Annotated in this window: 52 protein-coding genes, 1 tRNA gene and 1 pseudogene (2 of these 54 running past the window's edge); 24 read left to right on the forward strand and 30 right to left on the reverse strand. The window is 63.3% G+C overall.

What is annotated here, in order from left to right:
- Nucleotides 1-1,077, forward strand: partial view of a M23 family metallopeptidase gene (locus HRU92_RS12345; protein WP_172125719.1) — the 3' portion only. Its footprint begins 897 nt before the window's first position; 1,077 of the gene's 1,974 nt are visible here — the last part of the coding sequence; its start codon lies off the left edge, out of view; its stop codon occupies nucleotides 1,075-1,077.
- An 18-nt stretch (nucleotides 1,078-1,095) separates the two neighbouring features.
- On the opposite strand, the gene HRU92_RS12350 is transcribed toward HRU92_RS12345, so the two are convergent.
- The 7 genes from HRU92_RS12350 to HRU92_RS12380 form a co-directional block, all read right to left on the reverse strand.
- On the reverse strand, nucleotides 1,096-1,437 hold the full coding sequence (locus HRU92_RS12350; protein WP_172125717.1) for a VOC family protein: 342 nt from the start codon (nucleotides 1,435-1,437) through the stop codon (nucleotides 1,096-1,098).
- A gap of 91 nt (nucleotides 1,438-1,528) precedes the next feature.
- Nucleotides 1,529-4,147 (reverse strand): ATP-dependent chaperone ClpB, encoded by a 2,619-nt coding sequence (gene clpB, locus HRU92_RS12355; RefSeq protein WP_172125715.1) that lies wholly within the window; start codon nucleotides 4,145-4,147, stop codon nucleotides 1,529-1,531.
- Between the two features lie 247 nt (nucleotides 4,148-4,394).
- Nucleotides 4,395-5,159: a DUF4167 domain-containing protein gene (locus tag HRU92_RS12360; RefSeq protein ID WP_173088258.1), complete on the reverse strand. Its 765-nt coding sequence runs from the start codon at nucleotides 5,157-5,159 to the stop codon at nucleotides 4,395-4,397.
- Between the two features lie 316 nt (nucleotides 5,160-5,475).
- Nucleotides 5,476-6,369, reverse strand: coding sequence for a peptide chain release factor N(5)-glutamine methyltransferase (gene prmC, locus HRU92_RS12365; protein ID WP_282567769.1), 894 nt, complete (start codon nucleotides 6,367-6,369; stop codon nucleotides 5,476-5,478).
- On the reverse strand, nucleotides 6,366-7,442 hold the full coding sequence (gene prfA / locus HRU92_RS12370; RefSeq protein WP_173088260.1) for a peptide chain release factor 1: 1,077 nt from the start codon (nucleotides 7,440-7,442) through the stop codon (nucleotides 6,366-6,368). Before prfA ends, prmC begins: the two co-directional genes overlap by 4 nt.
- Before the next feature lie 33 nt (nucleotides 7,443-7,475).
- Nucleotides 7,476-9,743: a phosphoenolpyruvate--protein phosphotransferase gene (ptsP, locus tag HRU92_RS12375; RefSeq protein ID WP_172125752.1), complete on the reverse strand. Its 2,268-nt coding sequence runs from the start codon at nucleotides 9,741-9,743 to the stop codon at nucleotides 7,476-7,478.
- A gap of 62 nt (nucleotides 9,744-9,805) precedes the next feature.
- On the reverse strand, nucleotides 9,806-11,071 hold the full coding sequence (locus tag HRU92_RS12380; protein ID WP_172125751.1) for an aspartate kinase: 1,266 nt from the start codon (nucleotides 11,069-11,071) through the stop codon (nucleotides 9,806-9,808).
- 216 nt (nucleotides 11,072-11,287) lie between these two features.
- Between HRU92_RS12380 and ubiG the strand changes: the two genes are divergently transcribed.
- The 3 genes from ubiG to ilvD all read left to right on the forward strand — a co-directional run bounded on the left by ubiG (nucleotide 11,288) and on the right by ilvD (nucleotide 14,525).
- Nucleotides 11,288-12,025 carry a bifunctional 2-polyprenyl-6-hydroxyphenol methylase/3-demethylubiquinol 3-O-methyltransferase UbiG gene (gene ubiG / locus HRU92_RS12385; RefSeq protein WP_172125709.1) on the forward strand — a complete coding sequence of 246 codons (738 nt, stop codon included), beginning with the start codon at nucleotides 11,288-11,290 and terminating at the stop codon, nucleotides 12,023-12,025.
- A 49-nt stretch (nucleotides 12,026-12,074) separates the two neighbouring features.
- Nucleotides 12,075-12,521 (forward strand): hypothetical protein, encoded by a 447-nt coding sequence (locus HRU92_RS12390; RefSeq protein ID WP_172125707.1) that lies wholly within the window; start codon nucleotides 12,075-12,077, stop codon nucleotides 12,519-12,521.
- Nucleotides 12,522-12,671: 150 nt separating this feature from the next.
- On the forward strand, nucleotides 12,672-14,525 hold the full coding sequence (ilvD, locus tag HRU92_RS12395; protein ID WP_172125705.1) for a dihydroxy-acid dehydratase: 1,854 nt from the start codon (nucleotides 12,672-12,674) through the stop codon (nucleotides 14,523-14,525).
- A 250-nt stretch (nucleotides 14,526-14,775) separates the two neighbouring features.
- On the opposite strand, the gene HRU92_RS12400 is transcribed toward ilvD, so the two are convergent.
- From HRU92_RS12400 to HRU92_RS12420, 5 genes are all read right to left on the reverse strand, one after another.
- Nucleotides 14,776-15,645, reverse strand: coding sequence for an aldo/keto reductase (locus tag HRU92_RS12400; RefSeq protein WP_172125703.1), 870 nt, complete (start codon nucleotides 15,643-15,645; stop codon nucleotides 14,776-14,778).
- A 77-nt stretch (nucleotides 15,646-15,722) separates the two neighbouring features.
- Nucleotides 15,723-16,148: a DUF1178 family protein gene (locus HRU92_RS12405; protein ID WP_172125701.1), complete on the reverse strand. Its 426-nt coding sequence runs from the start codon at nucleotides 16,146-16,148 to the stop codon at nucleotides 15,723-15,725.
- 37 nt (nucleotides 16,149-16,185) lie between these two features.
- Nucleotides 16,186-17,037 (reverse strand): carbon-nitrogen hydrolase family protein, encoded by an 852-nt coding sequence (locus HRU92_RS12410; protein WP_172125699.1) that lies wholly within the window; start codon nucleotides 17,035-17,037, stop codon nucleotides 16,186-16,188.
- A 2-nt stretch (nucleotides 17,038-17,039) separates the two neighbouring features.
- Nucleotides 17,040-17,294 carry a glutaredoxin 3 gene (gene grxC / locus HRU92_RS12415; protein WP_127754576.1) on the reverse strand — a complete coding sequence of 85 codons (255 nt, stop codon included), beginning with the start codon at nucleotides 17,292-17,294 and terminating at the stop codon, nucleotides 17,040-17,042.
- 33 nt (nucleotides 17,295-17,327) lie between these two features.
- On the reverse strand, nucleotides 17,328-18,164 hold the full coding sequence (locus HRU92_RS12420) for a ComF family protein (protein WP_248307135.1): 837 nt from the start codon (nucleotides 18,162-18,164) through the stop codon (nucleotides 17,328-17,330).
- Between the two features lie 8 nt (nucleotides 18,165-18,172).
- Between HRU92_RS12420 and HRU92_RS12425 the strand changes: the two genes are divergently transcribed.
- A complete protein-coding gene (locus HRU92_RS12425; RefSeq protein WP_172125697.1) occupies nucleotides 18,173-19,009 on the forward strand; it encodes an SAM-dependent methyltransferase in 837 nt (278 codons plus the stop codon).
- A gap of 62 nt (nucleotides 19,010-19,071) precedes the next feature.
- On the opposite strand, the gene HRU92_RS12430 is transcribed toward HRU92_RS12425, so the two are convergent.
- The 5 genes from HRU92_RS12430 to HRU92_RS12450 form a co-directional block, all read right to left on the reverse strand.
- On the reverse strand, nucleotides 19,072-19,656 hold the full coding sequence (locus tag HRU92_RS12430) for a CarD family transcriptional regulator (RefSeq protein WP_127754578.1): 585 nt from the start codon (nucleotides 19,654-19,656) through the stop codon (nucleotides 19,072-19,074).
- A gap of 312 nt (nucleotides 19,657-19,968) precedes the next feature.
- Nucleotides 19,969-20,307 (reverse strand): ferredoxin FdxA, encoded by a 339-nt coding sequence (fdxA, locus tag HRU92_RS12435; RefSeq protein WP_172125747.1) that lies wholly within the window; start codon nucleotides 20,305-20,307, stop codon nucleotides 19,969-19,971.
- Between the two features lie 148 nt (nucleotides 20,308-20,455).
- Nucleotides 20,456-20,866, reverse strand: a complete 411-nt coding sequence (locus HRU92_RS12440; RefSeq protein ID WP_210258719.1) for an RNA-binding S4 domain-containing protein — start codon at nucleotides 20,864-20,866, stop codon at nucleotides 20,456-20,458.
- Nucleotides 20,867-20,869: 3 nt separating this feature from the next.
- A complete protein-coding gene (locus tag HRU92_RS12445; RefSeq protein WP_173088262.1) occupies nucleotides 20,870-23,947 on the reverse strand; it encodes a helicase-related protein in 3,078 nt (1,025 codons plus the stop codon).
- Nucleotides 23,948-25,275: 1,328 nt separating this feature from the next.
- The gene (locus tag HRU92_RS12450; RefSeq protein ID WP_127754580.1) at nucleotides 25,276-26,073 is read right to left on the reverse strand and encodes a DUF3108 domain-containing protein; all 798 of its coding nucleotides are present in this window, start codon (nucleotides 26,071-26,073) and stop codon (nucleotides 25,276-25,278) included.
- Nucleotides 26,074-26,302: 229 nt separating this feature from the next.
- On the opposite strand from HRU92_RS12450, the gene rpmB reads away from it, so the two are divergent.
- Both rpmB and HRU92_RS12460 read left to right on the forward strand, forming a co-directional pair.
- Nucleotides 26,303-26,590: a 50S ribosomal protein L28 gene (gene rpmB, locus HRU92_RS12455; RefSeq protein ID WP_127754581.1), complete on the forward strand. Its 288-nt coding sequence runs from the start codon at nucleotides 26,303-26,305 to the stop codon at nucleotides 26,588-26,590.
- Nucleotides 26,591-27,279: 689 nt separating this feature from the next.
- On the forward strand, nucleotides 27,280-27,915 hold the full coding sequence (locus HRU92_RS12460; protein ID WP_127754582.1) for a VUT family protein: 636 nt from the start codon (nucleotides 27,280-27,282) through the stop codon (nucleotides 27,913-27,915).
- Between the two features lie 211 nt (nucleotides 27,916-28,126).
- Here the strand turns inward: HRU92_RS12460 and HRU92_RS12465 are convergent, their stop codons facing one another.
- The 4 genes from HRU92_RS12465 to HRU92_RS12480 form a co-directional block, all read right to left on the reverse strand.
- On the reverse strand, nucleotides 28,127-29,122 hold the full coding sequence (locus HRU92_RS12465) for an esterase-like activity of phytase family protein (RefSeq protein WP_173088264.1): 996 nt from the start codon (nucleotides 29,120-29,122) through the stop codon (nucleotides 28,127-28,129).
- The gene (gene cobT / locus HRU92_RS12470; protein WP_127754584.1) at nucleotides 29,119-31,008 is read right to left on the reverse strand and encodes a cobaltochelatase subunit CobT; all 1,890 of its coding nucleotides are present in this window, start codon (nucleotides 31,006-31,008) and stop codon (nucleotides 29,119-29,121) included. Before cobT ends, HRU92_RS12465 begins: the two co-directional genes overlap by 4 nt.
- A gap of 188 nt (nucleotides 31,009-31,196) precedes the next feature.
- Nucleotides 31,197-32,180 (reverse strand): cobaltochelatase subunit CobS, encoded by a 984-nt coding sequence (cobS, locus tag HRU92_RS12475; RefSeq protein WP_127754585.1) that lies wholly within the window; start codon nucleotides 32,178-32,180, stop codon nucleotides 31,197-31,199.
- 92 nt (nucleotides 32,181-32,272) lie between these two features.
- Complete coding sequence (locus HRU92_RS12480) at nucleotides 32,273-32,902, reverse strand: DnaJ domain-containing protein (protein ID WP_127754586.1); 630 nt, start codon at nucleotides 32,900-32,902, stop codon at nucleotides 32,273-32,275.
- Between the two features lie 44 nt (nucleotides 32,903-32,946).
- Between HRU92_RS12480 and HRU92_RS12485 the strand changes: the two genes are divergently transcribed.
- Complete coding sequence (locus HRU92_RS12485; RefSeq protein ID WP_127755353.1) at nucleotides 32,947-33,225, forward strand: BolA family protein; 279 nt, start codon at nucleotides 32,947-32,949, stop codon at nucleotides 33,223-33,225.
- Nucleotides 33,226-33,416: 191 nt separating this feature from the next.
- On the opposite strand, the gene aroB is transcribed toward HRU92_RS12485, so the two are convergent.
- Together aroB and HRU92_RS12495 are read right to left on the reverse strand one after the other, a co-directional pair.
- Nucleotides 33,417-34,529, reverse strand: coding sequence for a 3-dehydroquinate synthase (gene aroB, locus HRU92_RS12490; protein WP_172125691.1), 1,113 nt, complete (start codon nucleotides 34,527-34,529; stop codon nucleotides 33,417-33,419).
- A gap of 2 nt (nucleotides 34,530-34,531) precedes the next feature.
- The gene (locus HRU92_RS12495; protein ID WP_172125689.1) at nucleotides 34,532-35,116 is read right to left on the reverse strand and encodes a shikimate kinase; all 585 of its coding nucleotides are present in this window, start codon (nucleotides 35,114-35,116) and stop codon (nucleotides 34,532-34,534) included.
- A 142-nt stretch (nucleotides 35,117-35,258) separates the two neighbouring features.
- Between HRU92_RS12495 and HRU92_RS12500 the strand changes: the two are divergent.
- The 5 genes and pseudogenes from HRU92_RS12500 to HRU92_RS12520 form a co-directional block, all read left to right on the forward strand.
- Nucleotides 35,259-35,393, forward strand: a pseudogene (locus HRU92_RS12500) (histidine kinase); the annotation flags it as partial.
- 134 nt (nucleotides 35,394-35,527) lie between these two features.
- The gene (xerD, locus tag HRU92_RS12505) at nucleotides 35,528-36,439 is read left to right on the forward strand and encodes a site-specific tyrosine recombinase XerD (RefSeq protein ID WP_127754589.1); all 912 of its coding nucleotides are present in this window, start codon (nucleotides 35,528-35,530) and stop codon (nucleotides 36,437-36,439) included.
- Between the two features lie 144 nt (nucleotides 36,440-36,583).
- Complete coding sequence (locus tag HRU92_RS12510; protein WP_127754590.1) at nucleotides 36,584-37,537, forward strand: acetyl-CoA carboxylase carboxyltransferase subunit alpha; 954 nt, start codon at nucleotides 36,584-36,586, stop codon at nucleotides 37,535-37,537.
- A 148-nt stretch (nucleotides 37,538-37,685) separates the two neighbouring features.
- Complete coding sequence (locus tag HRU92_RS20870; RefSeq protein WP_206524653.1) at nucleotides 37,686-38,696, forward strand: murein L,D-transpeptidase family protein; 1,011 nt, start codon at nucleotides 37,686-37,688, stop codon at nucleotides 38,694-38,696.
- 88 nt (nucleotides 38,697-38,784) lie between these two features.
- Nucleotides 38,785-39,432: a hypothetical protein gene (locus HRU92_RS12520; protein WP_172125687.1), complete on the forward strand. Its 648-nt coding sequence runs from the start codon at nucleotides 38,785-38,787 to the stop codon at nucleotides 39,430-39,432.
- Here the strand turns inward: HRU92_RS12520 and HRU92_RS12525 are convergent.
- Nucleotides 39,422-39,850 carry a VOC family protein gene (locus tag HRU92_RS12525; protein WP_172125685.1) on the reverse strand — a complete coding sequence of 143 codons (429 nt, stop codon included), beginning with the start codon at nucleotides 39,848-39,850 and terminating at the stop codon, nucleotides 39,422-39,424. The two genes, HRU92_RS12520 and HRU92_RS12525, sit on opposite strands and share 11 nt — an antisense overlap.
- A gap of 360 nt (nucleotides 39,851-40,210) precedes the next feature.
- Here HRU92_RS12525 and aztD point away from each other — a divergent pair, with 360 nt between their 5' ends.
- A complete protein-coding gene (aztD, locus tag HRU92_RS12530; RefSeq protein WP_172125683.1) occupies nucleotides 40,211-41,404 on the forward strand; it encodes a zinc metallochaperone AztD in 1,194 nt (397 codons plus the stop codon).
- Nucleotides 41,405-41,460: 56 nt separating this feature from the next.
- Here aztD and secA read toward each other — a convergent pair whose 3' ends face one another.
- A complete protein-coding gene (gene secA / locus HRU92_RS12535) occupies nucleotides 41,461-44,202 on the reverse strand; it encodes a preprotein translocase subunit SecA (RefSeq protein WP_127754593.1) in 2,742 nt (913 codons plus the stop codon).
- A 410-nt stretch (nucleotides 44,203-44,612) separates the two neighbouring features.
- On the opposite strand from secA, the gene HRU92_RS12540 reads away from it, so the two are divergent.
- Nucleotides 44,613-45,605 carry a peptidylprolyl isomerase gene (locus HRU92_RS12540; protein WP_172125681.1) on the forward strand — a complete coding sequence of 331 codons (993 nt, stop codon included), beginning with the start codon at nucleotides 44,613-44,615 and terminating at the stop codon, nucleotides 45,603-45,605.
- Nucleotides 45,606-45,613: 8 nt separating this feature from the next.
- Here the strand turns inward: HRU92_RS12540 and HRU92_RS12545 are convergent, their stop codons facing one another.
- Nucleotides 45,614-46,228: a TetR/AcrR family transcriptional regulator gene (locus HRU92_RS12545; RefSeq protein WP_127754595.1), complete on the reverse strand. Its 615-nt coding sequence runs from the start codon at nucleotides 46,226-46,228 to the stop codon at nucleotides 45,614-45,616.
- A 98-nt stretch (nucleotides 46,229-46,326) separates the two neighbouring features.
- Here HRU92_RS12545 and HRU92_RS12550 point away from each other — a divergent pair, with 98 nt between their 5' ends.
- The 5 genes from HRU92_RS12550 to HRU92_RS12570 all read left to right on the forward strand — a co-directional run bounded on the left by HRU92_RS12550 (nucleotide 46,327) and on the right by HRU92_RS12570 (nucleotide 49,287).
- Nucleotides 46,327-46,563, forward strand: a complete 237-nt coding sequence (locus HRU92_RS12550; protein ID WP_172125677.1) for a hypothetical protein — start codon at nucleotides 46,327-46,329, stop codon at nucleotides 46,561-46,563.
- Between the two features lie 110 nt (nucleotides 46,564-46,673).
- A complete protein-coding gene (gene argJ, locus HRU92_RS12555; protein ID WP_172125675.1) occupies nucleotides 46,674-47,909 on the forward strand; it encodes a bifunctional glutamate N-acetyltransferase/amino-acid acetyltransferase ArgJ in 1,236 nt (411 codons plus the stop codon).
- Nucleotides 47,890-48,660, forward strand: coding sequence for a GNAT family N-acetyltransferase (locus HRU92_RS12560; RefSeq protein ID WP_172125673.1), 771 nt, complete (start codon nucleotides 47,890-47,892; stop codon nucleotides 48,658-48,660). The genes argJ and HRU92_RS12560 overlap by 20 nt, the downstream gene beginning before the upstream one ends.
- Nucleotides 48,657-49,064: a (deoxy)nucleoside triphosphate pyrophosphohydrolase gene (locus tag HRU92_RS12565; RefSeq protein WP_127754599.1), complete on the forward strand. Its 408-nt coding sequence runs from the start codon at nucleotides 48,657-48,659 to the stop codon at nucleotides 49,062-49,064. The genes HRU92_RS12560 and HRU92_RS12565 overlap by 4 nt, the downstream gene beginning before the upstream one ends.
- A gap of 22 nt (nucleotides 49,065-49,086) precedes the next feature.
- On the forward strand, nucleotides 49,087-49,287 hold the full coding sequence (locus tag HRU92_RS12570) for a Flp family type IVb pilin (RefSeq protein WP_172125671.1): 201 nt from the start codon (nucleotides 49,087-49,089) through the stop codon (nucleotides 49,285-49,287).
- Nucleotides 49,288-49,323: 36 nt separating this feature from the next.
- Here HRU92_RS12570 and HRU92_RS12575 read toward each other — a convergent pair whose 3' ends face one another.
- Nucleotides 49,324-50,802, reverse strand: coding sequence for a M48 family metalloprotease (locus tag HRU92_RS12575; RefSeq protein ID WP_173088266.1), 1,479 nt, complete (start codon nucleotides 50,800-50,802; stop codon nucleotides 49,324-49,326).
- Nucleotides 50,799-51,608, reverse strand: coding sequence for a thermonuclease family protein (locus HRU92_RS12580; protein ID WP_349236752.1), 810 nt, complete (start codon nucleotides 51,606-51,608; stop codon nucleotides 50,799-50,801). Before HRU92_RS12580 ends, HRU92_RS12575 begins: the two co-directional genes overlap by 4 nt.
- 215 nt (nucleotides 51,609-51,823) lie before the next feature.
- Here HRU92_RS12580 and HRU92_RS12585 point away from each other — a divergent pair.
- The 4 genes from HRU92_RS12585 (at nucleotide 51,824) to HRU92_RS12600 (ending at nucleotide 55,899) form a co-directional block, all read left to right on the forward strand.
- Nucleotides 51,824-51,900, forward strand: a tRNA-Arg gene (locus HRU92_RS12585).
- A 117-nt stretch (nucleotides 51,901-52,017) separates the two neighbouring features.
- Complete coding sequence (locus HRU92_RS12590; RefSeq protein ID WP_172125669.1) at nucleotides 52,018-52,773, forward strand: SDR family oxidoreductase; 756 nt, start codon at nucleotides 52,018-52,020, stop codon at nucleotides 52,771-52,773.
- A gap of 132 nt (nucleotides 52,774-52,905) precedes the next feature.
- Nucleotides 52,906-54,726, forward strand: coding sequence for a heavy metal translocating P-type ATPase (locus tag HRU92_RS12595; protein WP_172125667.1), 1,821 nt, complete (start codon nucleotides 52,906-52,908; stop codon nucleotides 54,724-54,726).
- Between the two features lie 204 nt (nucleotides 54,727-54,930).
- Nucleotides 54,931-55,899, forward strand: a complete 969-nt coding sequence (locus HRU92_RS12600) for a sensor histidine kinase (RefSeq protein WP_248307136.1) — start codon at nucleotides 54,931-54,933, stop codon at nucleotides 55,897-55,899.
- Nucleotides 55,900-56,013: 114 nt separating this feature from the next.
- On the opposite strand, the gene HRU92_RS12605 is transcribed toward HRU92_RS12600, so the two are convergent.
- Complete coding sequence (locus HRU92_RS12605; RefSeq protein ID WP_127754605.1) at nucleotides 56,014-56,235, reverse strand: hypothetical protein; 222 nt, start codon at nucleotides 56,233-56,235, stop codon at nucleotides 56,014-56,016.
- Nucleotides 56,236-56,356: 121 nt separating this feature from the next.
- Nucleotides 56,357-56,584: the end of a hypothetical protein gene (locus HRU92_RS12610; protein WP_172125663.1), read on the reverse strand. It continues 267 nt past the right edge of the window; only the last 228 of its 495 coding nucleotides appear in the window; its start codon lies beyond the right edge, outside the window; its stop codon occupies nucleotides 56,357-56,359.

Consider the following 56,584-nt stretch of genomic DNA (forward strand, 5'->3'; position numbering starts at 1 on the left):
CAAATCGCCATGGTTGAAAACACGCTGCAGAACCTCGTGCCCGCTTCGGGCATGCCGGCGGGTATCCGCTTGCGTATTCTTTACGGTCCGCTGACGCGCGAGTCCAAAAGCCTTGTGCCGTATCGCATGAGCATATATCGCCCCGCCGGCGGCAAGGAAGGCATCAGCCCTCATATTGCTACCGTAGCGCTGACCGATACCGGCCAATATGTCGTGGGCCTCGAGCCCGATTTTGTCGAGTTTCCCGAGGAAGACGCTGAAGAGATCAACGTCGCCAACCTGCCCAGCGTCTACCGCTCGATCTGGGAAACCGGCCGCAAGCACGATCTGGACGACCCCACGATTGCCCGCATCATCGGCATGTTCGCCTATGACGTCGACATGAACAAGAAGATCAGTGCAGGAGACGGGATCGAGATCCTCAAGAGCGCGCCGGACGCCGAAGGGCGCACTGAACTGCTTTATGTCGGCCTCACTCTCGGAAGCACGACGCGCCAGCTCTACCGGTTCATGACGGGGGACGGTGTCGTGGATTTTTATGACCCCACCGGAGAAACCGGCAAGCGCTTCTTGTCCCGACGGCCGCTTGAAGGCGGCGGCACCTTGCGGTCGCGCTTTGGTTATCGCGTTCACCCGATCTTCAAGAGCCGCCGTCTGCACACCGGCGTCGATCTTGCCGCCCGCTCGGGCACCCCGATCTATGCGGCGGGTGATGGCGTTATCGAGTATGCCAAATGGCAATCGGGCTATGGCAACAAGGTTGAGATCAAGCATGTGAATGGCTATGAAACCGCCTATGGCCACATGTCGCGCTTTGCCGATGGCATGAAGCCGGGCGTGAGGGTGCGCCAGGGACAGGTCATCGGCTTTGTCGGATCGACCGGCAATTCCACTGGGCCGCATTTGCACTTCGAGATCCTGATCAACGGCAATCTGGTGGACCCTCTCAGCGTCAAGCTCCCCCGGGAAAATACGCTGCCAAGCCAGTTTGAAGCGGAGTTCCAGCAGACCATTGCCCAGATCAACGATCTAATGGCGCGTGAACCGGCACCGGTAACGGTCGCAGCGGTGAACTGATCCCGCCGACGCGGCGCCTCACTCCGGCCGTACGACCCAGACGGCCATTTCATTGCCTCCCGGTTCACGGAAGTGAAAGCGCCGTCCGCCAGGAAAGTCGAAAGGAGCGCGAGTGATGGTTCCGCCCGCAGCCCGCACTCGGGCTTCGGCCGCATCGAGATCATCGGTGCGAACAATCGCCATTGTTGAGGCAGAGCGCTCGGGAGCTTGATCCACTCCACCCTCGATCCCCGCATCCTGCAGGGCGGCATAGTCGGAACCAAAAGCCAGGCTGCCCCACCCAAATGCCGCCTGAAAAAAGGCGGTAGTGGCGGCGCGATTGGAAGTCGGAAACTCGATGTAGTCGATGTGGTCGGTCATCGTGCGGCCCCCGTTCAGTTTCCATTATGGTCGCAGCCGGGACAAACGCAAAGGCCGGTCTCTCGACCGGCCTTTACCGCTTTTAGGTTGCTCACGCGGCCGCTTCGGTTGCGGGTTCACCGCCCGGCAGCAAGTGAATACCCTCATCATCCGCATCCACCACTACCCGGTCGCCATCATTGATCCGGCCGGCGAGGATTTCGTCGGCTAGCGGATCTTGCACGGCACGCTGGATCACCCGCTTCAACGGGCGCGCCCCATAGGCGGGCTCGTACCCTTCCCAAGCAAGCCAATCACGAGCACGCGGCGTAAGCTCAAGATCGATGTCACGGTCCTTGACCAGCTTCTTAAGCCGCGCGAACTGGATATCGACAATGGCGCCCATATGCTCACGCCCCAGCCGGTGGAACAGCAGGATCTCGTCCAGCCGGTTCAGGAATTCGGGCTTGAACGTATCCTTGACCCGATCAAGGACGCGTCCGCGAACTAGGTCGACGGGATCGCCATCCTCCAGATCGTTGACCAGGATATCGGCTCCGATATTGGAGGTGAGAATGATTACCGTGTTGCGGAAATCCACGGTACGGCCCTGCCCGTCTGTCAGGCGCCCGTCATCGAGCACCTGCAGCAGCACGTTGAACACATCGCCATGAGCCTTTTCGATCTCATCGAACAGGATCACCTGATATGGCCGGCGCCGTACGGCTTCGGTTAGCACCCCGCCTTCATCATAGCCGACATAGCCCGGAGGAGCGCCAATCAACCGCGCCACCGAGTGCTTTTCCATGAACTCGCTCATGTCGAGACGAACCATTGCGGTTTCGTCATCGAACAGGAACTGGGCCAGGGATTTGGTCAGCTCGGTTTTGCCCACGCCGGTCGGCCCGAGGAACATGAACGAGCCGATCGGCCGGTTGGCATCCTGCAATCCAGCGCGAGCCCGCCGTACCGCCCGCGATACGGCTGCCACCGCTTCAGCCTGCCCGATCACTCGAGCACCCAGGGCTTCTTCCATATGCAGCAGCTTTTCGCGTTCACCTTCCAGCATCCTGTCCACCGGAATGCCGGTCCAGCGGGAGACGACCTGCGCGATATGGTTGGGGGTCACCACCTCCTGAGCCATCACGGCGTCGGGTTGGCCATCCCCATTGCTGTCCTCGGCAAGCTTGATGCGCTTTTCCAGGTCCGGAATAACGCCATAGGCCAGCTCGCCTGCCCGGGCGAGGTCACCCTGACGCTGGGCAATCTCGAGTTGGCTGCGGGCGCTATCGAGCTCCTCCTTGAGCTTTTGGGAGACCTGGAGCCGATCCTTTTCGCTCAGCCACTTGGCCGAAAGCGTTTGGGCCTGTTCCTCCAGCCCACTCAGCTCCTGCTCGAGGCGTTCAAGCCGCAGCTTAGAGGCATCATCCGTTTCCTTGCGCAGCGCTTCCCGCTCGATCTTGAGCTGCATGATGCGCCGATCCAGCTCGTCGAGGGCCTCAGGCTTGGAATCCACCGCCATGCGCAGGCGCGCGGCGGCCTCGTCCATCAGGTCGATGGCTTTATCAGGCAAGAACCGATCGGTTATATAGCGGTTCGACAAGGTTGCCGCGCTCACCAAGGCAGAGTCCGAAATGCGAATGCCGTGGTGCAGCTCGTATTTCTCCTTGAGCCCGCGCAGAATGGAGATCGTGTCCTCCACGGTGGGCTCGTCCACAAATACGGGCTGGAAGCGGCGAGCGAGGGCGGCGTCTTTTTCCACATGCTTGCGGTATTCATCGAGCGTCGTCGCGCCAATGCAGTGCAGTTCACCACGCGCCAAGGCGGGCTTGAGCAGGTTGGAGGCGTCCATCGCGCCATCGGCCTTGCCCGCGCCCACCAGGGTGTGCATTTCGTCGATGAACAGGACGATCTTGCCTTCCGCAGCGGTTACCTCACTGAGCACTCCCTTGAGGCGCTCCTCGAACTCGCCGCGATATTTGGCGCCGGCAATCAGCGCACCCATGTCGAGCGACATCAACGATTTGTTCTTTAGCGACTCCGGCACGTCCCCATTGACGATTCGAATGGCGAGGCCTTCCACGATCGCGGTCTTGCCCACGCCGGGTTCGCCAATCAGCACCGGGTTGTTCTTGGTCCGGCGGCTCAGGACCTGGATCGTGCGACGGATCTCCTCGTCACGGCCGATCACCGGATCGAGCCGGCCTTCGCGCACATCCGCTGTCACATCACGGGCATATTTCTTTAGCGCCTCATAGGCATTCTCCGCTGAGGCGGAGTCAGCGGTGCGGCCCTTGCGGATTTCCTCGATGGCGGCATTCAGGGTCTGCGGCGTGACGCCGGCCGAGGACAGGATCTTGCCCGCCTCATTGTCTTTTTCCACCACCAAGGCGAGCAGCAGGCGCTCGACGGTCACATAGGAGTCGCCAGCCTTTTGGGCAGCGCTTTCTGCGGTATCAAAAACGCGAGCAAGCTCGCGGCTGAGATATAGCTGTCCGGCATCACCGGAAACCTGTGGGATTTTGGCCAGGGCTGCTTCAACGCCTGCCCGTGCCGATTTTGGGTTGCCACCGGCGCGCTCAATGAGACCTGTGGCCATTCCCTCTTCGTCATCCAGCAAGACCTTGAGCAAGTGCAAGGGGGTAAACTGCTGGTGGCCTCTGCCTAGCGCGAGGGTCTGCGCGCTCTGGATAAAGCCACGTGTCCGCTCGGTATATTTCTCGATGTTCATGCAACTCTCCTCTTAAACGTCCGACATTCCTCTGGTGGAGCCTGGCCCAGAAGAAGCGTCGTACGTCAGTGTGCGCCGGCTCCCTGAGGGCAGCGCCATTTCACCAAGGGATATAGGAAGGCCCGCGGCGGGAAAAAGGGGCAGGCGCAAGCTTGGGAGCGGCTTTGGATCAGTGAGCCTTAATGCACTTCATCACGGTCAAATAAAAAGGCCGGGTAAAAACCCGGCCTTTTGATCTTAATGCGCCTTACTCAGCAGGCGTTGGCGTTCCGCCGGTCAGAAACGCGGGGAGTTCCCCGACGCTGCCTTCTTCGGCGCCGCCCGAGGCCTCAGCTCCCGCATCTCCACCGACTGGCCGGCGGCGGCGCGGCCGGCGTTCACGCGGCTTACGCGCCTCGCCTTCGTTTTCTTGAGCCACAACGGGCGCTGCCGGCTCTTCGGTAGGGGTCTCGCTCGCAACCGTCGCGGCTGGCTCAATTGCCGGCTCAGTCCGCTCCACATTCTCAGGCCGGCGCTGGCGCTGCTGACGATCACCCCGTTCCTGGCGTTCCCCCCGCTCCTGTCGCTCGGGGCGCTCTGCCCGTTCCTGGCGTTCGGGCCGGTCTTGGCGTTCACCGGTTTCGGGTGCGTCTTCGTTCTCGACCTGCTGAGGCTGTGCCGGCTGGGGCGAGGAAAAGCGCGAGTTGATCTCGGGCATATCGTCGTCGTAATCGTCGCTTTCCTGGCCCTGCTGGTCCGGGCGGAAGCTGCTCTGCTGCTGTGCTGCCGCGACGATGCGGAAATAATGCTCGGCATGCTGGAGATAGTTTTCCGCCATGACAGAGTCGCCGGACGACTGCGCGTCACGAGCTAGCTGCATGTATTTTTCCGCGATATGGGCCGCGTTGCCGCGCACCTTTACGTCGGGTCCCGTGCTCTCGAAGTTACGAGAGAGGGGATTCACATGCTTGCGTCCACCGTTGCGGCCGCGCGGACGGTTCTTGTTGTTATTCTGATTGTTGTTGGGTCTCATTGGTCGCTGTTCTAACTCTAGAAGTTAAGCGTCACATTCATGGCGGACCGGCTGCGCCAGGTCAGGCCAAGTCCCCGTTGAAGCCCAAGCTTCGTCTTTGGGGGTTCATCTGGCTTCATGAAAACCGAAAGCCGTCAAGCGGCGGCGCCATCTTGCCCTGGATCACCATGCGTCGCTCCAGCAATCCGCTGGAACCGCGCTGCGCCCTGCAGCTACAATGATCAGGTGGCTATCGCCGCGGCGCCCATGATGCGCCACTGACAACACCAATAAGCTAGCCTGTTTGGCCCGTATTTGCCAGCGCTAATTTGCGCCGTCACAGAGCCGTGCAAGCCTTATCGCCTAGATGGTGCCCGCTTACCACACGATCAAGCCCCGCCAGATCCTTGTGAACTGCCACGTCAACATAGCCGGCGCTACGCAATATTTGAGCGACGGCTTCTCCCTGAGTGGAGCCGATTTCCAGCAGCAAATTACCGCCCGGCTTCAGCCAGTCCTGCGCCCCCGCCGCAAGGATCGGGTACGGTGTCAGGCCGTCATGCCCTCCGTCCAATGCCAGAACAGGGTCATGCTCACGTACTTCGCGCGAGAGCTTGGCTAATTCAGCTGTTTCGATATAGGGCGGGTTGGATACAACGAGGTCAAACTTGCCCCTGCCGTTTTGATTGGCTGCCGCCAGTGGCTCGAACCATGAGCCCTGCAGCAGATCAAGCCGCTCAGCCACTCCATGTCGTTCTGCATTGCCGCGGGCGGCCTCGAGCGCCTCGGGGCTAAGGTCAATCGCCGTGCCTCTCGCATCGGGCCGGGTATGCAGTACGGCAATGGGGATGCAGCCGGTTCCGGTGCCAAGGTCCAATATGGTGCCGTTCCCGGGCAACAGCCCAAGCGCCAGATCCACCAGCAACTCAGTGTCGGCCCGTGGCTCAAGGGTCGCGCGGTTGAGACGGAAAACGAGGCCATAGAACTCGCGTTCGCCCATGATCCGGCCAACAGGCTCTCCGGCAAGTCGCCGCTCCATCACAGCCCCAACGCGCGCAACATCCTCCGGCGCCACGGGCTCTCGCTCGCGTGTCGCGAGGTTGAGGGCGGAAAGGTTTAGTACCCATCCCACCAGCAGCTTGGCATCGATTTGCGCGTTGTCCATCCCTGCAGCAGCCAGGAGGTCACGCCACTGGCGCCAAAGCGTGCCGACTGTCGGGGAGGCGCTCAGCTGTTGTCCTCAAGCGCCGCCAGTTGTCCGGCCTGGTTCTCGGTGATCAAGGCTTCGATCAACTCGTCCAGCGCTTCACCGGCCAGGATCTTGTCTAGCTTATAAAGTGTCAGGTTGATCCGGTGATCGGTTACGCGACCCTGCGGGAAGTTATAAGTGCGGATGCGCTCGGAGCGGTCACCCGACCCCACCTGCCCTTTGCGCTCAGCGGAACGGGCGCTGTCGCGCTCTTCGCGCTGCATCTCGTAAAGACGCGAGCGGAGCACGATCATGGCCTGTGCACGGTTCTGATGCTGACTCTTCATCGCGGAAGTAACCACCAAACCGGTGGGCAGATGGGTAATACGAACCGCCGAGTCCGTGGTGTTGACGTGCTGGCCGCCGGCGCCTGAAGCGCGCATCGTGTCGATGCGGATGTCCTCGGCCCGAATATCGATATCGATGTCCTCGACTTCCGGCAGAACTGCAACCGTAGCGGCCGACGTATGGATGCGTCCTGAGCCTTCCGTGGCCGGCACGCGCTGGACGCGGTGCACGCCGCTTTCGAATTTCATGCGCGCATAAACGCCCTTGCCACTGACATTGGCGATGATTTCCTTGAAGCCGCCCGCTTCCCCCGGGCTTTCTTCCATGATGGTCACCTTCCACCCGTGGCCGGCTGCATAGCGCTCATACATGCGGAACAGATCGCCAGCGAACAGCGCCGCTTCGTCGCCCCCGGTGCCACCGCGAATTTCGAGGATGACGGATTTTTCGTCGGCCTCGTCCTTGGGCAGCAGCAAAACTCGGATGGCTTGAAACAACTCTTCGATCCGCTCTTCGAGCGGGCCGATCTCGGCCTCGGCCATTTCGGCCATGTCCTTGTCGCCGGACTGGGCAAGCTCGCGCGCCTCCGCCAAGTCCTTGCGGGCTTTCTTGTAGGCGGTGATCTCGCCCACGATAGGCGCGAGTTCCGCATGCTCTTTGGAGAACTTGACGAACTCGTCCGGTCCCGCGCCGCCCGAAAGGGCCGCTTCCACATACTGGAACCGCGTTTCGAGCGCGTCGAGCTTGTCCTGAGGAAGAGAAGGCATGGTAATCCGCGGCTGGTGGCGAGAACCTGCCCGTTACACCGGCAGGTTCTGCTTGTCGATCCACTCCTTGATGAGGTCGCGGATCACAATCCCTTCTGCACCGTCACTTAGGGCTGCCGCAACCGACATGCGGATTGGCTTGAGATCGAGATTGAGTACCAGTTCCTTGATCGGTCCGATCGAGGCCGGGCCCATGGACAGCCGCGTCATGCCGATCGCCATAAGAGCCAGCGCTTCGACCGGTTTTCCGGCCAGCTCGCCACACATGGTCACCGGAATATTGTGCCGACGGGCCGCGTCCACCACCGTGCGGATCGCCCGCAGCCGCGGCAGCCCGACAGGATCATAGTTCTTGGCGACACGGGGATTCCCCCGGTCGGAAGCAGTCAGAAATTGTACCAGGTCATTGGAGCCGATCGAGACGAAGTCGGCCTCGGGGAGCAATTGGTCCAGTTCGAACAACAGGGAGGGCACCTCAACCATGGCCCCGAGCTCAAGGCGCGACGGCGTTGGCTTTCCCGCGCGACGCAGCCGATCAATCTCGCGATGCACGACGAGCCGCACCTGCCGAAACTCGAAGGTCTCGGTCACCATCGGCACCAAGATCTTGAGCGGCCGCCCCTCCGCAGCCAACAATAGCGCCCGAACCTGGGTGCGCAGCAAGCCGGGCCGGTCCAATCCCAATCGGATCGAGCGATAACCCATGGCCGGGTTTTCCTCGGCCATGGAGCGCATATAGGGGATGACCTTGTCGCCCCCGATATCGAGGAGCCGGAACACGACTGGACGCTCGCCGGCAATCGCCATGGCTTGGGAATAAAGCTCAACCTGCTCGTGCAAGCGCGGCAGCTTGGACGCGATCATGAACTGCAGTTCGGTCCGGAACAGCCCCACGCCCGCAGCGCCGGTCTCGTCCAGCATTGGCAGATCGGCGACGAGCCCCGAATTGTGCAAAAGGGTGATCTCAACGCCATCCCTCGTAATCGAGGGCTTGTCGCGTAGCGCGGCATAATGGGCGCGTCGGCGAGCCGACACCCGAACCTTGTCGATATAGGCCTGCTCGATATCGGGCGTGGGCCGGAGATACACAGCGCCAGCTGGGCCATCGATGATGATGTCATCGCCCGTTTCACACATGGACACGATCGATTGCGCCTGCCCAACCGCCACCATCCCTAGCGAGCGGGCGACAATTGCCACATGGGCGGTAGCGCCGCCCTCTTCGAGCACAAGGCCCCGCAACTTGGTGCGGTCATATTCCAGCAGCTCGGCCGGACCCATATTGCGCGCAACCAGGATGGCATTGTCGGGCAACTCCTTGCCCCCCATCGCGGGTCCATCCCCGGTCAGCACCCGCAGCAAGCGGTTGGCCAGATCGTCGAGGTCATGCAGCCGATCGCGGATGTAGGGATCGGTCTGGCGCATCATCCGCGCGCGGGTATCGTTCTGCACCCGCTCCACCGCCGCCTCCGCCGACAAGCCATTATCGATGGCTTCGGACAAACGATGCACCCACCCACGGTCATTGGCGAACATGCGGTAGGTTTCGAGAATTTCGCGATGATCCGAGCTCGGCTGCATGTCGCCATGATCGAGCATCGCATCGATCGAAACGCGCATCTGCTCGAGCGCATGCTCGAGGCGCCGCTGCTCCTGCTCGGTGTCTTCGGCGATGAAGTTGGTCACGACCACCCGTGGGTCGTGCAACACCACGGTTCCTAGGGCCACCCCTTCGGTCAGACTCACTCCGGTGAACATGCGCGGCCGCCTCAGATCGATATCCGATCCTGGCTTGATCAGATTGTCGAAATCGGAAGTAGCAATCATTTCGGCCAGGATCGTGGCCGTGGTGAGCATGGCTTCGGTTTCGTCTTCGCCGTAGTGGCGGCGCTCAGCATTCTGAACGACCAGCACCCCCAAGGTCTGGCCCGCCCGGAGCACGGGAACGCCCAAAAACGCATAATAGGGATCTTCCCCGGTCTCTGGGCGATAAGCAAAGCCGGGGTGACTGGGAGCGTCATCGAGGCTAAGGGGCTCGGCCTGGGCCGCAATCAGCCCTACGAGGCCTTCCCCGAGCCGAAGCGTGGTCATGTGGACCGATTCGGGTGCCAGTCCCTTGGTGGCAAACAGCTCGAGCGCGCCGTCGTCGCGCAGAACATAAAACGAGCAGACATCGGCCCGCATGTTTTCGGCGATCAGGGATACAATCTTGTCGAGGCGCTCCTGGCTGCCGAGCGGCTCGGCCATGCAGGCGCGCAATTGCCGCAGCAGCACGCGTGGCCCGCCAATCGAATTGCCCATATCAGCCCGACGGCCCAAGCCGCCCCTCTTGTACAGGAGCGGCCAAGGCCTCCTCCGTGGCCTCAGGCGTCCTTCTTATCCAATCCGTAATACGTATGGAGCGCCCGAACCGCAAGCTCGGCATATTGCTCGTCGATCAACACCGAGGTCTTGATTTCCGATGTGGTGATGAGCTGGATGTTGATGCCCTTGTCGGCCAGGGCCTTGAACATCGACGAAGCCACGCCCGCATGGGAGCGCATGCCAACTCCGATCACCGAGATCTTGGCGCTGCCCTTGGAGCCAGAAACCTTGGCATAGGCGATCCGCTCGCCGGCATTTTCGAGCGTCTTGAGCGCCTTGTCATATTCGCTGTCGGGAACGGTGAAGGTGATGTCGGTGGTCGCGCCATCGTCAGAAATGTTCTGGACGATCATGTCAACGACAATCCCCGCATCGGCCAGGGCGCCGAAAATGGCCGCAGCCACGCCCGGATGATCCTTGACATCGCGCAGGGTAATCTTGGCTTCGGCCTTGGCGAGCGTCACGCCCGAAACGATCTGCTTTTCCACTATCTCATCCTCATCGCAAACAAGCGTGCCTGGCACCCCCGGCGTGCCATCGGGCGCCAGCTGGGGCGCATCGGGGTCATCGAAAGTGGAGCGGACCAGGAGCGGCACCTTGTGCGCCATGGCCATCTCGACCGAGCGGATCATCAACACCTTGGCGCCGAGCGAGGCCATCTCCAGCATCTCTTCAAACGAGATCTTGGACAGGCGCTGCGCTTTGGGCACGATGCGTGGATCGGTTGTGTAAACACCGTCCACATCAGTATAGATATCACAGCGATCGGCCTTCACCGCAGCAGCTACGGCGACCGCACTGGTATCCGAGCCACCCCGCCCAAGTGTCGTAATCCGGCCGCGCGGGGAAATACCCTGGAAGCCGGTGATCACCGGCACGACCCCGTCGGCCAGATAGGACTCGAGGCGCGTTGGGTCGATCCCTATAATGCGGGCAGCGCCATGCGCGTCATCGGTCTGGATCGGCACCTGCCAGCCAGCAAAGGAGCGCGAGGGAATGCCCATTTCCGCGAGCACAATGGCCATCAACCCTGCGGTCACCTGCTCGCCCGAGGCCACGACGGCATCATATTCACGCGCATCGTGGAGTTTCGAGGCCTCGCTGACCCAGCCCACCAGTTCATTGGTCTTGCCCGACATGGCCGACACGACAACGCAGACCTGGTTGCCGGCTTCCACCTCACGCTTGACGTGGCGGGCGGCCTGGCGAATGCGCTCCACATTGGCAACTGATGTGCCACCGAACTTTACGACGATGCGGGCCAATGAGATCCCCGAGACTGTGCCGAACCCGGCGGTACGCTTCTGATCGGGGGCCGACATGCCACAAAGGGGCGAAGCAATCAACTACGCACATCCCGCCCTGCCGCCCCCGCCCCTGGAATGGGGGCAAGCTTGGATGGGTCTCTCACGCGCCAAGAACCGTCGGTCTTGCCTCCGCCATCTTCCCGAGGCCATATGGGCGACAAAGCGGAGCCAGCCATGACCGACACTACCATCAACAATGCCGAGGTCGCCAAGTTTACCGCGATGGCCGAGGAATGGTGGAACCCGGCTGGCAAGTTCAAGCCCATCCACAAGTTCAATCCGGTACGATTGGGCTTTATCCGCGAGCACGTGCTCTCCCATTTCGGCCGGGATGGCACCTCTGTTCGCCCCTTCGAGGGGCTGCGCATTCTTGATGTCGGCTGTGGCGGCGGCCTTCTCTGCGAGCCTCTGGCCCGGCTTGGCGCCGCGGTGACAGGTATTGATGCTGCCGAGCGCAACATTGCCATTGCCCGGCTGCATGCCGAGCAATCCGGCCTCGACATCGATTATCGCGCCACCACCAGCGAGGCGCTCGCCGCACAAGGTGAGAGCTTCGACATGGTGCTCAACATGGAAGTGGTCGAGCATGTCGACAATGTGCCGCTCTACATGAAGAGCTGCGCCGACCTGGTCCGGCCCGGCGGCATGATGCTGACGGCCACCATCAATCGCACCGCACGCGCCTATGCGCTTGCCGTATTCGGTGCTGAATATGTGCTGGGCTGGCTGCCGCGGGGCACCCATGACTGGAAAAAATTCCTGACGCCCGAGGAGATCCGCACCCTGCTGGTCCGCAACGGCCTTCGCGTCACCGCTGAAACCGGCGTGGTTTACCATCCGATCGGCGATGAATGGCGCCGCTCGCGGGACATGGGCATCAACTACATGATCCTTGCCGAACGCCCGGCCTAGCTTCGCAGGAAGTTCTCGATGATTGTTTGAATTTACCTAGAGGCTTCATATGCGCTCCGCTTCAGCCTTCTCTGCTTTGGCACTGACCTTGCTCTTGGCCGTACCGGCTTTCGCGCAAAGTGAGGAAGCCGTGTTCGAGAGGATCGAAACGATTCAGGGCGACGCAGAGGGTTTTGGCGAGGCATTCGCTACGCTACAGGAAGCATTTCTGATGGGGGATCCGGCGCAAACCCTTGCCGAATTGGCTAACTACCCGTTCGAGATCGCTGCCAATGGCGAACTCTACGACATCTTTGCGCCCGAGGACCTGGTGGACAACTTCGATACGCTGATCAGTGAAGATACCCGCGGCGCTCTCGCCAGTCAGGATTACGCCGATCTGATCGTCACCAGCGAGGGCGTCGGGTTCGGCGATGGCGTGCTGTGGATGGCCAACATCTGCACTGACGAGTCCTGCGACGAGACCTACTGGGCGATCACCCGCATCAACAACTAGCCCATGGCTGCGTCTCCACCGCCTCCAACAGCCACAGCAAGGGGCGTACCGTACGGTACGGTTCACCTTGATCCCGCCTTGGAATGGGTCTATGAAGCGGAAAACCGCCGGGATTAGACGCGCCGGCGCAGCTTTCCGAGGACCGTGATCATGCCCGCTTACCGCTCCCGCACGACTACCCATGGCCGCAACATGGCCGGCGCCCGCGGCCTTTGGCGCGCGACGGGCATGAAGGATGGCGATTTCGGCAAGCCCATCATTGCCGTCGTCAACAGCTTCACCCAGTTCGTGCCGGGTCACGTCCACCTCAAGGACCTCGGCCAATTGGTGGCTCGCGAGATCGAGGCAGCCGGCGGGGTCGCCAAGGAATTCAACACCATCGCGGTGGATGACGGCATCGCCATGGGCCATGACGGCATGCTGTATTCCCTGCCCAGCCGCGACATCATCGCCGATTCCGTCGAATACATGGTCAACGCCCACTGCGCCGACGCCATGGTGTGCATCTCCAACTGCGACAAGATCACGCCCGGCATGCTCAATGCCGCCATGCGCCTCAATATCCCGGTGGTCTTTGTGTCGGGCGGGCCGATGGAAGCGGGCAAGGCCATGCTCAAGGGCAAGCTGCAGGCGCTTGACCTGGTCGACGCCATGGTGATGGCTGCCGACGATCACTATAGCGACGAGGAAGTACAGGCCGTCGAAGAAGCCGCCTGCCCCACCTGCGGCTCATGCTCGGGCATGTTCACGGCCAATTCCATGAACTGCCTGACCGAAGCGCTGGGTCTGTCGCTCCCAGGCAACGGCTCGACGCTCGCCACCCATGCGGACCGCAAGCGCCTCTTCCAGGAAGCGGGCCATCTCATTGTCGATCTCGCCCGCCGCTATTACGAGCAAGACGACGAGACGGTCCTGCCCCGCTCGATCGCGACCAAGGAAGCCTTCGCTAACGCCATGTCACTCGATATTGCCATGGGCGGCTCCACCAATACCGTGCTCCACATCCTCGCCGCCGCTCATGAGGGAGGCGTGGATTTCACCATGGACGACATCGACAACTTGTCGCGCAAGGTGCCGGTGCTGTCCAAGGTGGCGCCGGCCAAGAGCGATGTTCACATGGAAGACGTGCACCGCGCCGGCGGGATCTTCGCCATTCTGGGCCAACTCGACCGCGCCGGCCTCATCAACCGCAGCGAACCCACCGTGCATGCTGCGACCATGGGCGATGCGCTCGACAAATGGGATATCTCGCGCACCAATTCCGATGCCGTGCGCAACTTCTTCCTGGCCGCACCTGGCGGCGTGCGCACCACCCAGGCTTTCTCGCAGGCCAATCGCTGGACTGAACTCGATCTTGATCGCCAGAACGGCGTGATCCGCTCGGCGGAAAACGCCTTCTCCAAGGATGGTGGCCTGGCCGTGCTCAAGGGCAATATCGCGCTTGATGGCTGCATCGTCAAAACCGCTGGCGTGGACGAGTCCATCCTCAAGTTCACCGGGCCAGCCCGGGTGTTTGAGTCCCAGGACATGACCGTCAAGGCGATCCTGTCCAACGAGATCCGCGAGGGCGACGTCATCGTCATCCGCTACGAAGGTCCCCGTGGCGGCCCGGGTATGCAGGAAATGCTCTACCCAACGAGCTATCTGAAGTCCAAGGGGCTCGGCAAAGCCTGTGCCCTCCTGACCGATGGGCGCTTCTCGGGTGGCACGTCGGGGCTCTCCATCGGCCACGCCTCCCCTGAAGCTGCCGAAGGCGGCGCGATCGGGCTGGTTCGCGAAGGCGACATAATCGAGATCGATATCCCCAACCGCACGGTCAATGTGCTGGTGAGCGATGCCGAACTGGCGGCCCGCCGCGTTGAGCAGGACCAGCTCGGCTGGAAACCAGCCCAGCCGCGCAACCGCAAAGTATCCACTGCCCTCAAGGCCTATGCGGCCTTTGTGACGTCCGCGTCCAAGGGCGCAGTTCGCGACGTTGACGCCATCAACAAATTGATGGACTAGGGCCGCATTGCTGACCCCACTCTGCGCCTTCGTTTAGCGCCGCGGTATTATGAATATGGGGTGACAAGGCTGCGCCCCCGGTGCTAACACCCCCTCAGCCATCCAGTCTTCTGCCAAGAGGGCTGTTTGGTCAGGTTCGATGGCGGGGATTCCACCCTCCCCATCGAACCGCTTAATTCCCCCACATCGACAGCAAAAAGCCCCCGCCCCTTGTGGGAGCGAAGGCTTGAATGCGACAGCGGCGCGAGCGCTACTTGCCTTGGCCCACCGCGTCGAGGGTGGCGTAATCCTCGTCGCTGAGCTGGATCGACGCGGCGGCTACATTATCCTCGAGATGCTTGACCTTGCCGGTGCCCGGAATGGGCAGCATCACCGGCGAGCGCTTCAACAGCCAGGCCAAAGCAATCTGGCTGGCGGAGGCGCCATGCTTTTCAATGATCGCGCGGGTCTGCGGATTGCCCTCAACAAGCTTGCCGCCCGCCAGGGGGTACCAAGGGATAAAGCCGATGCCGTTGGCTTCGCAATATTCCAGTACCTCCTCACTCTGCCGGTTGGCGAAGTTGTAGTGGTTCTGGACTGTCGCGACGTTGAAGTACTGCTGGGCTTCCTTGATCTGCGCCACGCTGACTTCGCTCAAGCCGGCATGCCGGATGATGCCTTCCTGTTGCAGCTTGGCGATCTCGCCGAATTGGTCGGCGCTGGGGACCTTGGCGTCAATGCGGTGCAACTGCCACAGATCGATGACCTCGATCTTCAGGCGGCGCAGGCTCAAAATCGCGCCCTGTCGCAAGAACTCAGGCCGGCCGAGTGGCGGCCAGACATCTGGGCCGGTGCGGGTCAAGCCGCTCTTGGTCGCTACGATCGTACCCTTGTCATAGGGCGCCAGCACCTCTCCGATCAGCTCTTCGCTGATATAGGGTCCGTAGCTTTCGGCCGTATCGATGAAGTTGACGCCGATCTCGGGCAGTCGCCGCAAGGTTGCCTTTGCCTCCTGCGGATCCTCGGGCGGGCCCCAGATCCCCTTGCCGGTGATGCGCATGGCGCCAAAGCCCAAGCGATTGACCTCGAGGTCTCCGCCAATGGCAAAGCTGCCCGATTGGGCTGCGTCGAGTGTAGTCATGTTGTGATCTCCGTTGTCGCTGCGCCGGAATGGCGCCGGAATTCTTGCGGCTGATCGACAACGCAGCGAGGCGTGACCTAGTTCTGTTTTTCGGGCAACTCGGGCAACGGCATGAACTCGATACCCTCTTCATGCAGGCTGATGACTTCCTCGCGCGTCGCCTCGCCATAGATCCCGCGCGGCTCGACTTCCTCGAAGTGAATCTTGCGCGCTTCCTCGGCAAAGTGATCACCCACATAGTCGGCTTCGCTCGTCACCTTTTGCCGGAACTGGCGCAGCATCTCCCTGAAGCGCACCATATCGGGGCGCATGCTCGACACCACGACTTTGTCGCTGCCCGCACGGGACACCGCGGGCGCCATCAGCGCTTTGGAGACTTGGGTGGATCCACAAACGGCGCAGCCGACAATGCCGCGCTCCTGCTGCTCGTCAAAGGCAGCCGCGCTCTTGAACCAGGCCTCAAACTGATGGCCCTGTTCACACTGAAGAGAATACTGGATCAATGCTGGTTCCTGGCCCGCAGAAATGCGGCCCTTTCGTTCAAGGATATAGGTTAGCACCGGCCGCGGGCAATCCGCTGCCGACAACAAAGTCTCGGGCGTTCTGCAGCGCCGGAACGCGCCGGCGCGCGTCCTTGACCTGCTCAAGCGCAATCTCGGCCACTGCAACGCCCGGCTGGTCATGCGCCAGTTCAACGAGGATCTTGCCCCATGGGTCGATAATCATCGAGTGCCCGTAAGTGGCGCGCCCATTCTCGTGCTGCCCGCCTTGCGCGGCGGCAATAACATAGGAGCCCGTTTCAATGGCGCGCGCCCGCAGCAGCACTTCCCAATGGGCTTGCCCTGTTGGCACCGTAAAGGCTGCCGGGACCGCAAGCAGATTGGCTCCGGCATTGGCCAGAGCATTGTAGAGCCGGGGAAAGCGCATATCGTAGCAGATCGAAAAACCGAGCGTAAACTCGCCCAGCGGCGCCGTCACCGCCTGCTCGCCCCCCTTGTAGGTAGCGCTTTCGCGATAAGCATTGAGCCCCACGATATCGGCGTCAAAAAGATGGATCTTGTCGTATTGCGCCACCACCTTGCCATCCGGGCTGAACAGCACTGAGCGATTGGCAAAGCGTCCGTCCTCAAGCGGAATAGGCAGCGAGCCGATATGAACATGAATGGCGTGCTTGCGCGCCAATTCGCCCACGCGCGCCAGTTGCGGGTGGCCCTCATAGGGCGCAGCCACTGAACGCAGTTGATCCCGGCTTTCGGGAAAGATCAGCGTGACTTCCGGTGTCAGTGCATATTGCGCACCGGCCTGAACCGCCTCGGACAGAAGCGGTTCGAGCGCAGCAAGATTGGCATCCGGGTCAAGCCCGGACTGCATCTGAATGGCGGCAATTTTCATGATCACTGGGCCAGCAGAGGATCGAGGCCGCCTTGACGATCGAGCGCGGCCATATCGTCATAGCCGCCCACATGGGTTTCCCCGATAAAGATCTGCGGCACGGTCCGGCGGCCATGCGCCCGCTCGGTCATCTTGGCGCGCAGGTCGGGATCGAGCACCGTGATCTCGGTGAACTCGGCGCCCTTTTCACGCAGCAGCGACTTGGCAGCGTGGCAATACGGGCAGGTCGGGGTGGTATAAATTTCAATCTTGGCCATGGGCTCTGGCTCCTAGAATAGTTTCTGTCACCCTTATATGGGCTCTTCCTCGCCAACAACAACGCGTGCGAAGGTGATCACATCCGCCTGCTCGACCCCGGCGCGCAGCAAGACCCGCGTAACCGCTTTGGTCGTGGCTCCGGTGGTATAAACATCGTCCACCAGCACCACACGGCGTCCCGCGAGCCGGACCGGCAGGTCTGGATGAACGGCAAATGCCCCCTGGACGTTGCGCAGCCGCCCAGTGCTGGATAGGCCCACCTGTTGGCGCGTCGGCTTGATGCGGCTGACAAGGCTGAGATCAGCTACAACGCCGGTGAGCCGCGACAAGTGCAGCGCCAGCTCTGCGGATTGATTATAGCGCCGCTCGCGCTGGCGCCGCCGATGCAGCGGCACCGGCACCAGCACTGCTGGCTTCCCCGCCCAGAGTTCGTGCCCGGCACTGGCCATCAGCCGCGCGCAGAATTTTGCCAACTCCGGCCGGTCACCATATTTAAGGCGCGATACCAGCGTGCGCGCCACCTCGTTATAGACTACCGCTGCACGGGCTCGCTCAAAGGGTGGGGGGTCGGCGAGCGCTTCGGCTGAAACTGCGTCGGCGCCGAGGGAAAACTCAAACGGAATTCCGAGCCGCGGGCAAAGCGGCGCGCTGATCGGGCGCAGTTGGGCAAAGCATCCTGCACAAAGGCCATCGCTGTGCGCCGTTGGCGCCTCGCATCGCAGGCAAACGGGCGGGTAGAGCTGATCCAGCACGGCAAGGCCGAGCCAACGCATGCCGGCAACGGCACCTCGCGCCAGCCATTGGCTTTTGACACTGGGCTCCTGGCTCTCCATATAGGCTAGTAGTGCCCCTTCCCGCTCCGGCTGCAAGACCCTCCATGCAAGCGCCTCCGCAGATTTTTGACCCAGGGCTGATCCGTCTGCATCTGGATCGCCGGAACAGCACCGAACCGGACTTCGTCACCACCTTGGTTCTGGGTGACCTGGAGGATCGCCTGGCGACACTGCTGCGCCCGTTCAGCCGGGCCCTCATCATCGGTCCAGATCCTGACAAGCTCCCGGCGTTCGGGCAAAGCGGGCAAGGCAGTTTTTCCTTCCAGCGCTTGCCTGCTTTCACATCAGCCGGAGAGTTGCCCGAAATAGAGGGGGACAACTACGACCTGATCGTTTCGCTGCTGCATCTGCAGTGCGTCAACGACGTGCCGGGATATCTGGCGCGCCTGCGGGCCAAGCTGGCGCCCGATGGCTTGCTGCTGGCTGCCGCGCTGGGCGGGGAAACCCTGACTGAGTTGCGCGAAGCCTTTTTGTCGGCTGACGCCAGCGTGCAGGGCGGCGCCTCTGCCCGAGTAGCGCCGTTCGTCCAGGTGCGTGATGCCGGAGCATTGTTGCAGCGGGCCGGGCTGGCCTTGCCCGTCGCCGATGTGGAAACCCACATTGTGCGCTACCCCCATGCCTTGGCCCTGATGGCCGAGCTCAAGGGCCTCGGTGCCAGCAACCCCCTTGCCGATCGCTCCCGCCTGCCCGCCACCCGAACCCTTTTGGCTGCAGCGGCCGAAGCTTATGCCAGCCGTGATGCCGACCCGGACGGCCGGATCCGGGCGACGCTTGAAATCATCTGGCTTTCCGGTTGGGCTCCGCACGCGTCCCAGCAACAGCCGCTCAAACCCGGCAGTGCGACCACCAAGCTCCGCGACGTCCTCGCCGGGGGAAAATAGCTGCCTAAACAAAAAAGGGCCAGCGCTGGCGCCGACCCTTTCAACTCCAACGCTGCGGCGGATTACGCGGCAGCTTCCTCGTCGCTCGCGTCGGCCGCGTCGCCTGCATCAGCAGCGTCGGCCTTGGTGCGCTTGGGCGACTTGGCAAGATTCTTTTCGATCAGCTGCACCGCTTCGGTCAGTGTCAGGCGGTTCACGGCACTGATTTCACGGCTCATGCGATCCATGGCCTGTTCAAACAGCTGGCGTTCCGAATAGCTCTGCTCGGGCTGTTCTTCGGAGCGATACAGGTCGCGCACCACTTCGGAAATGGCGATCAGATCACCCGAATTGATCTTCGCTTCATATTCCTGGGCGCGACGCGACCACATGGTGCGCTTGACACGGGCCCGGCCGGTTACGGTATGAAGGGCCTGATTGACCATGTCCTCTTCGGCCAGCTTGCGCATGCCAACGGACTTGATCTTGGCTACGGGAACGCGCAAGGTAAGCTTGTCCTGCTCGAAGCTGATGACGAACAACTCGAGAGTGAGACCAGCAACTTCTTGTTCTTCGATCGACACGATCATGCCGACGCCATGTGCGGGATAAACGACATACTCGCCGGTCTTGAACCCCAGCCGCTGCTGTGACTTCTTGGCTACCATATGGTGGAACTCCTTGTTGACGCCCCAGTGGACAGTTCCCGGCGGGAAGGACCGTCCACATTAACTCTGCTTGCCCGCGGCGCAGGCGCTGCAGCAGTCGAGCTCCACGATCGTTCCGGTCCGCTTTGCCGGAACGCCATGCCTCTAGCGATGTAGCCAGAAGTCGTGCCCGCGGGCACGGTTGAAGATGAGCTCAACTGCAGACAAGCAACACCCTAGCACAAAAATTCGGCAAAATCAAAAAGAACGAATCAGTGCGGCAACTAAGCCGCATTGCTTTGTCGATTACCATGTGGCCGAGGGTTGGGACCGTCAGTCGCCTTCGCCGGGCGCTTCAGAAAAGTACTTCTCGAACTTGCCAGCTTCACCGTCATGCTGCTTGGCATCCGCAGGCGGATCGCGGCGTTCCGAGAGGTTCGGCCAGATTGCAGAGAATTTGGTGTTGATCTCGAGCCAGGCGTCCAAGCCACTTTCAGTGTCCGGCTTGATGGCTTCGGCGGGACATTCCGGCTCGCACACGCCGCAATCAATGCACTCGTCGGGATGGATGACGAGCATGTTCTCGCCCTCGTAGAAGCAGTCAACCGGACACACTTCGACGCAGTCGGTATATTTGCACTTAATGCAGTTGTCAGTGACGATATAGGTCATGGAGGCGGGCTTTTCGGAGCGGACACAAGGGTCAACGGAGATCGCCGGCAGGCGTTGCGCCGGTGCTAAACGCTTTTTCCCTACATCGCAAGGTTGGAGGAGAGCAGCCAATTGCCGCTTCCTGGGTGAGCGCGCAAAGCTGTTCCTTTTATTCGTCGGGGTCCTCGATCAGCCGATGGGTATCGCGACGTTCTTTCTTGGTGGGTCGCCCCGAGCCGGCCACCCGCTCTCCCACCGCCCGCTCGAAGGGCGATAGTGCCTCCCGCGGCAACGGGGGAGGCGACAGGTCTTGGTAAAGCTCTGCAGCTTCGCTGGCCGGTCCCCGCCGCTCACCCACATCAAGAATCTTCCAGATCATGATGCGGCCATGCAGGGTCATGGTCAAAACGTCACCCACGCCCACCCGGTGATCACTGCTCAAGGTGCGCTCGGAATTGACCCGCACGGCGCCCGCCTCGATAGTTTTCTGCGCGAGGGTGCGCGACTTAAGGGCGCGCGCAAAAAACAGGAACTTATCGAGCCGCTCCTTGCGGACGGCTGGCTCGATCGGCCCCGCCAAGCGCTAGTCCTTCTTGTTGCGCAACGCCGCCAGCGCTGCGAACGGGCTGTCGGGGTCGAAGGCAACTTCGCGCTTTTCGCGCACGGGCTTGTCAACGCGTGGCGCATCGCTGCGCGGCTTGTCGAAGCGCCTGCCTTCGGGTTTTGGCTTGAGATGCTGGGCCTTGGACAAGTCCTGCACTTCGCCCGCTGGACGACGCTTGGACAAATCCTGGACTTCCCCTTCGGGGCGGCGTCGGGACGGTTGACGCTGACGATCCTGACGTGGCCGGCTCTCCGCTTCCCCACCTTCGGCACCACCGCGACGGCCACCTTGCTGGCGGCGGTTGTCGGGGCGCTTGCCGCCGGGGAACCAGACTTCATCCCATTCAGGCTCGGCAGGAGCGGCATTTTCGGTGTTTGCAGCTTCAGCGATGGGGGCGGCAATTTCGTCGCCCACCGGTGCCGTGGCCTCGATGATGGTGGTATCAGGAATGTCGAGCGCCAGGGGCTCGGGCACGAGCTCAACGGCAGGTTCGGACGACTCGCCGCTAGGTTCCACTTCGCTGGGATTGTCGGCGAGTGTCTGCTCGAGGGCCGGCGCTTCCGCGCTGGCCTCGGCTGGCGTTGCGCTTTCCGTAGCCGCTGCTTCTGGAGCCGCGACCGGCTTGAGCGTCCGGCGCAGGCGATAACCAAGCGACTGCAGGATCGAGGCAAAGTCCTCGCCCGAACAGCCCAGCAGCGAGGTCATTTCGACGGTCACGCGGAAGCCATTGCCTTCCGCCGCGCCGACAGGAACTTCACCCTGGTAATGGCCGGGGTCGATCGCGATCAGCGGGCGGATGATGTCGGCAAGCCGCTCGAGGATGTCGATACGAACGGCGCGCTTGCCCGCGACCTTGAAACCCGCCACCTCGTACAGGCGCGTATCGACTTCCGGGTCCACCAGAAAGGAGGTGCGACCCGACAGCACGATATGCGGGATGTCCGAAACGCCCGGCTGCCTGACGCCGCCATGCTTGAGCGCATAAAGGATCAGCGCCAGCTCCCGTGGAGCAGGCTTGAGCGAAAGCGGCAGGTAAAGGTGATAAGCACCAAACTTGATGCCCAGCTTGCGCAGCTTGCCGCGGACGTCCTGATCAAGCCCCTTGACCTCGTCGCTTACGGCGGAGCGGGGCAGGATGCCGAGATTTTCGAACAGCTGGAAGGCAATGCCGCGGGCGGCGCCTTCAAGATCAGGGGGCGCTTCAAGCGCCATTACGCCTTCAAGCACGGTATTGATGTGGTGACGCAGCCAAAGGTTGAGCCGATCCTGCACACGCTCAAGATCGGGGCCGGTCAGTGTTTCATCGGCCAGCAGCAGGATACGCGGCCGCAGCAGGCTGTCGCCTTCAAGTAATTCGGCGACTAGATCGCCCTTCCAGCGCAGCCGGCCATCCGTGGCCAGCACGATTTCCTCGTTTGGCGCGCCCGCAAGCCGATCGGCACGATTGCGAATTTCGGGCGCCACGGCGTGATCCGCCGCGGCGCGCAGGCCCTTGGCGTCAACATCCCCGTCATTGCGCGCCAGGGTAAAGCGGAAGCCTTCCAGGGTGCCGATCAGGTGGCCTTCAAGGCGCACTTCGCCTCGGTCATTGATCTCGGGAGATACCATGCGTTTGTCTTTCAGATGGCGGAGCAGCACGCTAGTGCGGCGGTCGACGAACCGCTGGGTCAGACGCTCATGGAGAGCGTCGCTCAGCCGATCCTCGATATCACGGGTCTTTTCGCGCCAATGAGCCGGGTCTGCAAGCCAGTTTTTGCGGTTCGCGACAAAGGTCCAGGTCCGGATCTGCTTGATGCGGTTGGAAAGCGTGTCGATATCGCCGCTGGCATTGTCGCAAAACCGGACCTGTTCGGCCAGCCAATCGGCGTTGACGGCGCCGCGGCGCATCAGGTCCGAATAGATCCGCGTGACGATTTCCCCATGCGCCGCCGGAGAAATCCCTTGGTAATCCGGGATTTGGCAGCACTCCCACAGCAGCCGGGCCCCATCGAGCCCTCGCGCCAGCTGCCCCGCCTCGTTGCGCGCGACGAACTCAAGCGCATGCTGGTCGGTGGCTACCGGTACCCGGGTAAGGCTGCGGTGCTCGGGCGCCATTTCGAGGCTATCCCGGAGCGCGGCGATCGATGAGAAATCCAGCCGATTGTTGCGCCATTGCAGCACTTTGATGGGGTCGAAGTCGTGCGTTTCGAGCGCAACGATCATTTCTTCCTCAAATGGCTCGGTGCCGCCGGTGACGCCGAAGGTGCCATTGCGGGCGTGGCGACCGGCCCGGCCGGCGATCTGACCGAGCTCGGCGGCGGTCAGCGGGCGGCTCTGGTGACCATCGAATTTGGTGTCGTCGGCAAAGGCAACATGGTGGATATCGAGATTGAGCCCCATGCCGATGGCGTCGGTGGCGACCAGGAAATCCACATCGCCATTCTGGTACATGTCGACCTGGGCGTTGCGGGTGCGCGGGGACAGCGCACCCATCACCACCGCGGCGCCACCGCGCTCGCGCCGGATCAATTCGGCGATGGCGTAAACCTGTCGGGCCGAGAAGGCGACAATGGCGGAGCGCGTCGGTTGGCGCGAGATCTTCTTGGAGCCGGCATAGGTCAGCTGGGAAAAGCGTGGGCGGTCGATGATCTCGGCATTGGGCAAGAGCTTGCGGATCACTGGCGCCATGGTGGCGGCACCCAGCAGCAGCGTTTCGTGGGTGCCCCGGGCATTGAGGATGCGATCGGTGAACACATGACCGCGGTCGAAGTCCATCGCTGTCTGGATTTCGTCGATGGCGACGCAATCCACGCGGATATCGGTGGGCATCGCCTCGACGGTGCAAACCCAGAAGCGTGGCTTGGCCGGAACGATGCGCTCCTCGCCGGTCACCAGCGCCACGGCCTGCACGCCGACGCGCTCAACGACACGCGTATACACCTCCCGCGCGAGCAAGCGCAGGGGCAGGCCGATCATCCCGGTGGGATGGGCCAGCATGCGTTCGATGGCGAAATAGGTCTTGCCCGTATTGGTGGGGCCGAGAATCGCTTTGAGCGAGGAGGAGGATGAAAAGCTCATTGCCCTGCTATGTAGGGTCTCGCATCGGCGGTTGCGAGGGGTGGGCGCGTGTCCCAATCGGGGACAGGATCGGGCGCGGTTCTAGCCTAGTTTTCGGCTTTCGAACAGTGCGGGAACGAACGGGGCCCGAATCGGCGCGAACGGGGGAATGCGGGTTTGTTCCACACCAGAGCTGGTGGGGATAACTTATCGGGACCCACAAGTGAGATCGGCGGCGGCGCCCAAGTTGCCACAAAGCGTACACAAAGATGAACGGATTATGAACGCGTCCTGAACCGGGGCGGAAGTGACCCGCTCGTTAAGCTCGGCGGGACTAAGAAACTTATCCCCGTAACCATTGGACAGGCGCATTCTGGGCCGTGTGAAAGCCGGCGTTAAGCCTTGGCGCCATTGACTGTCCCAGATTGGGACGGCGTGGGGCAAGGTGCCTGGGGAGATGGAATGTTGGAGAACAATGGCGGGTGGAAAATCGGCGCTGTCCCGATCTGGGACGTTTCGGCGGGGTTTGGACTGGCGGCGCAAGGTGTGAACCATAGCGTGAACGAACAGGGGGAGAATCGCAGCAAAGGCGCGAATCCCGGTTTGTTCACCCCAAGCTATAGACGCTCGGGGCTGGCGGGACACAAGAGTGCGTCGGCACCGGCGAAAAGGATGCTGAATGCCTCAAAAGCGGTTCACCAGTGCTGCTGAGGGGTTAACGGGCTGCAGGAATTGGGGAGTCTTGCGCGATCGTTGCTGCATTTTTTCGCGGAGCGGTGGTGATGTTTACCATTGCGCCCAGGTGGGACGGGCCGGCGGGGAGCAGCTGTTAAGGAAAAAACCGTTGACCGTGCCAGGGCGGGACTGGGCGGCAGGGTGACATGGGCAAGGCTTGGCGAGGGTTCCACCACCTCCCCCCGGTCTAGGATCTCGTGGATGAACCCGGGCTCAAGGCCGGGGTTTACAATCTGGGGTGTGGGAGTGCTGATGGCTTGCCAGGGGCAGCTATACGAGCGGGAGGGGACTAGGGACTGGACCGTACAGGGTGTGAGTGGTGGGGCTGCAGGGGTGAGAGGCGCGGCTTACGCGACTAGCCGGTGCACTTGCCCCCTAGTCCGCCTCCCCAGACGGTGTCGCTCCCGCTTTTGAGCCGGGATCCAGCTTGAGGTGGTGGTTTTGTGCACGGTTGCTGTGGCCGCAATCCACGATCTAGCGGCGCAGTGAGGCATTTCGGGATGGGCCCCGGCTCGAGGCCGGGGTGACAGTGGGGGGCGGAAGGGTTGGTGCACCCATGCCACCGCCAAATGCTGGCCCGCCCGCGTCAGTGGCAGCGGTGCCGTTGCCTTGGCTTAGAAGCGCATGCCGGTGAGGACCATGGAGAGATCGCCCATATTGGTGCCGAGCAGCACGCGATAAGGGATGAAATAGCCGGTGGCGCCGAGGGGAGCGTACCAGATGACGATGCGGCCGTTCTCGGCGAGGTAATTGGTGATCTCGGACGTAGTGAAATGGCCCGAGATGGGAATATAGCGCACGCTGCAGAGCACGACCGGCCCTTGATAGCCGGTACGCGGGGAGGTTGCTTCGTCGGTGCCAGCCGGGGTCATCGCAATATCGAAGCGCTCGACGCCCGTGAAGATGCCGGTACGTCGCTGGCACAGGCTTTTGTCGAGTGTGCCGCCCTTGATCACAAAGGCGGAGAGAAAATCGCCCACACCGCCGAGATGGCTGCGCTCGATCGGGATACGGTCATAGTTGTCGACAATGGCCGGGTTGACCTTGAACGCGGCGACAGCGCCCCGCGCAAAGGAGACATCGACATTGAACAGCTCGCCATTGGCCCGGGTTTCAAGGGCGAACTTGTCCGAGCTCAATTGCGGGCTTGTCGAGCGGCCGGCTGAACTGGCTGTGGCGGTGCCGCTGGCAACGAGCGAGCCCAGGCCGGCGACATTGGCCTTGAGATCAAGGCTGTAGCGGGCACCATCATCGAGCAGGTCGACATCCATCGCGGCGATATTGATGCCTCCCAGCGTCAGCACATAGCTGGCGCGGGCATCCACGGACTGCGACTGCGCCAGGGCGGGCATAGAAAGGACAGCAGACAGGCCAGCAACAACAAGGCCACGAGTGAAGCGAGACAGAAACACGCTGATTAACTCTCCAAGCAGGCATTGCGCCAGCAGCGCAGCGAATCAACACAGGAGTGCAAACTGCCGTGCCCGGGGATGAGGTGCAAGGCGCTCGCGCCGGGTTGAGCCGCGCTTGCCTTGACGCCGGGGGCCCTTTTCTCTAAAGAACCCGCAGATTTCCCGACAATCGAGGCCCGTTGCGGACTGTTCCGCCACGCAGGACCTTTACACAAACAGGATATATCAAATGGCACGTCGCTGTGAACTGACCGGCAAGGGCGTAATGACCGGAAACAATGTTTCCCACGCCCTTAACCGTACCCGCCGCCGCTTTCTCCCCAATCTGCTCAATGTGACGTTGCTGTCCGAAGCACTGGGTCGCCCGGTCAAGCTGCGCATCTGCGCTGCAGCCCTGCGCACCGTCGAGCACCGCGGTGGGCTGGATGCATTCCTGCTCAAGCAGGCCGATGCCGATCTGTCGCCGCTGGCGCTGGGCATCAAGAAGGAAATTCGCGCGAGCCTCGCGGCCGCCTGAGCTTTCGAGCCGAACTGAATTTTTGAACCGCGTCGGGTAAACCCCGGCGCGGTTTTTTGTTGTTTTTGACTTTTGTTCTGCCGGGTGCCTTGCAGCCGTGAGGTTGGGCCGGAGTGACCAAGTGCGCGATGCGCACCTCCCCCTTGACGGGGGAGGATGGGTGGAGGTGCGAGAGGCACCGTACCGGGGCCAACCGCCCCCCTCCCTTGATCCCTCCCCGCGAGGGGGAGGGTGTTGACTGCGAGATCGGTGTTCTCCGCAATTAGTGTTTGGCGCTAGATTTCGCCGCTGGGCCTCCCTCCCCCTTGAGGGGAGGGCTGGGGTGGGGGTCGGTCGGTGCTTGAACCGCATCACCCCCTCCCTTGGTCCCTCCCCTCAAGGGGGAGGGAAGGCCTGACTACGCACGCCAGTTTTAATCGTAGCGATCGAAACGGGCACAAACTGGCCAGGCGCGGGATGCAGCGCCTCCCGCTCGACGGGGGAGGATAGGTGGGGGTGTGGAAGCCGCCTTGCCCGGGCCAGCCGCCCCCCTCCCTTGATCCCTCCCCGCGAGGGGGGAGGGTGTCGACTGCGATGGCCGGTGCAAATCAAGCTCGACTGTTTTTCGGGGTGGCACCGCGGGCTCGGAGGAGGTAGACAGCGCCCTGCCCCGGTCTGTTGCCGGTCAGCGGTTTTTTGAGGTGCATTCCATGCGTGCTCGTTTCTTGGCGGCTGTGGCCGCCATGGTGGCGGTTGTCGCCGCGTCCAATATCCTTGTGCAATATCCCGTCGGGTTCGAGATCGGCTCGGTCAATCTGGGCGATATCCTGACCTGGGGTGCCTTCACCTATCCAGTGGCATTCCTGGTCACCGACCTCACCAACCGCGCCTTTGGCCCGGCGAGGGCGCGGGTTGCGGTGGTCGCCGGCTTTGCAGTGGCGGTGATCCTCTCGATCTATCTTGCCACGCCACGCATCGCCATTGCTTCGGGCACGGCGTTCCTGCTGGCACAGTTTCTCGACATTTCCATCTTCGATCGCCTGCGCAATGGCGCCTGGTGGCAGGCGCCCATCTTCTCCTCGTTGGTGAGCTCGGCACTCGACACGATGATCTTTTTCACCCTGGCGATGAGCCCGGCCTTTGCCGTGCTCGACACGATGTTTGGCCGCGAAGACGGCTCGCTGGGCTTCGGGGCACCGCTGCTCGGCGTCGGGACCGAAGTGCCGCTCTGGGTGTCGCTGGGCCTCGGGGACTTTTTGGTCAAGCTCATCCTCGCGCTGCTGCTGCTCGCGCCCTACAAGACGCTGCGCGGTTGGCTGGCCGGGCGGAGCACGGCGCTGGCTTAAGATACGCACCCGCCGACGAGCAGGGCACCAAGACATCCTCCCCACAGCTGTCATCCCGGCCTTGAGCCGGGATCCATCCTGAGGTGGCGGGCACGGGCAGCTGGCGGCGTGGGGAGAAATCTCGAGATGGGCCCCGGCTCAAGGCCGGGGTGACACCGGGGGTGGGGTGGCGTTGGTGCCCATTTGGGCGAATGGCCGGGCGAAGCTCCGCCTATTCGGGCACGCCGAATTCCAAGAGCAGGGTGCGCTGCCAGTCGTTGAAATTGTTGTCCGAGCCGATGAGGATGCGGGTTTCCCCGTCTGGGGCAGTGTGGACAGCAAGGGCTTCCATGTTGTCGATGGTGCCGCCGCTGGCTTCGAGGATCAGCTCACCCTGCATGACGCTGCCCGGGCGCACCAGTTCGGCCGGGATGCGGCGCAGGCCCATGGTGAAGGCGATAAAGGCAATCCCGCGCTCGAGCACCAGAAGGTCGCCATTAGGCAGAAAGGCACAATCGGTGGGCACGCGGCCGGGGGTGGGGACCAGCGAAAGCGAACCCTTGTCGGTTTGCCCCAAAAGCTCGGCGCGGTGATTGCCCGCCTCATCCATGATGGCTTCGGTGATGAGGAGCGTCGAGCCGGCCACGGGTGACGATGTGGGCGCGATGCACACCGATTCCAGCGTTTCATTGGACCGATTATCGCTGAGCCACTGGGGAATGGTGACTTCCCGCGCCGGCCCGTCGGGGACGCCATCGGTGAGGGCGAAATCGGCGACGCGGGTCAGGTGTTCAAAACTGACGCGCACCGCCACGGGCGCGCCGTCGCGATGCACGGTTTCGACCGATTCCGCATCCCGGGCATATTGGCGGGGCAGCGGCGCGCCGCTGGAATTTTGCATCGGCGCAACCTGCACACCGAGCAGGCCGAGCAGGCGATTGTGGTCGTCATAGGCGAGCTGGCCCGACACGAACTGGCCGCGATCAGACACAAACACCACATGCTGATCGGGGCTGGTGAAGGTGACGCCAGACAGGCCGCCGAAATCGTCGTGCTGGCTAACAAGGGCAATGCCGCCCCGCCAGATCAGCTTGCCGGCAGGCTGGTCGAGTGCGGAATTGCCGAACTGGGCGATCTGCACCGCCCCCACCGTGGTGGATTCCCCAGCCTGGCCCGGTGAGCAGGCCAGCAGCAGCAAGCCAAGCAGCAGTGCCAGGCCTACCCTCAACCCCGGCCCCGGCGGCGGGTTTGGGTGGGCAGTTCCTCGTCAAACAGCGCCGCAAGCTCATCGGTGAGCGCGCCGGCTAGTTCCTCGGCATCGAGCAGGGTGACGGCCCGGCGATAATAGCGCGTCACGTCATGGCCGATGCCCACGGCAACGAGCTGGATGGGCGAGCGCGTTTCGATGTCCTCGATCACCTGGCGCAAATGGGCTTCGAGGTAATTGCCGGCGTTGACCGACTGGGTCGAGTCATCAACCGGCGCGCCATCGGAAATGACCATGAGGATGCGGCGGGCTTCCGGGCGGGCCATCAGGCGCTTGCGGGCCCATTCGAGCGCCTCGCCATCGATATTTTCTTTGAGCAGCCCCTCGCGCATCATCAGCCCGAGATTGCGCCGGGCATGGCGCCAGGGCTCGTCGGCGGCCTTGTAGATGATGTGCCGGATATCGTTGACGCGGCCGGGATTGGCGGGGCGACCAGCTTCGAGCCAGGCTTCACGCGACTTGCCGCCCTTCCAGGCGCGGGTGGTGAACCCCAGGATCTCGACCTTGACGCCGCAGCGCTCGAGCGTGCGCGCGAGAATGTCGCCGCAGATAGCGGCGATGGTGATCGGCCGGCCGCGCATGGAGCCGGAATTATCGATGAGGAGGGTGACCACCGTGTCGCGGAAATCGGTGTCGTTCTCGACCTTGAAGCTCAGCGCCTGCATGGGATCGGTGACGACGCGGGTGAGGCGGGCGGTATCGAGCACGCCTTCCTCAAGGTCGAACTGCCAGGAGCGATTCTGCTTGGCCATGAGGCGGCGCTGCAGCTTGTTGGCGAGGCGCGCGACGGCACCGGCGAGGTTTTCGAGCTGCTTGTCCAGAAGGGCACGCAGTTGGTCGAGCTCGTCGGGCGGGCAGAGTTCGGCCGCCTTGACGATCTCGTCATATTTGGTGGTGAAGACCTTGTAGTTGAACTGATTGGTCAGCTGGGTGCCGGCGTCCTTGCCGGGGGGCGGCATGGGGGCGTCCTCGCCGGCCTGGGCGGCAGCGTCCTCGTCGACGTCGGCCATATCCGATTCAAGGCCCTCAACATCGCCGGTTTCTTCCGATTCCCCGGCAGCCTCTTCCTGCTGGCTGTCGGTCTGCTCGTTTTCGCCTTCGCCCTGTTCGGGCGATTCATCGGAACCCTGGGCCTGGTCGGGCTGGCCCTCGTCTTCGCCGCTCTCGTCGGCGTCGCTGGGGTCTTCCACTTCGCTTTCGGGCACGAGATTGAGGTCGCGCAGCAGCGCCTTGGCGGCCTTGCCGAACTCGTTCTGGTCCTCAAAGCGGGTGAGGAGCGTCGCGAGCGAGGTGCCCGCCTTGCTTTCGATCTCGCTGCGCCACAGATCGACCAGCGCATGGCCCGAGGGCGGCACGGGCACGCCGGCGAGCTTTTCGCGCAGCAAGAGGCCCAGGGCCTCGGCAATGGGGGCATCGTCGCGGGCGGTGACTTCGGCGAAATTGGCGCGGAACAGGCGATCCTCGAGCATTTCCCCGATATTGCCGACCATGCCGGGCATGCGCACGCAGCCCAGCGCCTCGACGCGCGCCTGCTCGAGCGCATCAAAGGCGGCGCGGGCCTGCGGGTCCATGGGGGAGCGCTTGCGGTGCGCTTCGGGATCGTGGCTCGCGAGCCGCATCGCCATGGCATCGCCCTGCCCGCGGGCAATGGCAATGTCGCGCCGGGTCGGCAGGCGGGGCAGATTGGCGAGACGCGCCTTGTCGGCCGTCAGCAGCGGGCGGTCGGCGGTGAAGGTGACCTCAAGATCGCTCTTCCCCCCGATGGCGCGCACGGTGGCGCCCATGGCCGTCTTGAACGCCAGGGTTTGATCGGGCTTGTTGGCTTTGCTGCGGGGCGATTGTGCCATGCTGGTTGCTCGTGGGTTACGGCTGGCGCGGTCGTGTTTGCCACCAAGGTCTGGATTCGGCGCCCTTCCCTAGCCGGCGGGAGGGTGGGGGTGGTTCGGCGATCACCGATGGACCCCCACCCCCGGCCCCTCCCCTCAAGGGGGAGGGGAGCAATCACGGACCCGACGGCAGCCGTCCGGCAGAAAAATCAGGCCGTGACGGCCAGGTTCGCGGAGCTTTCGGGCAGGTCTTCGCCAAACACGCGCTGGTAGAACTCGGCGACCACGGGGCGTTCGAGCTCGTCGCATTTATTGAGGAAGGTGAGGCGGAAGGCAAAGCCGACATCGCCGCCGAAGATCTGGGTGTTTTCGGCCCAGGTGATGACGGTACGCGGGCTCATCACCGTGGACAGATCGCCATTGATGAAGGCCTGGCGCGTGAGGTCAGCGAGGCGCACCATGTTGGACACGAGCTTTTTGCCGCGATCGTTTTCGGCATAGGTTTTGTTCTTGGCCAGAACAATGCCAACTTCCTTGTCATGGGGCAGATAGTTGAGCGTCGTCACAAGGCTCCAGCGGTCCATCTGGCCCTGATTGATCTGCTGGGTGCCGTGGTAAAGGCCCGAAGTGTCGCCCAGACCAATGGTGTTGGTGGTCGCAAACAGCCGGAATGCCGGATGGGGCACGATCACGCGGTTCTGATCGAGCAGGGTGAGGCGACCCGCGACTTCGAGCACGCGCTGGATCACGAACATCACGTCGGGGCGGCCCGCGTCATATTCGTCGAATACGAGAGCGACATTGTTCTGCACCGCCCAGGGGAGGATGCCGTCGCGGAACTCGGTGATCTGCTTGCCGTCCTTGAGCACGATCGCGTCCTTGCCGACGAGATCGATACGCGAAACGTGGCTATCGAGGTTGACGCGCACCAGCGGCCAGTTGAGGCGGGCCGCGACCTGCTCGATATGGGTGGATTTGCCGGTGCCGTGATAGCCCTGCACCATGACGCGGCGATTAAAGGCAAAGCCAGCCAGGATCGCGAGCGTGGTGTTGCGATCAAACAGGTAATCGGGATCAACCGGTGGCACATGCTCGGTGCGCTGGGCGTAACCGGGCACGGTCAGGTCGGTGTCGATGCCGAAAAGATCCCGGGCCTGGTATTGGGTGTCCGGCAGGTTGGTGAATTCACTCATGGCGGGCTCTTGGGCAGATGGAACGGCAAAGGAAGGATGCGGCGGCTCTATAGCAGCATTGTGCCCGAGGCGGTAGCCCGAGCCATGGCGAACTACTTGGCGACGAACCCCGATTTCTTGAGATGGGAATAGGCCGCGATAATGGTGCGCAGCCGCTCTTCGGAGGACTTGTCGCCACCATTGGCATCGGGATGGTGGATCTTGACCAGGGTCTTGTAGGCCCGCTTGATTTCTTCGGATTTGGGCGGACCGATGATCCCCAGGGTTTCAAGGGCGCGCTTGTCGAGCTCATTGGTGGGCTTGACGCGTTCGGCCGCCGGGGTCTGGGCCTGGCGGTGGCGATAACGGGCAAAAACCCCGAACGGGTCGCCATATTTGTCGCCGGGGCGGATACCGGCCGCGCTGGCAGCGCGCGATCCGCGCACACCGGGCTGGCCGGTGGCAAAGCTCGAGCGGCTTTCCGCCTTGGGCGGGGTATGGAGCGCTTCTTCCAGCGCGTCCTTTTCCATGCCGGCAAAAAAGTTGAAGGCCGTGTTGTAGTGACGGACATGCTGCAGGCAGAAATGGTGGTACTGCCCTTCAGCACCATGGCCCTTGGGGGCCTTGTGGGTGCCGGGTTCCTCGCAGCCTTCCCAATCGCAGAGCTGGGCCACGGGTTCGGGCTTGGCTTCGCGACGCGGCCGGATGCGGATGGGGTCGAAGAGCTTGGATTGCGATTTCATTGCGCCTAGTTACTTTGCTTCAAACCAATGGAAACCTCAGCCCGATGTCCTTTAAAGACACCATAACAGCCAAGCTTACCGACCGCTTTTCACCCGAATTCCTCGAAGTGATCGACGAATCCAACAAGCATCGCGGTCATGCCGGTTGGCTGGAGGGGGGTGAAACCCATTTTCGTGTCAGAATCGCGACCCGGCAGTTTGACGGGAAGCCTCGCGTGGCGCAACACCGCGCCGTTATGGAAGCGCTGGATGCCGAGCTCAAGAGCCGGGTCCATGCGCTGGCCATCGAAGTGCTGCCCAGTGATGGAAATCACAAGGGCTAGCATTGTAGCGGGAGGACCCTCCATATGGAAAGGGTTCTTGCGTTTTGAAAGAGCGCTTTGGGGCAAAAGCGCAGCTTTTAGCTTGGAAGTCCCCTCCCCGTCCCTCCCCACAAGGGGAGGGTGAGGGCCAGTGCGCTTGGCACCGGAACGCCCAGCGTTCCGCCGCAACCGGCCACAGCAAACGGGACGCCTCAGCCCCGCATATCGTCCAAAAACTGCGCCACGGCAGCTGGATCAACATTTCGTTCAATGAAGGCCTGGCCGATGCCGCGGGTCAGGATAAAGGTCAAAGCGCCGCGTGAGACCTTTTTGTCCTGCGCGATCGCGGCCATCAGTGTTTCGGTGGAGCCGACGCCCCCGGCGATATCGGCCAAGCGCGTCGGCAGGCCCGCGGACTGCAGATGCGCCTGTACCCGGCCGGTGTCCTGCGACGGCGCGAGGCCCAAACGGGCAGAAAAGGCGTGCGCCAACACCATGCCGATGGCGACCCCTTCGCCATGCAGCAGCCGATCGCCAAAGCCGGTGTCCTTTTCCAGCGCATGGCCGAACGTGTGCCCCAGATTGAGCAGCGCCCGAACGGCCTGCTCGCGCTCGTCCTCGATGACGACGCGGGCCTTGTGCCGGCAGCAGCGCGCGATAGCTTCACCCCGGGCCGCTCCGCCGGCGAAAATTTCGGCGCGGTTGGCTTCGAGCCAGAAAAAGAAGTCTTCGTCGTCGATCAGCCCGTATTTGACGACTTCCGCATAACCGGCGGCAAATTGCCGGGGCGCGAGGGTATCGAGGGTGGAGAGATCGGCGAGCACCAGGCGAGGCTGATGAAAGGCGCCGATCAGGTTCTTGCCGTGGGGCGAATTGATCCCGGTCTTGCCCCCGACCGAGCTATCGACCTGGGCGAGGAGCGAAGTGGGCATCTGGATCAAGTCCATGCCGCGTCGGGCGATGGAGGCGGCAAAGCCCGCGAGATCCCCGATCACCCCGCCGCCAAGGGCGATCACCGCATCGCCCCGCTCGAGCCGGGCGGCAAGAATGGCTTCGGTGACATATTGGAGCTGAGTCCAGGATTTGCTGCCCTCGCCCGCCGGCACGATGATGGGGGTGTGAAGGAGACCCGCTGCATCAAGGCTGCGCTGCAGGCGCGGCAGCTGCGCCTGGGCGACCGTGGCGTCGGTGACGATACCAAAGCGGCGCCCGGCAAAACGCTCGGCGAGAATGGCGCCGGCATCCTCGAGCAGGCGATCCCCGATCAGGATATCATAGGCACGCTCGCCCAGGGCGACATGAACGGTATGGGCGATGGCGGGCATGGCTATGGCTTTTCCTGCAGATAGGCGAGCACGGCTTCCACGAGGTCGCTGGCTACGGTTTCCTGGGGCACATCGCGCGATACCACGGTCACATCGGCCTCGGCATAGATGGGGTAGCGCTCCTCGACGAGCCGCTCCAATGTTTCACGTGGATTGGCGGTTTGCAGCAGCGGGCGGTTGGAGCGGCGCGACACGCGCTGGAACAACAGGTCCGTATCGGCCTTGATCCAGACCGAAACCGCTTCGCTTTTGAGCACGGCCCGGGTTTCGGGATGCACAAAAGCCCCACCGCCCGTGGCCAGCACCAGGTCGGGATGCTTGAGCACCCGGGAAATCACCCTGGTTTCCCCGGCGCGAAATTCGGCTTCCCCGCGTTGGGCAAAAATCTCGGGGATGCTCATTTGCGCGGCTTTTTCGATTTCCTCGTCGCTATCGAGGAACTGGCGGCCCATGCGATTGGCGAGGCGCCGGCCGACAGTGGTCTTGCCTGCGCCCATCATGCCTACGAGAGCCAGGGGCCTGCCATCCAGCAGCTCGACAAGAAGTTGGGCTTGGGCCTGCCGGTTGGCCGCAGTGGATCGGGACAAAAGGGGCTCCCCATGTGGTGGTCGCTATCAAGCGGGCGAGACGGCCGCTGTCAAGAAGCGAGCAACGCTCCCAACCAGATCGAAAGCATTTGCCGGTATTTTCATGTACTGTGCCCGCGCCCAGAACAGATTCCGGACAACCATGCCCACCCTGATCCGCCTCCTTGTTACCCTGCTCATCCTGGTTGGCCTTGCTTATGCAGGCATGTTCGCGCTGGTCCTCAGCGTCAAGCCGGCACCCAAGGAAACCACGATCCGCATTCCCACCAATGAGCTGCTGGGCGAAAGCGCGCCCGGCCTGCCGGGGCAAACCCGCGCACCAGCTCCCGCCCCAGCCGCCGAGCCCGCCCCTGCTGCACCGGCGGATGCTGCACCGGCCGAGGCTGCACCGGCCGAGGCCCCGGCCAGCCCATGAGCGGCACCCATCTGATCGGCGCGTTTCTCGAAATGATGAGCGCCGAGCGGGGCGCGGCACCAAACACGATCGATGCCTATCGGCGCGACCTGTCCGACTATGCCGGCTTTCTGGCCGGCAAGGGCAAGACGCTGCTGACGGGGGAGCGCGAAGAAGTCGCCGCTTATCTCGATCATCTCAAGCAAAGTGGGCTGTCGGCGTCCTCGAGCGCACGGCGCCTATCGGCCATTCGCCAGTTCCACCGCTTCTTGTGCGCCGACAATCTGCGGGCCGACGACCCCACCCGCATTATCGCCAGCCCCAAAAGCCGGCGCGCCCTGCCCAAAGTGCTGTCGATCGCCGAGATCGACAAGCTTCTGACCTTGGCTGAAGCGGAAGCCAACACCGAGGCGTCCGCGCCCAAGCAGGCCGCGGCCCTGCGGCTTTATGTGCTGCTGGAGCTGCTTTACGCCACCGGCATGCGCGTGAGCGAACTGGTGAGTTTGAAGCGCGCGGCGGTGATGCGCGACGCCAGCTTTTTGACCGTGCGCGGCAAGGGCAACAAGGAGCGCGTCGTGCCGCTCAATGATCGCGCACGCGATGCGATCAAGGCTTACCTCAAGACCATTGAGCCGGGCGTGTTCCTGTTTCCTGCGAGCGGCGCCGAGGGATATTTGTCGCGCCAGGTGTTCGCGCGCGATCTCAAGGGGCTGGCAGCGCGGGCCGGGATCAGCGCCAGCCGGGTAGCGCCCCATGTGCTGCGGCACGCCTTTGCCAGCCATCTGCTGGCGGGTGGCGCCGATCTGCGCGTGGTGCAGATGCTGCTGGGCCATGCCGATATTTCAACCACCCAGATCTATACCCATGTGCTGGACGAAAAACTGCGCCATCTGGTGGAAACCCACCACCCAATGGCAGACGGATCGTAAACCTTTCACGGCGTTCCGAGCGGCCCCCTGCTGCGAAGGCGCTTGACTCAGACAGACGCCCTCGCCACTTTCCGGCCACTTTGGGGCGCAACAGCAGCGGCCCATTGGCATGGGTCAAAGATTGACCCCTAACGGGCAGGTTGGATGCAGACTTATCTCGATTTTGAAAAGCCGGTCGCCGACCTCGAGGCAAAGATTGCCGAACTCAAGAATTTGGCAGCGGGCGATCAGGCCGTTTCCATCGACGAGGAAGTGTCGCGCCTGTCGGCTCGCGCCGAAGAAGCGCTGCTCGACATCTACAAGCGCCTGACGCCCTGGCAAAAAACGCAGATCGCGCGCCACCCGCAGCGTCCGCATTTTTCCGATTATACCCGCAGCCTCATCACCGAATGGACCCCGCTGGCGGGCGACCGCAAGTTCGCCGAGGATCCCGCGATCCAGGCCGGGTTCGGGCGCTTCAACGGCCAGCCCGTTGCGGTCATGGGCCAGGAAAAGGGCAACTCCACCGATAGCCGCATCAAGCACAATTTCGGCATGGCGCGCCCTGAAGGCTATCGCAAGGCCGTGCGCATCATGGAAATGGCTGACCGGTTCAACATTCCGCTGATTTCGTTCGTGGATACGGCCGGCGCTTATCCCGGCATCGGCGCCGAGGAACGCGGGCAAGCCGAGGCCATTGCCCGCTCCACCGAAAAATCGCTCGAACTGGGCGTGCCCAACCTCGCCATCATCATCGGTGAAGGCGGCTCGGGCGGGGCCATCGCCATCGCCACGGCCAACCGGGTGCTGATGCTCGAGCATTCGATTTATTCGGTGATCTCGCCGGAAGGGGGCGCTTCGATCCTGTGGCGCGATGCCGCCAAGGCGCAGGACGCGGCCACCAATATGAAGATCACCGCGACGGATCTGTTGGGCTTTGGCGTGATCGACGCCATCGTTCCTGAACCGGCGGGCGGCGCGCACCGCAACCCGGCGGCAGTGATGGATGCGACCCGCACCGCCATCAGCACTTTCCTCAATGATTTCAGCGGTCGCAGCCGTTTGGAAGTGCGCGAACACCGGCGCGAAAAGTTCCTCGCCATCGGCACCGCCCTGTAAGGGGACGATCACGCCGACTTGACCGCAGAGGGCCCCTGTTCGGGCCCTTTGCCGGCGTGGTAAGAACGGGTTAACCATGATTTCTTACCGCGCGGTAACCAAGCAGGCCTAAGGCTAGCCCCGTGTTCCGCTGTATGGGCTGCCTGCTGTGACCGCCAATTTTCTGCGCAAATTCTGCTCCGTCGTGGTGCTGCTCTGGGTGGGTCTCGCGCTCGCCGGCTGCGGCTTCATCAAGGGCGACAACCGCCACAACCAGCCCCTCGCTGCTGCCACCGTCACCGCGCTACGCGCCATAGGCTCCTCGCCCGGCGAAGCCATGGTGGTGCGCATCTTCAAGCAGGAACGTACGCTCGAGGTGTGGAAGCGCACCAATACCGGCCAGTTCGCCTTGTTCAAAAGCTACGAGATCTGCACCTATTCGGGCGATCTGGGGCCCAAGTTCAAGGAAGGCGACCGCCAAAGCCCCGAAGGCTTCTATACGGTCACGCCCGGCCAGATGAACCCGAAATCGGCCTACTACCTTGCGTTCAATACCGGCTTTCCCAACAAGTTCGACCGCGCGCTTGGGCGTAGCGGCTCCAATCTGATGGTGCATGGCGATTGCAAGTCGGTGGGCTGCTACGCCATGACCGATGGCAACATGGCCGAGATCTATGCCCTGGCGCGCGAAAGCTTCAAGGGCGGCAATCCCGCCTTCCAGGTGCAGATCTTCCCGTTCAAGATGACGGCGGCCAACCTGGCCAAGCAGGCCACCAACCAGCACCTGCCCTTCTGGAAGAACATCAAGGAAGGCTATGACTTCTTTGAGTTCAACAAGACGCCCCCATCCTGGGATGTGTGCGAACAGCGCTATGTGTTCAATGCCATGACCAGCGGCCCGCTCGATCCGCTCGGCCCCTGCCCGGTGCTCACCACCCACCCCACCCTGGTGGCCGAACAGCAGGCGGCCGACGCCAAGATCAATGATGCGCTGGCGCTGATCGACAAGCAAGCCGCCGAAAAAGCCGCCATTGCGGCGCGCGGCGAGGCCATTGGCGGCGCCGTGACCGGCTTTTTCGGCGGGGTCGGCAGTGTGCTGGGCGGCGGGGCGGCACCGGCCCAGCCGGCGATTTCGGGCGCTGCGGCACCAGCTCCGCTGACCAAGCCCGCCGGCGTCTAGGCCCCGGCGGGAGCGTGACGCTCCCGTCATGTTTTGGGCACGCTCTTGGCGCATGCCCCGAAGCGATGGGCCACGAAGGATAAGTTACTTGCACGACGATGTTGCCACCCCCGAGCCCGCCGAGCGGCCCCTGCCGCCGGTCCCCGCGCGCCAACGCTTTGGCGGGGAGCGCCTGCTGAGCTTTGTGGCAGGCCTTGTGGCCGTGGGCGCCATCGCCGCCTCCGCCTGGGTTTACACCGATACCCAGCGCGACATCAGGCGCATGTCGAGCGACATCGCCCAGATCCGGGTGAGCCTGGAGCTCTTCAACCAGCAACTGGCCAGCCCGCCGGCGGCTGCAGCAGCCTCGGGGGAAGACCCCTTGGTTGAACTGTCCAACCGGCTGGCGATCCTGGAAGAAGACTGGCGCAACCAAAGCGCGAACACGCCTCCGGCTGGCGCCCTGCCGCCGCTGCCCGACGCCGCGCCCGCCGCCGCCACTGCTGCCTCAGGGGGCGATTGCATGCCCGCGGGCACGCGCTTTTTGGTCACGGGCGGGGACAACTACCCCATTTGCGGCAATGGCGCCGAGGTCAATGTTGCCGCCGTGGAAGCGGGCTATGTGGCGCTGGCGGACGGCACCACCATTCCCAATGGCGGCAATGCCCTGTTGCGCGGCACCACCTGCACCGTCGCGGTGGTGTCCTCGGGCGCCGGTGGCATGACCGGCTACGCCGAATTGCGCGTCAACTGCTGAACTCAGGCTCGGCACGGGTAAAGTCGACGCCGCGAAAGCAGGCTTCGATATTGTTGCCATCGGGATCGAGCACAAAGGCGCCGTAATATTCCCCTGCGCCCTGGCGTGGACCGGGCGGGCCGTGGTCGGTACCGCCGGCGGCAAGGGCCGCGCGATAAAACGCATCCACCATTGCGGGGCTGCGCGCGCGGAAGGCAAAATGCATCTGGTTGAGCCCGGGGCGCGAGCCCTCGGCCCAGTATGACGGCCGGCTGGTGCCGATCCAGAGATAGGGAATGGGCTCCTGCGCGCTCTTGCCGAGCAGGAACGCATTGGGGCCGTTGTCGATGGTGCCCAGCTCAAGCGCCCGGGCGATCGCATCATAAAAGCGCCTGCTGCGGGCAAGGTCGGCAACAACAAAGCCGGAATGGTCGAGCATGGCAAACACTCCTGAGGCTGACAGGCGCGCAAACGCGGTTTTTCGACCGAAGTTCCGGGGATGTGGTGGATGTCTCGGCCCGAGGGCCCCGGCTTCGCATGTGCAGAGAAGCCTGAACCCCCACCCTTGATCCCTCCCCTCAAGGGGGAGGGTGTCGACTGCGGGGGCGGTGCGAGGGTTGAGCGGCCTTTCTGGTGCATGACCCGACGACCCCCTCCCCGGCCCTCCCCTCAAGGGGGAGGGAGGGCGAGAGCCGAGGGGGTGAACTCCGATGGCCCTCTCCACAGATGCATCAGTGTCTTGCCAGTGTAACAACATTACGTTACGTGCGTTATGTTGTAACAGAACAGGAGATAGCGCATGCGTCCATTTTCATTTCTGCTGGCGGGACTGCTGGCTACCGTTTCGTTGCCGGTGCTGGCACAGACCGAGAGCCATTGGCGCTTGTTTGTGGCCGACCATGCCGAACCGAAAATCGCGGTGATCGATATGGCCGATGGCGAAGTGCTGGCAAACTTCGCGGTTGAGGGACCGGCAAGCCTTTATGCCACCGGCAGCAAGGCCGGCGTGTTTGCGGTGCAGGGCAGCGCCGACAGAGTTGCCGCGATCCGCAGCGGCATTGCCCTTGAGGACCATGGTGACCATGGCGACATCGCGGTGGAAGCCCCGGCGCTGGTGCAAGCGCGGGTGACCGGCGACAAGCCGTCCCACTTCGTGGAGCATCACGGCCAGATCGCCCTCTTTTTTGACGAAGAGGGTATGGTGCGCGTGCTCGATGAAGGCGCCTGGCTGGACGGAAAGCCGCAGGCCCGGGAATACAAGGTTGCGGCGCCCCATCACGGGTTGGCCGTGCAGATGGGGGATTATCTGCTGGTCTCTGCCTCCAACCCCGACGATCCCGACAAGCGGCGGACGGGCCTGCTGGTCGTCGATGGGCAAGGCAGCCAAGTGGGTGAGCTACACGACTGCCCCGACCTGCACGGCGAAGCAACATCAGGGAATCTGCTGGCTGTTGGCTGTGCAACGGGCCTGTTGATCGCCAAGGACGCCGCAACGGGGCCAGTGGTCGAGTTCCTGCCCTATAGCGATGCTCTGCCCGAAGGCAAAGCCACTACGCTGCTTGGGGGTGTCGGCCTGCAGTATTTCCTCGGCAATTATGGTGCCGACCAGGTGGTGCTGATCGATCCCAGTGCCGGTGAGGATGCTTTCCGCCTCGTGGACCTGCCGACCCGCCGCGTGCATTTTGCCGTCAATCCAGGCACGCCCAAATTCGCCTATATCTTCACCGAAGACGGGCAGCTGCGCGAACTGGACGTGGTATCGGGCGAGCTGACGCGGTCGCTGCAGCTGACTGAGCCATATTCCATGGATGGGGAATGGGATCTGCCGCGCCCGCGCATTGCCGTGGCAGGCGGTGAAATCGCGGTGACCGATCCGCTGGCCGGCAGCATCCATGTCGTGGATGCCGAGAGCTTCACGCTTGAGCTCGATATCGAGCTCGAAGGGGCACCGTTCAACATCGTGGCGGTGGGCGGTTCAGGCCACACCCACTAGGGCCGACGCAGACGCCGTGAACGAAAAAGGCCCGGACTTGCGTCCGGGCCTTTGGCTTAGAAAGCGCCGTGGCAGTGTTTGAATTTCTTGCCCGAACCGCAGGGGCAAGGGGCATTGCGGGAGACGCCGACCATGAGGGCGGGGTCGAGGGGCTTGAGCGAGGGATCCTCGCCGGTGGCCCCGAGGGAATCATCAAAGGTGTCGTCGCCATCGGCGTCGTTTTCGCCGGTCAGCGGATCGATATGGGTTTCGCGCAAGCCACTCAGATCAGGCGCCGAGACGGGCGGGCGGATCTGCAGCTCGACATGGGAAAGCTGGGTGGTCACCAGTTCGCGCAGATTGGTCAGGAGCGCCTGGAACAGCTCATAGGCTTCCTGCTTGTATTCGTTGAGCGGATCGCGCTGGGCCATGCCGCGCCAGCCCACGACCTTGGAGAGGTGATCGAGGGTGACGAGGTGCTCGCGCCAGAGCCCATCGATGGACTGCAGCAGAATGGACTTTTCGACCTGCCGCATCACGGTCGGATTGGGGGTGCCGGCCGCTTCCATGGCTTCGAGCGTGCGCTGCTCCTTGGCGTCAAAGAAGTCGTCGGCAGCCTTGATCAGGCGCTCGGTGACCGTTTCGGCGTCGATGCCTTCTTCCTCGGCCCATTGGGCGATCGGTGCATCGATGTTGAGATAGGTCTTGGCCGCGGCGGTCAGCTGCTCGACATTCCACTGCTCGGGATAGGAGCGCGGGGGAATGGCCTTGGCGACAATGGCTTCCACCACATCGTGGCGCATGTCGCGCACGGTATCGCTGACATCCTCGGCATCCATCATCTCGAGACGCTGCTCGAAGATCACCTTGCGCTGATCATTCATCACGTCGTCATATTTGAGAATGTTCTTGCGGATGTCGAAGTTGCGCGCTTCGACCTTGCCCTGGGCACGCTCGATGGCCTTGGTGACCCAGGGATGGGTGATGCTTTCGCCCTGTTCGAGCCCGAGCTTGCCCAGCATGGAATCCATGGAATCCACCGGGAAGATGCGCATCAGATCGTCCTGCAGCGACAGGAAGAAGGCGGAATGGCCAGGGTCGCCCTGACGGCCCGAACGGCCGCGCAGCTGGTTGTCGATGCGGCGCGACTCGTGGCGCTCGGTGCCGATCACCATGAGCCCGCCCGCGGCAATGGCTTTGGCCTTGTCTTCGGCGATCTTGGCCTTGATCTCGGCGATCTTGGCTTCGCGCTCGGCCCCTTCGAGACCCTCGGCTTCCTTTTCGATGCGCATTTCCAGGTTGCCGCCGAGCTGGATGTCGGTGCCGCGGCCCGCCATATTGGTGGCAATGGTGATGGCGCCGGGCATGCCGGCATCGGCCACGATCTGAGCTTCCTGCTCGTGGTGGCGCGCGTTCAGCACGTTCATGGCGCCGACATTTTTCTGGCGCAGCAGTTCGGCCAGCATTTCCGATTTTTCGATCGAGGTCGTGCCCACGAGGACGGGCTGGCCGCGCTCCTGGCACTGCTTGATCATATCGGCAATGGCGTCGAACTTTTCGGCCGCGGTGCGATAAATGGCGTCTTCGTCGTCCTGGCGCTGCACCGGCAGATTGGTGGGGACGGTCACCACATCGAGCTTGTAGATATCAGCGAATTCTTCCGCTTCGGTGGCGGCCGTACCGGTCATGCCGGCGAGCTTTTCGTACAGGCGGAAATAGTTCTGGAAGGTGATCGAGGCCAGGGTCTGGTTTTCCGGCTGGATCTTGACGTGTTCCTTGGCTTCGAGCGCCTGGTGCAGGCCTTCCGAATACCGCCGGCCAGGCATCATGCGGCCCGAGAACTCGTCGATGATGACGACTTCATCATTGCGAACGATGTAGTCCTTGTCCTTGCGGAAGAGCTTGTGCGCGCGCAGGGCCGAGTTGGCGTGGTGCACCAGGGCGACGTTTTCCACGTCGTAAAGAGATTCAGATTTCAGCAGTCCGACTTCAGCCAACCGGGCTTCGAGCTTTTCGATGCCGGCATCGGTGAAGGTGGCGGAGCGCTGCTTTTCGTCGAGCTCGAAATCGTCCTCCCCGATCAGCTCCATCATCTCGTCGATCTGGACGTAGAGATTGGAGCGGTCTTCGGAGGGACCCGAGATGATGAGCGGGGTGCGCGCCTCATCGATCAGGATGGAGTCCACTTCGTCGACGATCCCATAGGCATGGCCGCGCTGCACCATCTGGGCGCGCGTATATTTCATGTTGTCGCGCAGGTAATCGAAGCCAAATTCGTTGTTGGTGCCGTAGGTGATGTCGGCGGCATAAGCGGCCTTGCGCTCGGCATCGGTCAGGCCATGCACGATAATGCCGTAGGAGAGACCAAGGAAATTGTAGATCTGGCCCATCCAGGCGGCGTCGCGGCGGGCAAGGTAGTCGTTGACCGTGACCACATGCACGCCCCGGCCGGTCAGCGCATTGAGGTAGACGGGAAGCGTTGCCACCAGCGTCTTGCCTTCACCGGTGCGCATTTCGGCGATGGAGCGGTCATTGAGCACCATGCCGCCGATCAGCTGCACATCGAAGTGGCGCATGCCGAGCACGCGCTTGGAGGCTTCGCGCACGGTAGCAAAGGCGGGCACGATCAGGTCATCGAGATCGGCGCCATTCTGGAGCTGGGTCTTGAACTGCTCGGTGCGCGCGCGCAGCGCCTCATCGGAAAGTCCCGCCAGTTCGGATTCCAGTGCATTGATGGCAGCGACATTGGGATGAAACCGCTTCACATGCCGATCGGACGCGGTACCGAAAAGCCGCCGGGCAAGTGCAGCAAGAGCCATCTAGATCGTCCTTTGTTTGATCATCGTGGCGCGAAGGGCCGTTTGCGGTCCGCGCAGGGGCAAGAAGATCATCTTTTGCCTCTATAGCACGATGTGGAGCCAGCTGGCCCCGAGGGTTTCGCGCATGCGTCATCAGCCATTCTGGCCACCGAAAGCATGCCGTAAAATGCGGCTGAGATGTAAGAGCGCCCCCTTGCCTTGTCAACTTCGGCGAAATCGGCCACATCTGCGCGCGGCTCAGTAAAAACGGGTCCGTCATGGAGCCTTAACCATCCCCGACGCTTCCCCCTTGGGCGGCACATTTTGGCCGCTAAGCCATGACAGGCAGGCGCGCGCCTGATCGGGGCGCCCCCATTGCCGACCACCAGCGGCCATGCCCATGGCATGCGCCCGTCAAGGAGAACCACGCTATGCTGTTTTCATCCAAGCGCCTCGGGCGCACCGTAAGTGCCTTGGCGCTGGTTCTGGCCGCGGGGCTGCCCGCCCTGGCCCAGGACGCGGCTCCCGCGGCTCCAACGACCGAGACTGCCCCCGCTGCCGAGCCGGCTACCCCGGCCCCTGACGCGGTTGTCGCAACAGTGGGTGGCGAGCCCATCACCGAGGCTGACCTCAGCTTTGCGGCCGAGGACCTGACCCAGGAACTGAGCCAGATGCCTCCCGAACAGCGCAAGGCCTTCCTGCTGCGCGTGCTGATTGACATGAAAGTGATGGCCGGCGCCGCCAAGGAAGCGGGCATGGACGCCACGCCCCTGTTCCAGCAGCGGCTGGATTACCTGGAAGAGCGCGCCCTGCGCCGCGCTTATTTTGCCGATGTGATCGCGGCGGCCGTGACCGAAGAAGCTGTGCGGGCCGAATACGACAAATATGTCGCGGAGTTCGAGCCGGCCGACGAGATCCATGCCAGCCACATCCTGGTGCAGACCGAAGACGAGGCCAAGGCGGTCAAGGCCGAGCTCGATGGCGGCGCCGATTTTGCTGAAGTGGCCAAGGAAAAGTCGATCGACCCCGGTGCAGCCAATGGCGGCGATCTCGGCTTTTTCAGCGCCGGCATGATGGTGCCGCAGTTCGAAGAGGCGGCCTTTGCCCTGACCGAGCCCGGCCAGATCAGCGATCCCGTGCAGTCCCAGTTCGGCTGGCACGTCATCCGGCTGGAGGAAAAGCGCAAGTCGAGCCCCGCGCCCATCGAGCAGGTCGCCGGCCAGTTGCAGCAGCAGCTGCTGATGAACGCGTTTGATGCCGAAGTCGCCAAGCTGATGGAAGGCGTCGAGATCGAGATTCCCGATCCCGCGCTGGCCGCAGCTGTCGAAGCCCAGACCGAGCCGGCGGAAGCTGCAGAAGCTGCCGAAGCGGGCGAAGAGGAAGCTGCTCCGGAAGCCGCACCAGAAGCTGCCCCCGCGCAGTAAGCAACCAATCAGGCGCCGGGGGCGAGCAGCCCCCGGACCATCTGCCGGGCCAGTTTGGCCAATTGCTCGGGGTCGCATTCGACCCGACCCGTCAGCAGCCGGTGCCACACAAAGCCGGCCAGCGCATCGGCGGCAAGGCCCACATCGGTATCGGCCGCGAGCTCGCCCCGCGCCACGCCCCGCTCGAAAATCGCCCCAGTCTGGATCCGCCGCTGCGCCGCATAAGCGCGTAGCGACTGCGCGGCCTGTTCGTCGCGCTGGGCTTCCGCGATCACGAAGCGAAACACATTGCCCGCGCCGGTTTCCCCCCAATGGGTGAAGATACCGGTGAGGAATGCCAGCACATCTCCTTCGGTGCTGCCGGTATCGGTATGCACCGCCGCCGGCTTGTGGCGGTGATAAACATCAAGCAGCAGCGCGGTTTTGCCGGGCCACCACTTGTAGATGGTGGGCTTGCCGGCCCGGGCGCGCTTGGCCACCGCTTCGATGGAAAAGCCGGCGATCCCCTCTTCGGCCATGATGGCTTCGGCCGCCTCAAGGATCGCTTGTTCGGTTTCCGGATTGCGCCGGGCACCGATGGAGCGGCGTCGATCATCGGCCTCGTCTGCTGGGGAAATGCTCATGACGCTAATATGAGCCAGCTCAACCATAAAGAAAAGACTTGATCGAAACGGCGCGTTTCATTATAGAACGAAACGTACCGTTCTGTTGGAGCAGACAAATGCCTTCTTCCCTCGCTTCGCGCCTGCGCATGGCGCTGGTCATGACGCCGGCGGTTTATCCCATCGTCACGCTTTATCTTTACCTGCTGACGCCCCTCACCGTTGGCTGGGACATCTGGCAGCGCAGCCTCGTGCTCGTGCCATTCATGGCCAGCACGATCGTGCTTGTGGTCGTGCCTTTGATCGGCCGGCATTTCGGCGGTTTTATTGCCGGCAGGAAGCGGGCCGCCAGCTAAGGCGGGAAAACCGGCGGGGACGGCGGGCTACCGCGGCCCGGCCGTCTTGCGAATGGGCCATGTTTGAGGCACACCCGGAGCCAGCTTTCCTTGTTCAAAGGCGTTTAGGCATGGCCCATCCGGTTTCCCCGCTTGCCCCTCAATCCTATCCGGAACTGCCGGCCGTCGCCGGAGTGCGCTTTGCCACCGCCGAAGCGGGCATCAAGTACAAGAACCGCACCGATGTGCTGCTGGTGAGCCTTGCCGAGGGGACGACCGTTGCCGGCGTGGTCACGCGTTCGCTGTGCTCGTCAGCGGCGGTGGATTGGTGCAAGGCCAATCTGCCGGCGGGTGTGGCGCGCGGGCTTGTGGTCAATTCAGGCAATGCCAATGCCTTCACCGGCGCCAAGGGGCGCGACAGCGTGGCAGCGACTGCTGATTTTGCCGCCAAGGCATTGGGCTGCGCCCCAAGCGAAGTCTTCCTGGCGTCCACGGGCGTTATCGGCGAGCCGCTCGATCCCAGCAAGTTTGCTGGGGTGCTCGAGGATGCAGCCACCCGGCTGGGCGAGACGCCCTGGATGGAGCCGGCCAAGGCCATCATGACCACCGACACCTTCCCCAAGCTTGCGGGTGCAACGCTCGACCTTGACGGCAGCGCGATCACCATCAACGGCATTGCCAAGGGCTCGGGCATGATCGCGCCTGACATGGCGACGATGCTGAGCTTTGTGTTCACCGACGCGCCGATCGCCGCCGATGTGCTGCAGGCGCTGCTGAGCCAGCATGTGCGCACCACCTTCAATGCCGTAACGGTCGACAGCGATACCTCCACTTCCGACACGCTGCTGGTATTCGCAACGGGACAGGTACCCGGCGTCGAGCCGATCACCAGCCTCGAGGACCCGCGCGCCGAGATCTTCGGCACCGCCCTGCATGACGTGCTGTTCGACCTGGCCATCCAGGTGGTCCGCGACGGCGAAGGGGCTACCAAGCAGGTGAGCGTGCATGTGCAAGGCGCCACCAGCGACGAGAGCGCATTTCGGATCGCCAAGTCCATTGCCGATAGCCCGCTGGTCAAGACGGCGATTGCCGGCGAGGACGCCAATTGGGGTCGCGTCGTGATGGCGGTGGGCAAGGCCGGCGAGCCGGCTGACCGCGACAAGCTGTCGATCCGCTTTGGCGACTTGGTGGTCGCCCAGGCCGGGGAACGCGCGGCGGTCTACGACGAAGCCGCGACCTCCGCTTACATGAAGGGGACCGAGCTGGAAGTGACCGTCGATATCGGGCTCGGCCAGGGACGCGCCACGGTTTACACCTGCGACCTGACCCATGGCTATATCGACATCAATGGCAGCTATCGGAGCTGAAATGGTGCTGCCCGGCGTCCTCGAACTGGAAGAGGCCGGGCTGCAGGCCTGGCCGGGTGTGGAAACCGAATATGACGGCGGCTGGATCCGGCGCGCCGCAAATGGCTTCACCAAGCGCGCCAATTCGGTGCAATGCCTTGACCCCGCAGATGGGACAAACGCCGTGGGGCGGGTTGCAGCGAGCCGCGCCTGGCTCGAACAACGGGGCTTGCCCCCCGTGTTCCGGCTGACGCCGCTGGCGAGCCCTGAGCTTATTGCCGCGCTCGATGCCGGTGGGTGGCGCAGCATCGAGCTGTCCCATGTTTATGCGGCAAGGCTCGGCGCGGTGACGCCTGACAAGCGGGCGCAAGCGACCGACCCGCTCGACCCGGCCTTTCTCGCAGCCCAGGCCCGGCTCCAACCCTATGATGGGCCAACAACCGACAAGTTCATCGCCCTCCTCAAGGCGATGCGCGTGCCCGCCCGGGGCGTCGTGGTTTATGCCGGCAATGGCGAGCCTGCAGCTTCGGCCTTGTTCGCGCTGGCCGGCGATATTGTTGTTGCGGGCAATGTCGTCACCGACCCCGGGCAGCGGCGGCAGGGCTTTGGCCAGGCGGCGATGCAAAGCGGGCTTTATTGGGCCCAACATGCCGGCGCCACGATCGCGGCGCTCAATGTTGCGGGCGACAACCTGGCCGCCAAGGCACTCTACCAGCGCCTCGGCTTTGCGCACCAATATGATTACACCTACCGGATTGTTCCCAGCCCATGAGCGCATACCCCACACTGCTTGTTGTTGCCTGTGCGCTGGTGGATGCGGACCGGCGGGTGCTGATCGCCCAGCGGCCCGAGGGCAAGTCGCTGGCGGGGCTGTGGGAGTTTCCGGGCGGCAAGGTCGAGCCGGGCGAATCACCCGAAGCCGCCCTGATCCGCGAGCTGGAAGAGGAGCTTGGCGTATCCACCAAAACCGCCTGTCTCGCGCCGCTGAGCTTTGCCAGCCACCCTTACGAAACTTTTCACCTGTTGATGCCACTTTATGTGTGCCGGAAATGGCAGGGCCAGCCGCAGGCCAAGGAACATGCCGCTCTTAAATGGGTGCGCCCGCAGGCCCTGCGCGATTATCCCATGCCCCCGGCCGACGAGCCATTGATCGCCGCCCTGTGCGATCTGCTCTAGGGAGCAAGGAGGCGCAGCGCCGATGCCGACCCGGATAGTTCATCGGTTTTTCGCCGAGGAGCGCGGCGCCACCGCCATCGAATATGGCCTGATTGCCGCCCTGATTGCAGTGGCCCTGATCACGAGCCTCGTGGCGCTGGGCGACAATGTCACTGTCTTGTTCGGCGACGGGGTCGGCGGGGCGTCCCGCGCGATCGAGGACGCCATGGAGAGGACGCGCTGACGCCAACGGCGCGGCATCAGCCCCGACGGGGGCGCGCTAGTGCAGCGCGACCACCTTGTATTTTTCCCCGACCCGGATCGGATCGCCGGGGAACAGATCATTGATGATGTAAAACAGCTCGGTGCCGCGATTGAGCCCGGCCATCTGGCGCGCCAGCGATTCACTGGTGTCGCCCGGCTTGGCCGTGACGATCCGCACCGCGACGCGTCGGATATCGGCAAGGTCGGCGGTCGTCGTGCGCCGGAAGCTCTTGAGCGTGGCTTCAGCGCCAGCCGCAAAGCGGGCACTGTCGGACTTGGCCGCAAAGATGAAGCGGTAAACCTGGCCATCAAGCCGCATCACCGACACGCGGAAGAACCACTGATCGGTTTGCGCCAGGCCCGAGGCCGTTTCGATGCCGTTGAAGCTCTGCGTGCTAACGGTTTCGCCCTTGAGCCCGGCGATCCAGCCGGACTTGAGATAATCGGCCAAGGGCATGCTGGCATTGACCTCGGCACTGTCGAAGCGCACCGCCTCGCCATCGCCGGCAACGCCCACCACCGCGCTTTGCGAGTTCTGCAGCGTATAGCCCTGCGGCACGGTGAAGGTGAACTTGCTGGCCGGATGCACGAAGCGCCGGCCGATGATCGAGCCTTGCGCCGGGCTGTCGCCGAAGGTCAGGCCCGTGATGCTGGCCAGATATTCCTCGCGCCCGACCTCGCCAATGCCGGCCTGGCCGAACATGGTGGTTGCCGTATCCATCGCCTTCTGGATGCGGGCGGGGGTCGATGGGTGGGAGGACAGGAACCCCTCGCCGGCATTTTCGCCGGCCGAGAAGCTGGCGAACCGGCTCATCACGCCCAGGAACCGCGCAGCGGCGGAGGGGTCATAGCCGGCCTTGCCGGCAAATTTGATGCCTTCGCGATCCGCTTCCAGCTCCTGGCTTTGGCCGAAAGCGGCCATGGATTCGCGCGAACGGTTGGACAATTGATCGGTCGAGCTGTCGCCGCCGAATACGCCCGTGATCACCCGGTCGACAATGGCCGTGGTGCGGGTGCGATCGGTCCGGGCGCGCGCATGGCGCAGCGTCACGTGAGCGATTTCGTGTGCGAGGACCGCAGCGAGTTCGCTGGTGTCGGACGCCAGCGCGAGAATGCCTCTGGTGACATAGATATAGCCACCCGGCAGGGCAAAGGCATTGACCTCGGCACTATCGAGAATGGTGACCTGGAACTGGGCATTGGGCTGGTTGGCCGCAGCCAGCAGCCGGCCGACAATGCGCGCCACCATGATTTCGGCGGGGCGATCGGAATACACCCCACCATAGGCGGCGATGATGCGCGGATGTTCGCGCCGGCCGATCACCACATCCTCTGGATCGGTGCCTTCGGGCACGACCAGGGGAGCGGGATTATCGCCCGTCTGGGTCACCGCAATATGGGTGCCGCTCATTGTGGTGCAGGCCGAAACCACCAGCAACGCGCTCGCGAGCAATGCGAGCCGGACCGGCCGAGCCTTACGCAGATACCCCGTCATTGTGTGGCTAAAACCTCGATCTGCTCGGGATGGGTTACTTCGATGCGTGGACCATCCCGATCATCCACCCATCCTCTGATCCGGACCAGGGCGCCTTCCAGCGCCATTGGATCAAAGCCATCTTCGGCAAACAGCCGCAATGCGGATGCCTCGATAACGGCGGTGAAGTCTTGCTTCCAAAACCGGCCGAAATTGAGATAGACCCGCCCGCCGCTGCGATCGGCCAGCAACACCCGCCCTTCCACCAGTTCATAGTGGCCGGCGCGCGCGAGCAATTCTTCAGGCCGATCTGCCGCCCGCACGCTGTAATAGGGATCGGACCAGATGCCAAGCCCGGCCGCCCGGGCCCGCCCTTCCGCGGCGAGCAATAAATCAAGGCACGCCCGGTTGTCGGGAAAGGAATATACCCGCGCCAGCCCTTGGGCGATCATCGCCTGCTGGGCCCATTGTTCTCCCTCTGGCCCCTCGACAAAGAGGTGGGCCAGGGCGCGCTCATAGCGATCCACTTCCTCCCCGCCGTAGCCCAGCCGCACGGGGCGGTTGAGCGCGAGGGTTTCGAGCGCCGCCTTGGCTTGCGGCGCCAGCGGCCAGGTGGGAAAACCCTCGCGCCCCAAGGGCAGCTTGGGCGCCTGGGTGCCGATCAGGCGCACGACGAGCCCCGAATCAAGCACCACCGTGTCGCCATCGGTGACCTGGACAACCGTGCCGCCGGGCACCATGCGCAGAGCTTCGCACGCCATCGCCGCGGCCGAAACGCTGGACAGCGCTGCAAGCGTGGCGAGCCGAACAAAGCTGGTCTTGAACACGGGGCCGACCTCGGTAAGATTCGGTTCACCATAACGGCAAAGCCTGCAACAAAACCTTACCGAGCCAGTTCACGGCCCCACGAAGCGCACCAGTGAGGCTTTAGCGCAACACCGCACGCTGCGGGTTTTCCCCTAGCTGCTCCTGAAGCGAAAAAGCACGGTCGTTTCGCGCGTTTGCACCCGCCCGCCAGGTTCTGTATAACCCCAAACCGTGTGGTCTCGTAGCTCAGCAGGATAGAGCACAGGATTCCTAATCCTGGGGTCGTGGGTTCGAATCCCGCCGGGATCACCATTTCGCCGCCCGCGCCGCTGTGCAATTTACCCGCGGCATTCACTGGCTTGATTTCGGTCAAGGCCGGCGCGGCGACAGCACCCTAGTTTCGTTCTGACTCAACGCAGTGAGGAACGCATGGACCAGGATTTCAAAGGCAAGGCCGCATTGGTGACCGGGGCAGCGTCGGGGATCGGGGCAGCCATTGCCCATGAACTTGCGGCCCGTGGCGCTTCGGTGATGGTTGCCGATCTCAATCAGGAGGGTGCCGACGATGTCGTCCTGGCCATCCGCGCTGCGGGTGGAACCGCCCAGGCTTACGCGCTGGATGTGGGCTCGGCTCTTGAAGTGGAGGCGCTGGTCGACAATGTCAAACGCAGCTTTGGCGCGCTGCATTACGCCGTCAACAATGCCGGGATCAGCGGCCCGGCGGCCCGCACCGGGGAATACCCGCTGAACGGCTGGGCGAGGGTCATCGACGTCAACCTCAACAGCGTGTTTTACGGCCTGCGCTACCAATTGCCGGCGATCCAGGCTTCGGGCGGCGGGGCGATCGTCAACATGGCATCCATTCTGGGCACGGTCGGCTTTGCCAATTCACCGGCCTATGTGGCGGCCAAGCATGGCGTGGTAGGGCTGACCAAGGCGGCCGCAGCCGAATATGCCGAGCACAATATCCGCATCAATGCGGTTGGCCCTGGGTTCATCGACACCCCGCTGATTTCGGACACGCTTGACGCGCAAACCCTGGCCGGCTTGCGCAATCTGCATCCGATCGGCCGGTTGGGCACCCCGCAGGAAGTTGCGGCGCTCACCGTGTTCCTGTTGTCCCCCGCTGCCAGCTTCATCACTGGCAGCTACCACCTCGTGGATGGCGGCTACACCGCCGTTTGATCGAGAGCGCCGGGCCGTCACTTGCCCGCCAGCTGTCCAGCTGGCGCGGATGGTCGCAACTTGACGGCCATCAAGTCGGGCCGCCGCCAGCGGGATACAACAGCCACCAAGATCCACGGGGGCCAAGCCAAGATGAAGCAGCGGACCACCTATCTGCTGTTGGCGCTGGCCCTGGTCGGGCTCCTCGCGGGCCTTTTGGTCATGTGGCAAGGGCCGGTAAACTGGGCCCACGTCATCTGGACCGCGGCAACCCTGCCCGTGCTGGGTGCCCTGCTGGTCCAGATCTGGACCTCACTGCGGCGTGGGGATGTGGGGCTCGACGTGGTGGCGGCGCTGTCCATGTCGGCAGCCCTCGTTTTCGGGGAACCGCTGGCCGGCAATGTGGTCGCCCTGATGTATGCCGGCGGGCAACTGCTGGAAAGCTACGCCCAGGGCCGTGCGCAACAGGAGATGACCGCCCTGCTGGGCCGAGTTGCCCGCACCGCCATGCGGTTCGAGGGCGAGCACCTCGTGGAAGTGCCGATCGATGAGGTCGCTCCGGGCGACCACCTGCTGATCCGGCAGGGCGAGGTGGTGCCGGTGGACGGCAGCCCGCTTGATGGCGATGCGGTGCTCGATGTCTCGGCGCTGACGGGAGAAGCCAATCCCGCCCGCGTGGCCGCCGGCGGCGAGGTGATGAGCGGCTCGACCTCGCTGGGCCCAGCCTTCACCCTTCTTGCCACTAACCTCGCACGAGACAGCACCTATGCCGGCATTGTCCGGATGGTGGAAGCGGCCCAGCGCAGCAAGCCGCCCATGGTGCGCATGGCCGATCGATATGCGATCTGGTTTCTGGTGCTGACGCTCGCAATGGCCGGCCTCGCCTGGGGCCTGAGCCACGAACCGGTGCGCGCCCTGGCCGTGCTGGTGGCGGCAACCCCCTGCCCGCTGATTCTGGCCGTGCCGGTGGCCCTGATTTCGGGCATGTCGCGCGCCGCCAGGATTGGCGTGATGATCAAGAATGGCGGCGTGTTCGAAACCATGGCACGGATCAAGGTGGTGATCCTCGACAAGACGGGCACGCTCACCTATGGCCGCGCCGCCGTGACGCAGATCACCACCATGGCGGGCCACACCGAAACCGATGTGCTCGGGCCCGCCGCCAGCCTCGAACAAGCTTCCAACCATGTTGTGGCCGAAGCGCTGATTGATGCCGCCGCCGAGCGCAAGCTGCAACTTTCCGCCCCCAGCCACGTCACGGAAACGCCGGGCACCGGCCTTGTCGGCACGGTGGAAGGGCAGCGCGTCGTGGTCGGCGCACCCGATTGGGTGCTGGCGCAAATACCGCCACCGACAGTGCCGCCAGCCCAGCTTGCCACCCCCGAAGAGGCCATGGCCGTGGCCGTCGCCATCAACGACGAGCTTGCGGGGCTCATCATCCTTGCCGATCGGCTGCGCGAGGATGCCGGCCAGGTCCTGCAGGCACTCCGTGCCGCCGGAGTGGACCGGATCGTACTGGCTTCAGGCGACCGGACTGCGGTGGCCCAGGCAGTGGGCGACCGCCTCGGGGTTGACGCTGTGCGGGGGGATCTGAAGCCGGGCGACAAGGTGGCAGCCGTGCGCTCCGAACATGGGTCAGGCTATACGATGATGGTGGGGGACGGGGTCAATGATGCCCCAGCGCTCGCCGCCGCCGATGTGGGCGTTGCCATGGGCGCGCGGGGTGCGGCCGCGTCCTCGGAAGCGGCGGGGGTCGTGGTGCTGGTGGACCAGCTTGCCCCGCTGGCCGAAGCCATCGGCATTGCCCAGCGCTCGCGGGTCATTGCCCTGCAAAGCGTTACGGTCGGGCTTAGCCTTTCGGTGCTGGCGATGACTGCCGCTGCCTTCGGCTTCTTGCCTCCTGTCCAGGGCGCGCTGATACAGGAAGCGATCGATGTTGCCGTGATCCTCAACGCCATGCGGGCGCTGCGCTGATCCGACGCATGCGCCGGACCCCACCATACCCATCAGCGTTGACGGTGATCAAGAAGGGCCAGTGAGCCGATCCTATAGTGGCAGCCAGCCCAGGAGATTCCCGATATGCCGACGCCAGGTGGCTATCCCCTTGAACCGCGGCCTCGACCCACGAAACGCCCTGGGTCCGCGAACCGTGAAACGGCACTTCCCGACCGCCCGTTCTTGCAGGAAACCAGCAAGCTCAGGCGCGCTCTCGATGCGGCCGGGGTGGCGCTTTGGTCATGGTCGCCCGAAACCGACGCTTTCATCATGGACGAACTCGGCTTCGATCTATGGGGCTTGCCGCGCCGCAGCAGGGTGACGCTGGAGGACCTTTCCTCGCGCGTCTACCCGGCCGACCTTGAAATGGTACGGGCCAATCTGCGGGCCACGCGCGCCATCAAGGGCACCTATGAGATCGATTTCCGCATCCTCGTGAACAAGCAGGTGCGCTGGGTGTCGGTCCGGGGCCTCGGGGAAGACGAGCGGCTGCATGACGGGCAGATGGTGGGGGTGTTCCTGGATGTGACCCGACGCCGGCAGGCCGAGGAAAACAACGCATTGCTGGCGGGCGAAATGAGCCATCGGGTCAAGAACCTGCTGGCCATTGCCGAGGGGCTGGTCGACCTGTCGTCGCGCTCGAGCACCAGCGTTGCCGAGATGACCGCCGAGCTCAAGGGGCGGCTGCAGGCCTTGCGCCGTGCCCATGATTTTGTCCGCTCCCTCCCCGGTCATGCGGCGGGCAGCGCTGCGCTCGAGGACCTGATCAGCGTGATCCTGGCGCCCTATGATGCTTCGGGGGATTTCAACCGGATTTATGTCGATGTGCCCCCGATGGAGATCGGCGAGCAATCGGCCACCACCCTGGCCCTGGTGATCCATGAACTGGCGACCAATTCGGTCAAATATGGCGCGCTGTCCGTGGGATCGGGCCTGCTGGTTATTTCGGGGAGCCTTACCCCCGACGAGCTATGCCTGATATGGACGGAACGCGGGGGACCCCGGGTCAAGCCGCCGACCGACCAAGGCTATGGGGGCAAGCTGCTCAACCGCAGCGTCACGGGCCAGCTGGGCGGCTCGATCCAGACCGACTGGTCCGACGAGGGGATCGTCGTCACCCTTTGGGCCAACACCCACCAACTGGCAGTTTGACGCCAGCTGTCCCTTCGGACCCTGGCCGGGCAGGCGACTGCAGGAGTGGGGTTTGGCTGCTTGCCCGATTGGGGCAGCGATGGGGCCTGTCAGCCCCATCTGCTTGCCGGGCGCTCAAAGCCCGGGGCGGAGCGCGCGGGCGGTGACAGCCACATTGCCTTCGGGGCGGGAGGTATGGCCGGGGACGATCACGCCCATTTCGTCGAGCTCGCGCAGCACGAACTCGGGGAGCGAGCTGCAGGAGCAGGCGGCCTCGTGCCTCAGGTGCCAGCCCAGCAATGCCGAGCGCGGAAACAGCGGGCGCGGGTTGTCACGGTGCCATCTTGTGTTGAGCATGGTGCCCTCCAAACCAGGGCCAGGCATTCAACCTGGAGAGTTGTGTCGGTGGTGGTCCCTGATGGCGACGGGCCGACCGGGAACGAACAAAGCGTTTCCCCATCCAAGTCGCATCAGCGGGTCAGGGCGCGGGATCGCTTGCCCCAGCGCTATTGCGGCTATTGGCTTCCAGCTCACCGTCGCGCCGGGAGGCTCCTTCGGGGTGCAAGGGCAGATCAGCCGCGTCCGAGCCTGAGCCCGGATCGAGCGGGGCCGCATTGGCTTTGCCCGCGCCTGTCAAGGGTGCCGCAGAGCGCAAGGCGCTTTGCCGGAACCGAACCCTCGCCGGCACCGCCCGGAAGGAGCGCGT

Origin of the sequence: Devosia sp. 1635 (assembly GCF_013185955.1) — a bacterium.
Lineage (GTDB): Bacteria > Pseudomonadota > Alphaproteobacteria > Rhizobiales > Devosiaceae > Devosia.

Excerpts from the sequence above, each read along its gene's own strand:
- ubiG (WP_172125709.1), top strand. The coding sequence starts at position 11,288 with ATGACCGACACTACCATCAACAATGCCGAGGTCGCCAAGTTTACCGCG.
- aroB (WP_172125691.1), bottom strand. The coding sequence starts at position 34,529 with ATGCCCGCCATCGCCCATACCGTTCATGTCGCCCTGGGCGAGCGTGCC.
- HRU92_RS12485 (WP_127755353.1), top strand. The coding sequence starts at position 32,947 with ATGTCCTTTAAAGACACCATAACAGCCAAGCTTACCGACCGCTTTTCA.
- ptsP (WP_172125752.1), bottom strand. The coding sequence starts at position 9,743 with ATGGGCAATTCGATTGGCGGGCCACGCGTGCTGCTGCGGCAATTGCGC.
- rpmB (WP_127754581.1), top strand. The coding sequence starts at position 26,303 with ATGGCACGTCGCTGTGAACTGACCGGCAAGGGCGTAATGACCGGAAAC.
- grxC (WP_127754576.1), bottom strand. The coding sequence starts at position 17,294 with ATGGCCAAGATTGAAATTTATACCACCCCGACCTGCCCGTATTGCCAC.
- secA (WP_127754593.1), bottom strand. The coding sequence starts at position 44,202 with ATGGCTCTTGCTGCACTTGCCCGGCGGCTTTTCGGTACCGCGTCCGAT.
- HRU92_RS12560 (WP_172125673.1), top strand. The coding sequence starts at position 47,890 with ATGGCAGCTATCGGAGCTGAAATGGTGCTGCCCGGCGTCCTCGAACTG.
- aztD (WP_172125683.1), top strand. The coding sequence starts at position 40,211 with ATGCGTCCATTTTCATTTCTGCTGGCGGGACTGCTGGCTACCGTTTCG.
- HRU92_RS12445 (WP_173088262.1), bottom strand. The coding sequence starts at position 23,947 with ATGAGCTTTTCATCCTCCTCCTCGCTCAAAGCGATTCTCGGCCCCACC.
- HRU92_RS12360 (WP_173088258.1), bottom strand. The coding sequence starts at position 5,159 with ATGAGACCCAACAACAATCAGAATAACAACAAGAACCGTCCGCGCGGC.
- HRU92_RS12605 (WP_127754605.1), bottom strand. The coding sequence starts at position 56,235 with ATGCTCAACACAAGATGGCACCGTGACAACCCGCGCCCGCTGTTTCCG.
- HRU92_RS12525 (WP_172125685.1), bottom strand. The coding sequence starts at position 39,850 with ATGCTCGACCATTCCGGCTTTGTTGTTGCCGACCTTGCCCGCAGCAGG.
- clpB (WP_172125715.1), bottom strand. The coding sequence starts at position 4,147 with ATGAACATCGAGAAATATACCGAGCGGACACGTGGCTTTATCCAGAGC.
- HRU92_RS12510 (WP_127754590.1), top strand. The coding sequence starts at position 36,584 with ATGCAGACTTATCTCGATTTTGAAAAGCCGGTCGCCGACCTCGAGGCA.
- cobS (WP_127754585.1), bottom strand. The coding sequence starts at position 32,180 with ATGAGTGAATTCACCAACCTGCCGGACACCCAATACCAGGCCCGGGAT.
- ilvD (WP_172125705.1), top strand. The coding sequence starts at position 12,672 with ATGCCCGCTTACCGCTCCCGCACGACTACCCATGGCCGCAACATGGCC.
- HRU92_RS12575 (WP_173088266.1), bottom strand. The coding sequence starts at position 50,802 with ATGACGGGGTATCTGCGTAAGGCTCGGCCGGTCCGGCTCGCATTGCTC.
- HRU92_RS12590 (WP_172125669.1), top strand. The coding sequence starts at position 52,018 with ATGGACCAGGATTTCAAAGGCAAGGCCGCATTGGTGACCGGGGCAGCG.
- HRU92_RS12390 (WP_172125707.1), top strand. The coding sequence starts at position 12,075 with ATGCGCTCCGCTTCAGCCTTCTCTGCTTTGGCACTGACCTTGCTCTTG.
- fdxA (WP_172125747.1), bottom strand. The coding sequence starts at position 20,307 with ATGACCTATATCGTCACTGACAACTGCATTAAGTGCAAATATACCGAC.
- HRU92_RS12460 (WP_127754582.1), top strand. The coding sequence starts at position 27,280 with ATGCGTGCTCGTTTCTTGGCGGCTGTGGCCGCCATGGTGGCGGTTGTC.
- HRU92_RS12430 (WP_127754578.1), bottom strand. The coding sequence starts at position 19,656 with ATGGTAGCCAAGAAGTCACAGCAGCGGCTGGGGTTCAAGACCGGCGAG.
- argJ (WP_172125675.1), top strand. The coding sequence starts at position 46,674 with ATGGCCCATCCGGTTTCCCCGCTTGCCCCTCAATCCTATCCGGAACTG.
- HRU92_RS12545 (WP_127754595.1), bottom strand. The coding sequence starts at position 46,228 with ATGAGCATTTCCCCAGCAGACGAGGCCGATGATCGACGCCGCTCCATC.
- HRU92_RS12350 (WP_172125717.1), bottom strand. The coding sequence starts at position 1,437 with ATGACCGACCACATCGACTACATCGAGTTTCCGACTTCCAATCGCGCC.
- HRU92_RS12400 (WP_172125703.1), bottom strand. The coding sequence starts at position 15,645 with ATGACTACACTCGACGCAGCCCAATCGGGCAGCTTTGCCATTGGCGGA.
- prfA (WP_173088260.1), bottom strand. The coding sequence starts at position 7,442 with ATGCCTTCTCTTCCTCAGGACAAGCTCGACGCGCTCGAAACGCGGTTC.
- HRU92_RS12570 (WP_172125671.1), top strand. The coding sequence starts at position 49,087 with ATGCCGACCCGGATAGTTCATCGGTTTTTCGCCGAGGAGCGCGGCGCC.
- HRU92_RS12410 (WP_172125699.1), bottom strand. The coding sequence starts at position 17,037 with ATGAAAATTGCCGCCATTCAGATGCAGTCCGGGCTTGACCCGGATGCC.
- HRU92_RS12540 (WP_172125681.1), top strand. The coding sequence starts at position 44,613 with ATGCTGTTTTCATCCAAGCGCCTCGGGCGCACCGTAAGTGCCTTGGCG.
- xerD (WP_127754589.1), top strand. The coding sequence starts at position 35,528 with ATGAGCGGCACCCATCTGATCGGCGCGTTTCTCGAAATGATGAGCGCC.
- HRU92_RS12595 (WP_172125667.1), top strand. The coding sequence starts at position 52,906 with ATGAAGCAGCGGACCACCTATCTGCTGTTGGCGCTGGCCCTGGTCGGG.
- cobT (WP_127754584.1), bottom strand. The coding sequence starts at position 31,008 with ATGGCACAATCGCCCCGCAGCAAAGCCAACAAGCCCGATCAAACCCTG.
- HRU92_RS12550 (WP_172125677.1), top strand. The coding sequence starts at position 46,327 with ATGCCTTCTTCCCTCGCTTCGCGCCTGCGCATGGCGCTGGTCATGACG.
- HRU92_RS12425 (WP_172125697.1), top strand. The coding sequence starts at position 18,173 with ATGCAAGCGCCTCCGCAGATTTTTGACCCAGGGCTGATCCGTCTGCAT.
- HRU92_RS12565 (WP_127754599.1), top strand. The coding sequence starts at position 48,657 with ATGAGCGCATACCCCACACTGCTTGTTGTTGCCTGTGCGCTGGTGGAT.
- HRU92_RS12480 (WP_127754586.1), bottom strand. The coding sequence starts at position 32,902 with ATGAAATCGCAATCCAAGCTCTTCGACCCCATCCGCATCCGGCCGCGT.